This is a genomic window from Streptosporangium vulgare, from assembly GCF_042428775.1.
GTDB lineage: Bacteria > Actinomycetota > Actinomycetes > Streptosporangiales > Streptosporangiaceae > Streptosporangium > Streptosporangium vulgare.
On the sequence record NZ_JBHMBS010000029.1, the window covers coordinates 57,672 to 105,926 of the forward strand.

The window sequence follows — 48,255 nt, forward strand, 5'->3', positions numbered from 1 at the left end:
CGCGAGCTACGGCAACCAGGTCGCGCTGCGCTTCTACATGGAGTATCCCGGCGGCTCCGGCAGCCACCCCGCCAACGCCATCCCGCGCTGCTTCGACGGCCACGTCGACTACCGCGCCAACACCTACTGGGGCACCACCAGCCCCGACTACGACAACGCCTACCTGCTCACCGCCCTGAAGAACTTCATCGCCGCCTTCGGCGCCCGCTACGACGGCGACCCGCGCGTCGGCTTCATCCACACCGGCCTCGTCGGCCTGTGGGGCGAATGGCACACCTGGCCGTACGACACCGACACCAGCGGCGACGCCTACCCCGACTACATGCCGACCGACGCCCACGGTACGGAGATCCTGCAGGCGTACGACAACGCCTTCGACACGACCAAGCTCGAGGTCCGGTATCCGGGCGCCGGAGGGGCCGGGGCCAAGAACCTCCGCATCGGCTACCACGACGACTCGTTCTGCTACCGCGAGGGAAGCCCGCTCGCCGGGGTGACCCTGCCCCAGTCTCTCGGCGGCGCCGGTTACGCCCAGCTCCAGCGGGCGCTCGACCAGGGGGTGGAGAACAGGTGGATCACCGAGTCGATGGGAGGTGAGGTCCGGCCCGAGATCCAGTCCCAGGCCTTCTCCTTCTGGCCCGGCGGGTCGGGCCAGGTGGACGACATGCGGGCCTGCATCGAGCTGGAGCACGCCACCTGGAAGATCAACGAGCAGAGCTCCGGCTACAGCCCGACCGACCCCAAGGTCGCGGCCGCGGTACGGCTCATGGGATACAACCTCGGGGTCACCAGGGCCTTCTACCCGAACTCCGCGACCGGCACCGCGAAGGTCGGCGTCGAGATCGGCAACAGCGGTGTGGCCCCGTTCTACTACCCGTGGACGGTGACGCTGGGACTGAAGAACAGCTCCGGAAGCGTCGTCAAGACCTGGGACACCTCCTGGGACCTGCGCACCGTGATGCCCCGCAGGATCAGGGCCTTCCCCGACTGGGGGGTGGGCTCCGACCCCACCTACCGCGACTACGGATACCCCCAGTACTTCGCGACCAGCGTCAACCTGTCCGGGGTCGCCAACGGCGGCTACCAGCTCGTCATGCGGGTGAGGAACCCGCTGGAGTCCGTCAGCGCCAACGCGAAGAAGCTGCGGTTCGCCAACGCCACCCAGAACGCCGACGGGTGGCTCGGCCTGGGCACCATGACGGTCGGGACCGGCGGTGACCAGAGCGCGCCCAGCGTGCCGACCGGGCTGACCTCGCCCTCCTCCACCACCACCTCGGCCACCCTGAGCTGGAACGCCTCGACCGACAACGTCGGGGTCACCGCCTACCAGGTGCTGCGCAACGGCTCGCCGGTGGGCACGACCGGCACCACCACCTACACCGACACCGGCCTGACCCCCGCCACCTCCTACACCTACACCGTGAGGGCCTCCGACGCCGCGGGCAACTCCTCGGCCGCCTCGTCGCCCCTCACCGTCACCACGAAGTCCACGTCCACCCCGCCGTCCGGCACGGTGGAGGCCGAGAACCCGGCCAACACCCTGACCGGCGGAGCCGCGACCGCCGCGTGCGCGACCTGCTCGGGCGGCTCCAAGGTCGGCTACATCGGCAACGGCGCCACACTCACCTTCAACAACGTCGCCGCGAGCACCGCCGGGACACATACGCTGACCGTGTCCTACCTGTCCGCGACGGCCCGTACCGCCACGATCAAGGTCAACAACGGAACCGCGACCACCGTCGACTTCCCGGCCACCGCCGACTGGAACACCGTCGCCACCCGCACCCTCACCGTCACCCTCGCCGCCGGCACCAACACCGTCACCATCGCCAACCCGGGCGGCTGGGCCCCCGACATCGACAAGATCGGCGTCACATCGGGCTGAGCCCGGCCGGACTCCCGTAGAACGACCCCGTCGGAACGCCCTCTTCCCGGTAAGACGACCCCGGACCGGCAACGGTCCGGGGTCCCCGCTTTCTCCCGAGGACACCATGACCGACCTGAACGACCTCCGCCTGGGCGTCATCGGCGCCGGGCAGCGCGGCATTCTCGCCGCGGCCGCCCACCGGCCCGGCCGGGGATCCCGCATCACCGCCCTGTGCGACACCGACCCCGCGACGCTGGCGCTCAGCGCGCGCCGGTTCGGCGTGGAAGGCGCCGCCGCCGTCGCCGACCATCGCCGCCTGCTTGACCGGACCGATGTGGACGCCGTCCTCATCGCCACGCCGGACGACACCCACGCCGCGATCGCCTGTGACGCCCTCGTCGCGGGCAAGACCGTGTACCTGGAGAAACCCCTCGCCATCACCATCGAGGACTGCGACGAGATACTGCGGGTGGCGGCCAGGACCGGGACACGCCTCTACCTCGGGCACAACATGCGGCACATGGGGGTGATCCGGCTGATGCGCGACATCATCGGCCGCGGCGACATCGGGGTCCCCAAGACCGTCTGGGTACGGCACTTCGTCGGCCGGGGCGGCGACTACTACTTCAAGGACTGGCACGCCGACCGGCGGCGTACCACCGGTCTGCTCATCCAGAAGGCCGCCCACGACATCGACGTGATCCACTGGCTCGCCGGCGGCTACACCCAGCGTGTCAACGCCCTCGGTGACCTCATGCTCTACGGCGGGCTGCCGCGCCGCCCGGAGGGCACGCCGCCGGCCGACGGCTGGCTCACCGACTGGCCCTGGCCGCCGACGGCCTCGACCGGCCTGTACCACCACATCGACGTCGAGGACGTGTCGGTCATGAACATGCGCCTGGACAACGGCGTCATCGCCGCCTACCAGCAGTGCCACTTCAGCCCCGACTACTGGCGCAACTACACGGTCATCGGCACCCACGGCCGCCTGGAGAACTTCGGGGACGAGACCGGCGCCGTCGTCAAGGTCTGGAACCGCGGCCCCTCCGCCTACCGGGACGACTGCGACATCTCCTACACCGTCCCCCCGAGCCAGGGCGGCCACGGAGGGGCCGACGAGGCCATCATGGAGGAGTTCCTCCGGTTCGCCCGCCACGGCGGCCCGACCGACACCTCTCCGGTGGCGGCACGGATGAGCGTGGCCGCCGGCTACCTCGCCACCCTCTCGCTGCGCGAGGGCGGTGTCCCCCACACCGTCCCGCCCCTGGACGCCGGGCTGCTGGACTACTTCGCCCGGCACCAGACCCCCGCCACGGCGACCGCCGAGCGGACGACACCGGTCAGATGAGCCCCGACCACGGGCGGTGGCCACCCCGGTGCGGCCACCGCCGGTGCGGGTATCGCCGCACCGGCGGGCTCGGCTCGGGCGACGGACGCACGGGTCTCTCATCCAGGAGGCGACGGACCTACCGGTCTCACCCGGGAGACGGCGGACCCACCGGTCTCATCCAGGAGACGATCGCGTCCGGCGCCGTCACTTCATGCCGGAGAAGTTCAGGGACTGCACCAGCCGCTTGCCCAGGAAGATCAGGAGGAGGAGTACCGGGACGATGGACAGGACCGATCCGGCCATCAGGCCGGTCCAGTCCGGTGCCCGGTTCGGGGACTGCTGGAGGAACACGCCCAGCCCGACGGTGAGGACCCGGGTGGCCTCACCCTTGCCCACCAGCAACGGCCACAGATAGTCCTTCCAGCTCCAGACGATGGTGGTCAGGCTGATGGTGATCAGCGGGCCACGGCTCATCGGGAGGACGATCCTCCAGAACATCCCCCATCGGCCGATGCCCTCCAGCGTCGCGGCCTCCTCCACGTCCCGGGGAATCGACAGGAAGAACTGGCGCAGGAAGAACACCGCGAAGGGCGTCATCAGCAGGCTGGGGAGCACCAGCCCCGGAATAGTGTTCAGGATTCCCAGTTCCTTGACCAGGACGAAGTTCGGCAGCAGCGTGAAGATCGGCGGCACCATCAGCGCGGCGACGATGATCCCGAAGGCCAGGTCCCGGCCCGGGAACCGCAGCCGCGCGAAGGCGTAGCCCGCCATCGCGCAGCAGAAGGTCTGCACGACCGCGATCAGGCCGCTGTAGACCAGCGAGTTCACCGTGTACCGCAGGAAGTCGATCCGCGCGCCCGACCCGCCCGCGGCTCGCGCCTGTTCGGAGTCGACCAGTCCCAGCACGCGCTGGAAGTTGATCAATGTGGGCCGGTCCGGCCACAGCGCGGTCGAGTCGCGGTAGAGGTCGGCCGCGGGGGTGAGCGCCGTGCGGACCATCCAGTAAAACGGGAAGACGGTGAGCACGAGCGCCACGACGAGGGCGATCCAGGCCGTACCTCTGCCGATCCTCATTCCGGGAAACATCGAATGGCTCCTTAGCCCAGGTCCGAGCGCGACGAGCGCAGCATCCGCATCTGCACGGCCGTCAACAGGCCGAGGACGACCACGAGGACCATCGCCACGGCCGCGGCGTAGCCCATGTGGAAGTAGGTGAACGCCTGCTGGTAGATGTAGTAGTAGATGACGCGGGTCTCCGGGATGGGCGCCTTCCCGCCGTACACGACCGCGACGGTGTCGAAGATCTGGAACGAGCCGATGAGCGACACCACCAGCACCAGCGCGAGGATCGGACGCAGGAGCGGCAGGGTGATCGACCGGAACATCCGCGTCTCGCCCGCGCCGTCGATCGACGCGCTCTCGTACAGGTGCTGCGGTATCTGCAGCATCCCGGCGTAGAACAGCAACGCGGTGTACCCGGTGTAGGCCCAGCTGTTGACCAGGGCCACCAGGGGCATCGCCCAGGTCGGGGAGTTGAACGACAGGGTCGTGTCCAGACCGGTCAGCCCGAGGAGGTGGTTGACGAATCCCAGGTCCGGATCCAGGAGCCACGCCCACAACAGCCCGATCGTCACGTTCGGCACCAGCCAGGGGACCAGCAGCGCCGCACGCAGCACGACCGACCGGGTGAGGCGGTGCATCAACGCCGCCAGCCCCAGCGCGATCACTGTCTGCGAGACGATGTTCACCACCACGTAGTAGGCGGTGACCTTCAGCGCGTTCCAGAACTGCTCGTCCTCGATCAGGTGCCGGTAGTTGTCGGCGCCCACATATGCCGGGTCGTTGAGCAGGCTGTAGTCCGTGAGCGAGTACCAGACCCCCTGGACCGTCGGATAGGCGTAGAAGACCAGGAAACCCACGATCACCGGCAGCAGGAACAGCCACCCGACCCGCCGGTCGTCGCGCCGCCCCCGCCGGACACCCCCATGACCTGCCGGTTCGGAGTGTCGCGCCGCCCCGGCATCGAGCCGTGTCCCAACCGCGTTCATGCGCGCGCTCCTACCCGGTAGCTCGTTCGTCGGCGTCCCAGCGACCCGCCTATCGGATAATAATGATGTAGGATAGCGAAAATTTGTCAAGAGCTAATCATATTTACGGGATCCGGCCGCGAAGCGGACCGCGCGAGGATCGGGAGGACCCGGAGGATCGGGAAGAGGGCGCGCGGGAGGAGACCGCACGGAACCACTCGGCCGTGCTCGCCGGGGCGCGCGACGACCCGCCCGCGCCGCTCCACCGGACTCCGGCGAGAACCGCCCACCCCTCGGCGCCCGCCCCCGGCGAGCGCCACAGACCCCCGTCAGCCCCTTGCCGGTCTGTCGGCCCTGTTCCTGTCGGCCCTGTCGGCCCTGCCGGCCCCGTCAGCCCACTGTCATCGCCGGGCCGGCTCCGGGCCCGGCGACTCCCTCCCCCTCTGTCTCCCCCTCTGTCTCCCCCTCTGTCTCCCCTTCCCGTCTCTCTCCTCCCGTGCGGCGTCATGCCCGACGTCCGGACCGACGTGACGCGCCGGCGCGGGACGCGACCTAGAGGACCCCGACCTGCTGCCAGGCGGCGCGCACCTTCCGCTGCTCGTCCCCGTCCGCGCCGAACAGTTCCCCGGCCACCTCCACGGTCGCCTCCGCGGCCTGACGGAAGTTGGAGCGTGGCCGGAGCCGCTCGGTGAGCGTGACGTACCAGACGCGACCGGCGCGCTCCCAGGCGTTGCCGCCGATGGCGGTGGCGGCGAGGTAGAAGGCGTGGTTGGGGATGCCCGAGTTGATGTGGACGCCTCCGTGGTCGTTCGCGGGGTTGCCGTCGTCGGGCAGGTCCACGTAGTCGCGCATGTGTCCCGGCTGCCGGTCGCGTCCCCCGGAAGGGGTCGACCAGGCGGTTCCCGGCGCCTTCATCGACCGCAGGGCCGTCCCCTGCAGGGCGCTGCCCAGGATGCCCTCGCCGATGAGCCAGTCGGCCTGGTCGGCGGTCTGCCCCCGGCTGTACTGCTTGGCGAGCGACCCGAGGACGTCGGAGAACGACTCGTTGAGGGCTCCCGGCTGCTTGCTGTAGACCAGGTGCGCGGTGAACTGGGTGATGCCGTGGGTCAGCTCGTGCGCCACGATGTCGACGGCTTTGGTGAGGGAGCCCTTGGTGAAGATCTGCCCGCTGCCGTCGCCGTAGATCATCTGGAAGCCGATCCAGGCGGCGTTGTCGTAGTCGGTCCCGTAGTGGACCGAGGAGACGATCTCCAGTCCCCGCCCGTCGATGCTGTCCCGCCCGAAGACCCGCCGGTAGAAGTCGTAGGTGACGCCCGCCCCGTCGTAGGCCTCGTCGACGGCCGCGTCACCGGACGGCCCGTCGCCCTCCCCGCGCTTCTTGCGCCCGGGAAGGTCGAAGTCTCCGCCGTTCTCGACGTCGTAGACCGTGCGCACCATGCCGGGGGCGGGCGCCACGTCGGTGACGGTGAGACTGAGCTGGCGCAGCACGCCGGCGAACGACGCGCGCTGTGCCCTGGCGGTCTCCGAGGTGGCCAGGGTCCTGAGCGCGGCCTCGCGCTCCTCGGGGGTTCCCCGGTCGGCGACCGCCTGAAGCAGGTCGGGGGGTGCGATGCAGCACTGGGGCATGCTGTCAAATGTCGTCATGCTTCAAGAATCGCCGTCGTCTCCGGCGGGCGCATGAGTATCTCCGTACTCGATAACACTCGACGAGACTCGATGAGACTCGCCACCGTCTCCGGCCTCCGCCCTGTACGTCGCCACATTCGGTGAGAACCGTCACCGTCTCCGGCCTCCGCCTGAACATCGCCGTATTCAGTTAGAAACCTCACCATCTCCAGCCTCCATATGAAAATTGCCATATTCGGTGATAACCCTGCGTAAATCGGAGAATCGTCGTACTCGACAAGAACCGCCGCGGTCTCCGCGGGCGCGTGGGGACCGCCGGACCCGGTGTCTTCGCGGCGGGGTGGGGTGCGCCCCCGGGAGCGATCGTGAGAGGGTTCTTTTGCTCGGCGATCACGAGTTCGTGACCGCGCCCGGGAAGCGGGCGAGACGGAGGCGGCGGTGTTTGGGAACGTGAAAACGAACGAGGGGGCGGGGGCTCCCACACCGTCGGCGCGCGGCCTGCCGCCCGCGTCGGCCATCAGGCGCACACCGGCCATCGGGCACACGTCGGCCATCGGGTGCACACCGACCGCCGGGCGCACTCCGGCCCCCAGGCCCGCGCCGGTCACCGTTTCTCCGGGGACGGGCCGCGCGCCGGGAGACGGCGGTTCGCGGGGAACGGACCGCGCATGACGTCACTGCTCGCCATCAGCGACCTGCACATCGGCTACCAGGAGAACCGGAGCATCGTCGAGGGGCTGCGGCCCACCTCCGCCTCCGACTGGCTGCTGGTCGCGGGGGACGTCTCCGAGAAGGTCTCCGACGTCGAATGGGCCCTGGGACTGCTCGCCGAACGGTTCGAGAAGGTGGTGTGGGCGCCCGGCAACCACGAGCTGTGGACCCACCCCAGCGACCCCGTCCAGTTGCGGGGCGAGGAGCGCTACCGGCACCTGATCGAGGTGTGCCGGAACCTGGGGGTGACGACGCCGGAGGACCCCTACCTCACCTGGACCGGCCCCGGCGGCCCGGTCACCGTCGCCCCGCTGTTCGTGCTGTACGACTACACCTTCCGCATGCCCGGCGTGGACACGAAGGAGGAGGCGCTCGCCCTCGCGTACGACAAGGGCGTGGTCTGCACCGACGAGATGCTGCTCCACCCCGATCCGTACCCGACCCGGGACGCCTGGTGCGACGCCAGGATCGCCGAGACCGAACGGCGCCTGGAGGCCAGGCCGCCGGGGGTTCCGACGGTGCTGGTCAACCACTATCCTCTGGTTCGCGAGCCCACCCTGATCCTGTACCACCCGGAGTTCGCGATCTGGTGCGGCACCGAGCGCACCGCCGACTGGCACCTGCGCTTCGACGCCGCCACGGTCGTCTACGGCCACCTGCACATCCCCCGGACCACCTGGCATGACGGTGTCCGCTTCGAGGAGGTCTCCTTGGGTTATCCCCGCGAGTGGCGTCCCAGGCCCACCGCGCCCGGCCAGCTCCGGCGCGTCCTGCCCGACCCGCGGCCCGTCGCATGATCGAGAAGATCCTGCCGTCGTGGGTGGCGAGCGCGGAGTGCTTCGAGGACCCGCCGGACGTCGTGCTGTTCCCCGAGGAGGAGGCGGCCGTCGCCCGCGCGGTGGAGAAGCGGCGGCGCGAGTTCAGCACCGCGCGCCACTGCGCCCGCCGGGCCCTGGCCGACCTGGGGCTGCCCCCGGCGCCGATCCTGCCCGGAGAGCGCGGCGCCCCCGGGTGGCCCGACGGGGTGGTGGGCGCCATCACCCACTGCGCCGGATACCGCGCGGCGGCCGTCTCCCTTGAGGCGCTCACCATCGGCATCGACGCGGAGCCGCACGAGCCGCTCCCCGACGGCGTCCTGCCCGCGGTCTCGCTGCCCGAGGAGCGGGACGAGATCGCGCGGCTCGACAACGGCGTGCACTGGGGACGGCTGCTGTTCAGCGCCAAGGAGAGCGTCTACAAGGCGTGGTTCCCGCTGGCCAGGCGCTGGCTCGGCTTCGAGGAGGCCCACCTCACCTTCTCCCCCTCCGGCACGTTCACCGCCCGTCTCCTCGTCCCCGGCCCCCGGGTGGAGGGCCGGGAGCTGACCGGCTTCACGGGGCGCTGGCTGGTGTCCGACGGCCTGGTCGTGACCGCCATCGCGATCCCCGGGAAACCCTCGCCCTGACCGGACCCGCGTCCGGGCACCGCGCCCGGCCCCCGCAGGCGCGGCCCCGCGAGCATCGGCAGGCCGGCGTGGGAACTCGGCTTCCCGGCGCGGGCGCGTCCTAGGCTGGGTTCATGCCCCACGATCCGATGGTCCTGCCCGACGACCTGCCGGTGCCAGTGGACGACGGTGCCTGCGCCCACCTGACGGGCGCCGTCGTTCCCGCGCTGTCCCTCCCCTCGACGAGCGGGGAGCCGTTCCGCGTGGACCTGGTTCCCGATGGCGCCGAGCGGTTGGTGCTGTACGCGTACCCGCGCACCGGCCGCCCGGGAGAGGAGCCGCTGGTTCCCGACTGGGACCTCATCCCCGGCGCGCGCGGGTGCACGCCCGAGGCGTGCGCCTTCCGTGACCACGCCGGGGAGCTGCGCGCGGCGGGCGCCACCGTCGCCGGCCTCTCCACCCAGGACACCGCCTACCAGCGTGAGGCCGCCGAGCGGCTGCACCTGCCGTTCCCGCTGCTCAGCGACGCGTCTCTGGAGCTCACCGGCGCTCTCGGCCTGCCCACGACACAGGTGGCGGGCATGACGCTGCTGCGGCGCCTCACCCTGGTGATCCGCGACGGGGTGGTCGAGCACTGCTTCTACCCGGTCTTCCCGCCCGACGGGCACGCCGCGCGGGTGCTGGCCTGGCTGCGCGAGCACCGGTGAGGCGGCGGTCCCTCAGGACTCCAGGTAGCGCAGCACGGCGAGCACGCGCCGGTGGTCGCTCTGCGACGGCGGCAGCCCGAGCTTGGTGAAGATGTGCGTGACGTGCTTCTCCACCGACCCGTACGACAGGAACAAGGCCTCGGCGATCGCGCCGTTGGAGCGTCCGTCGGCCATCATGACGAGCACCTCGCGCTCCCGGGGGGTGAGGGTGTCGAGGGTGTCGGCGCGCCTGCCGGTCGCCATCATCCGGGTGACGACCTCCGGGTCCAGCACGGTCTCGCCCGCGGCGATCCGGGAGAGCGCGGTCAGGAAGTCGCCGACGTCGGCGACCCGCTCCTTCAGCAGGTATCCCACCCCTCGCGAGTCCTCGGCGAGGAGCAGGGTCGCCGAGCGCGTCTCCACGTACTGGGAGAAGACCAGCACACCGATGCCGGGGTGGTCGCGGCGGATGTCGATCGCGGCGCGCAGGCCCTCGTCGGTGTGGGTCGGCGGCATGCGTACGTCCACCACGGCGACGTCCGGCCGGTGCTCGTCCACCGCGGCGCGCAGCGCGGTCCCGTCCCCCACGGCCGCGGCGACCTCGTGCCCCCGCGTGGTGAGCAGCAGGGTCAGCCCGGCCCTGAGCACCGCGGAGTCCTCGGCGACGACGACGCGCATGCGACCTCCGTTCAGGTGGGGAGCGGCACCTCCACGGTGACCACCGTAGGCCCTCCGGGAGGACTGTCGATCTCCAGCCGCCCGTCCACGACGCCCACCCGGGCCGCCAGCCCCGGCAGTCCCGTCCCGGCGCCCATCGAGGCGCCGCCCGTCCCGTCGTCGCCGACGTGCAGCCGCAGCAGGCCGCCGCCTCCCGCCACCTCGACGATCGCCCGCCGCGCGCCGCTGTGCCTGACCACGTTGGCGAGCAGCTCGGCGGTGCAGAAGTAGACGATCGCCTCCACGGCGGCGGACGGGCGGCGGGGCAGGTCGACGCGGAGGTCGACGGGCAGGGTGAAGCGCGTGGCGAGCATGGCGAGCGCGGGCTCCAGCCCCTGGTCCAGGACGGGCGGGTAGATGCCGTGGATCAGCAGGCGCAGGTCGGCGATGATCTCCTTGGCCTCGCGGTGGGCGGCGTCCACGAGGTCGCGCGTCCGCCGGAGCCGGTCCTCCCGCGGGGAGGCGGCGAGCTCGTCCTTCGCCATGCCCAGGCTCATCGCCAGCGCCACGAGGCGGGCCTGCGGCCCGTCGTGCAGGTCGCGCTCGATCCGGCGCAGGGTCGCCGTCGCCTCCTCGGCCATCCGGGCCCTCGTCTCCTCCAGGTGGCCGATCCTGGCCGAGTTCCTGGTCCGGCCGAGCAGGGCGCGCACGAGGAACCGCTCGGGGAGCAGCGCGGCCCGCAGCGCCAGGGGGGCCGGCGCGAGCAGCGCCAGACCGGCCACGCCCACCAGCAGGACGCCCGGCCAGGTGTCGGCGTGCGGGCCCCAGGCACCGGCGTACCCCGCCGGCCAGCGGACGGGGTAGGAGAGCAGCAACAGGCCGCCACCCCAGAATCCGACGGCGGTTCCGAGGGCGAGCAGCGCGGTCAGCGGCTTGACCAGCAGGTAGACCGCCGCCCGCCACCCCACCCCGTCGCCGAGCGCCGACACGAACCAGCCGATCGGCCCGGGTCCCGGCCGGAAGGGGGCGGGGGCGGGCGTCCGGACGTCCAGCAGCAGGCGGGCCAGGCCGAGATCGACCGCCCCCAGGTACCGGGCTCCCCGGACCGTGACGGCCAGCATCGGGAGGCCGACGATCGCCGTCGACCACAACGCGGTCAGCAGCATGGCGAGGACGAGGAGCAGACCGATGACGGCGAGCGGCAGCCCGGCCAGCGCGTAGCCCAGCTCGCGCCAGACCCGCCCCGGCCCCGATCCCGTTCCCGGCAGCGAGCCTGAGGAGGGCGAGGGCGACGTGGCCGGGGCCGGAGGGCCGGAGGGAGGGCGGCTCATTCCTCCAGCGTGCCGCACCACGCTCCGGCCCGACATCCGGCGGGCCCGTGGGGGATATCCCGAGGTTTCCCGGCGGATGTCCCCGTGGTCTCCGGCGGGCGGGTTCGCGACGGTGGAGGGGAGCCGGTGTTCGTGAACCGGCGGGAGCCGACCGTACGGCGCGCCAACCGCCGTCCAGACGAAGGAGCCACGGATGTACGGGAAGATCGGATCGTTGTTCACCGGGCTGGTGGCGGCGTCGGCGCTGCTCGTCCCTGCGGGAGTGCCCTCACCCGCGACGTCACTCCCGTTCTCACCCGCGCCCTCACCCGCGACGGAGTCGGCGCGGGCTCCGGCCCCCGCATCGCCACCGCCGACGCCATCGCTGTCAGCGTCGGCGTCGGCGTCGCCGGAAACGGCCTCTCCGACGAAGCGGCTGGAATGGAAGGCGTGCGCGGGTGAGAACCTGCCGGAGGGGATCCGGTGCGCCACCGTCACGGTGCCGGTGGACTGGAGGAAGCCGCGCGGGCGGAGGCTCACCCTGGATCTGGCGCGGCTTCCCGCCACCGAGCCGGCCAACCGGATCGGGAGCGTGCTGCAGATACCGGGAGGACCCGGAAACGAGGGAGTGGAGGATCTGAAGCGGTCGGCGCCCGGCCTCACCGAGCTGCGCCGCCGTTTCGACCTCGTCGGCTACAACCCGCGCAACACCGGCCTCAGGGAGAGGCTGCCCGCGGTGTGCTGGGAGATGGGAACGCAGCTGCTGGAACCCCGCGACCGCGAGGAGTACCGGGCCCAGGTGGCGAAGGTGAAGGCCGCGGCGCGCGAGTGCCGGGACGCCGACTCCAGCGGCCTGTTCGACAACCTCGACTCCCTGTCGGTGGCACGGGACATGGAGGCGGTCCGCGTGGCCCTGGGCGAGCGGCGGCTGAGCTTCATGGCCAACTCCTACGGAGGGGTGCCCGTCGCCGCGTACGCGCGCCTGTTCCCCGAGCGCATCCGGGCGATGTACCTCGACGGGACGGTCGACCAGGTCAACGGATGGGCCAAGGTGCACCTGGACCACGCCGCCGTCGGCGAGCGGACGTTCGGGCGGTTCGTCGCCTGGTGCGCGGCCGACAGCGCCTGCGCGCTGCACGGGGAGGACGTGGGCGCGGTCTGGCGCGCCCTCGTCGAGAAGCTGGACCGCTCCCCGATCCCGATCTCCTCCCCCGAGTTCGGCGAGGGAAAGCTGGCCGGGTGGCACCTGAAGCTGATCGGCTTCCAGGCGAACCCGGGCCCGGACAACGCCTGGTGGGTGGCCTTCTCCACGTCGGTGGACAAGCTCAGGAACGGTGACGCCTCCGGTTTCGCGGAGTTCGTCAACGGCAACTCGCGGATCTGGGCGACACCGGCCCTGCGGGCGATGACCTGCCCCGACGACCGCGGCTTCACCGGGTACGCCCAGTTCCGCGACGTCTCCCGCCGGATGCGGGAGGCCTCCCCCCACCTGGGCGCCGCGCCGTTCGACATGCTGGCCTGCTCCGGCTGGCCGCGGCCCGTCGCCAACCCGTCCCGGCCGCTGCCGGTCCGCGGCCTGCCTCCGTTCCTGGGAGCCGGAACCTGGACCGATCACACCATGACCGCGAGCCTGGCCGGGACGGTGCCCGGTTCGGTCACCGTCCAGTACGACGGTCCCGGGCACGTCCTGTACATGCCGGGCAACAACGGACCCGCCAGCCGGTGCGTGATCGGGCACGCCACCCGCTACCTCGTCGACCTGACGCTCCCGGCCCCGGGCACCGTCTGCCGTCCCGGCGAGTGACACCTCCCCGTCCCCCCGGCCTGCCCCGAGGAGTGACACCTCCCGGTCCCCCGACCTGCCCCTCGCCCTGTCCCCCGTCCTGCCCCGGGGAGTGAGCCCCCATCCCCCGACCTGCCGCGTGCCCCCTTCGCCCCCCGACGGCGGAGGGGCTCGCGTCCCCGAATGAGCGGTTCCGGAAAACCCGCCGGTCCGGCGCGAGAGCACGGGGGCACGGGGGCACGGGGGCACAGCCCGACCCGGCCCGGCCCGGCCCGGCGGAAGGTCACACGACGCCGGCCTTGTGCGCGAACACCGCCATCTGGAGACGGTCGCGAAGGTTGAGCTTGCTGAGGAGGTTGGACACGTGGAACTTGACGGTCGCCTGGCTCACGTACAGCTTGCTCGCGATCTCGGTGTTGTTCAGCCCGTCGGCGACCAGGGCGAGCACCTCGTGCTCGCGTTCGGTGAGTGACTTGACGGCCTCGGGCGGGCGGTACGGGAGCCCGTTCTCGAAGCGGCTCAGGAAGCTGCTGGCGACCCGCGGCGCGAAGAACGCCTCCCCCCGGGCGATCGCCCTGATCGCCCCGACCAGCTCGTCCTGGTCGCTGGAGCGCAGCAGGAAGCCGCGGGCCCCGGCGCGTACGGCGTCGAACATGGCCTCGGGGTGCTCCGTCAGGATGACGCTCCGCACCGAGCCCGCCAGCGGGTCGGCGCGGAGCCGCTCGGTGACCTGGACGCCGTCGAGGCCGGTGAGCCGCTCGTCGACGAGGGCCACGTCCGGCCGCAGGCCCCTGGCCTTGGACACCGCCTCGAACCCGTCTCCGGCGTCCCCCACGACGCGCAGCCCCGGTTCGGCGGCGAGGATCGAGCACAGTGCCGTGCGCAGCAGTCTCTCCGAGTAGCAGATCAGCACCCGGATGTCCGTTCCAACCCCGTTGTTCATCGGTGTCTCATCTCAGGCGCGCGAGGGCGATGTGCCGTGACGGGACGAGTCCGGCGAGCGGTTCCCTGCCGGTGACGACGACGCCGGTGAAGCCGAGTGCCAGCAGCGGCGGCACCCGGCCTCCCGGCAGCCCGTCGGCGCCGACGGCGTCGTCGAGCAGGAGCAGGCAGCGCCCACCGGAGACCGGGGACGTCATGCGGCCGATGCGCGCCAGCCGCACGGCGTCGCGCAGCTCGCTGGGGTCGCGCCGGTCGCGGCCCAGGTCGATGAAGAGGACGTCCAGCCCCATCCGCTGGCGCAGCACCAGGGCGCACTGGGTGGCGAGGGTGGTCTTGCCGACCCCCGGAGGGCCGGTGACGGTCACCAGCGCGGGCTCCCCGCCACCGGAGGCGACCGACACCGTGTCCTCGACCTCCCGCAGCAGCGGGAGCCGGCTCAGCGCGACGGTGCCGCTCACCGAGGGCAGCGCCCACTCCGGGGGCGGCACCACGGCGGAGGCGCCGAGCGAGCGGGGCGGGGCGGCCTCGAAGGTGAGACGGTCGTCGCCGGTCAGCTCCAGGGCGGCGGCCAGGCGGCGCACCGAGGTGCGGTGCGGGTAGCGGGTACGGCCCCGCTCGAGATCGCGCAGCGTGCGCACGCTCAGGCGGGCGCGCTCCGCCAGTTCCTCCTGCGTCAGCCGCGCCTTGTCCCGATGGGTGCGCAGCAGCTGGGCGAATCCCAGGCTGTCGGACAGAAGTGCAGACCTCACGTGACTTCCTCCCGGTGACGATCGGATGCCGTCAACATAGGAAGATCTGGTTATCGTCGGATATCGTCGCGATATCGCCGGTCATTCTGCCTGGTCAGACCGTACGGGCGCTGGCAGCGTGAGCCTCATGCTTCCGACAGGACGGATACGGCGGCCCCCGGCACGGTTACTCGACGACGCGGTCCTGACCCAGCGCTTCGACTGGGAGATGCGCACCCTGCTCCGGCACTACCGGTGGATCGAGCTGACCCAGACCGCCGAGTACGCCCGGATGGGCCTGCTCGGCCACGACGCGGCGGAGCGGATCCACCGGGTGGTGCTCGATCTGACGCCCGAGCAGGTCGGCGCCGAGCGCGCCGCGGCCATGTCGGACCCGCTGTTCGCCCTGGAGAGGTGCGTCCAGGCACGTGTCCCCGAGGGCGCGCACGCCTGGCACGTCGACCGCAGCCGCAACGACGTCCAGGCGTGCGCGCAGCTCATGCTCGGCAGGGAACGGCTGCTGGAGACGGTGGCGGCGGTGAGCGGGCTGGCCAGCGCCACGCTGCGGGCCGCGGCCGGGCACACCGAGTCGGTCATGCCGGGCTACACCCAGCACCAGACCGCGCAGACCATGACCTTCGGCTTCTACCTGGCCGCGCTCGCCGAGGCGGCGACCGACGCCACGGAGTCGCTCCTCGCGCTGTTCGACACGGTCAACCTCTGCCCGCTGGGCGCCGGGGCGATGGCCGGGCTGGAGCTGCCGTGGGACCGGGAGCGGATCGCCGTCGCGCTGGGCTTCGACCGCCCACAGCCGCACGCGCTCACCTCGGTCGCCTCCCGCGCCTGGGTGCTGCGCACGGCCGGGGAGCTGTCGGTGCTCGGCACCACGCTGAGCCGGTTCCTGACCGACCTGATCTGGTGGAGCGGGTCGAGCTGCCGGTTCGTCGACCTGCCGGACGAGCTCGCCGGGATCTCCTCGGCGATGCCGCACAAGCGGAACTTCCCGATCCTGGAGCGGGCGCGCGGGATGACCGGCCACCTGGTCGGGCTCTCGTACGACATCATGATCGGCCAGCGCAACACCGGCTACACCAATCTGGTGGAGGTCTCCAAGGAGAGCACCCGCTTCCTGGAGGACCTCTTCTCGACCTGCGCCACGATGCTGGCGCTGTTCGAGCAGGTGGTCGCGAACGTACGGTTCCACCCGGAGCGGGCGGGCCGGGTGGCGCGCGGCGAGCTGACGGCCGCCTCGACCGTCGCCAACCACCTCACCCTCGAACACGGCGTGCCGGCCAGGAGCGCGCAGGTCGTCGTCGGCTCCTGGATCTCGGCCGCCATGGAACGGCTCGACCCGGCCGCCACCCTCACCCCCGACCTGCTCTCGGCACCGGACCTCGCCGCCGCGGGCGAGCGGCTCGGTTTCCCCCTCGCCGTCGAGGAGGCCGAGGTACGCGGGCTGCTGGACGCCGAGGCGAGCGTGTGGCGCAAGCGGACCGGCGGCTCGACCGGCCCCGAGCAGGTCCGTCTCCTCCTGGAGCAGACCGGCGACCGGCTGGCCGCCGCCGAACGGGGAGCCGCGGAGCGGTCCGGGTGGTTGCGGGAGGCCTGGGAGCACACCACCGGCACGAAGGCGGGCGATCTGTCATGACCATCCAGATGCCGATCGAGGAGACCGTCGCCGGCCGGGCCGGAGGGGTCGGCCGGGGACGCGCCCCCGGCACGTTCGGCGAGCTCCTGCAAGGGATCCTGGGCCCCGGTACGGACTTCCTGGTGACCTTCCCCGTCGACCTGTACGTGGAGGCGGTCTTCGAACCCGACCCGCAGCTGGACCAGGTGATCGTCTCGCCGCCGCACAAGAACAAGGCGCGGCGCCTGGCCACCGGGATCCTGTCGCGGTACGGGGTGCACACCGGCGGCTGGCTGATGCTCAACAGCGCGCTGCCCGAGGGCAAGGGCATGGCCAGCTCCACCGCCGACCTGGTCGCCACCGCGCGGGCGGTGGACTCGGCCTTCCGCCTGAAGCTGCCCAACCGGCTGCTGAAACAGATGATGGCCGAGATCGAGCCGTCCGACGGGGTGATGCACCCGGGGATCACCGCGTTCTTCCACCGGCAGGTGCGGCTGCACCGGCGCATGGGCACCCTCCCCCAGCTGACCATCGCCGGGATCGACGACGGGGAGAGCGTCGACACCGTCGCCTTCAACCGGTCGAGGAAGCCGATCCCCGCCCACTGGGCGGTGCGCTACGGCGAGCTCCTGGACGACCTCACCCGCGCCGTGCGCGACCACGACCTGGCGGCGGTCGGCAGGGTCGCCTCCGCCAGCGCGCGGCTGTTCCAGACCTTCAACGCCAAACCTCACCTGGCGGCGGTGGAGGAGATCTGCCGCGACGTGGGCGGGCTCGGCACGGTCGTCGGGCACAGCGGCACGTGCCTGGGGATCCTGCTGGCCCGGCACGACCCCGAGCACGGTCCCCGGCTGGCCCGCGCCCTCACGGAACTGGAGCGGCTGGGGCGGCCCCTCATCGTCTGTAGGAGCACGAGTCGGACATGACACTGAGAACTGACGCGATCGACGCCATCGGCCGGACCCCGCTGATGCGCCTGCGGGCGACCGGCGGGGCGACCGTCCACGCGAAGCTGGAGCTGGCCAACCCGTACGGAATGAAGGACCGCGTCGCCAGGCAGGCGATCCTGACCGCGAGGGCCGAGGGGGTCCTGGCCGACGGCGGCCTGATCGTGGAGAGCTCCTCCGGCACCCTGGCCATGGGGGTCGCCCTGGTCGGCACGTACCTCGGCCACGGGGTGCACATCGTCACCGACCCGCGGATCGACCCGATCACCATGGCCAAGCTGGAGGCGCTGGGCGCCACCCTGGACATCGTGCCCGCCATGACCGGCAACGGCTGGCAGAGCGCGCGGCTGGAGCGGCTGCAGGCCGTGATGGCCGCCAACCCGGGCGCGTTCTGGCCCCGGCAGTACGACAACCCGGCCAATCCCGCCGCCTACGACCGCCTCGCCGAGGAGGTCGTCTCGGAGATCGGCCGGGTCGACGTGCTGGTGGGCGCGGTGGGCAGCGGCGGCTCGCTGTGCGGGACGGCGCGGGCCCTGCGGCGGACCAACCCGGGATTGCGCGTGGTCGCCGTCGACGCGGTCGGCAGCGCCATCTTCGGCCAGCCGGACGTGCCCAGACGGCTGCAGAGCGGCCTGGGCAACAGCCTGGTCCCGGCCAACGTGGACTTCTCGGTCATCGACGAGGTCCACTGGCTGTCCGACCGGGAGGCGTTCGCCGCGACGCTGGAGCTGGCCTCGTACGAGAAGGTGTTCGCGGGCAACAGCTCGGGCTCGGCCTACCAGGTGGCGCGCTGGCTCGCCTCGCGGCTCGACCCGGACGTCTCGGTGGTGGTGATCTTCCCGGACCGGGGCGACCGGTACGTGAACACGATCTACAGCGCCGAGTACCGGGCCGCGCACGGCCTGACCGACCTGCGCCCGCCGCTCGCCCCCGACCCCATCCAGCTCACCGACACCGCCGTGACCTGGTCCTACGCGACACTGGGCCGGGCCCTGGAGTACGTATGAACCCGCCCCCGGCCCCGCCTCCATCCTCGGCCCCGTCCCCGGCACCGCCTCCGGCCCCGGCCCCGATCCTCGTCTTCGTCGAGTCCAACACCACCGGCTCGGGGATGCTCGCCTTCGCCAGGGCGGCGGCGCTGGGCTTCACCCCGGTGCTCGCCACCGACAGCCCCGCGCGCTACAGCGGGCTCGCGGCCACCGGGGTGCGGGTCGTCACGTGCGCCACCGGCTCCCCCGACACCCTGGCCGCGGAGCTGTGCCACGCCCTCGGGGATGTCGCCGAGATCGCCGGGGTGACCACGACCAGCGAGTTCTACACCGCCGCGGTCGCCAGGGTCGCCGCCGACCTCGGGCTTCCCGGCAACCCGCCGGAGGCCGTCGCCGCCTGCAGGGACAAGGGACGGATGCGCCGTACCCTGGCGGCGGCCAGGCTGCCCTCCCCCGCCTTCGAGCTGGTCGGCCCCGGCGACGACTTCGACTCGCGGATCGTGGTCGCGCTGTCGCGGATCGCCCTGCCGTGCGTCGTCAAGCCCGTCGACGACACCGGCTCGCTGAGCGTGGTGCTCTGCTCCACGCCCGGGGAGGTGGCCGCCCACTGCCGCCGGATCATCTCGGCCGGAGTCAACGTGCGGGGGCAGGCCACCGCGAGGACCGCGCTGATCGAGGGGTACCTTGCGGGCCCGGAGTTCAGCGTGGAGACGGTCAGCTCCGGCGGGTTCCACCGGTGCGTCGGCATCACCGCCAAGCGGGTGACGTCGCCGCCGCACTTCGTGGAGCGCGGGCACGTCTTCCCCGCGCCGCTGCCCGCGGAGGAGGTCCGGGTGCTCACCGGAACCGCGCTGCGCGCGCTGGCCGCCGTCGGGATCACCCACGGCGCCACCCACATCGAGATGAAGCTCATCGACGGTCACGCGTACGTCGTGGAGATCAACGCCCGGCCCGCGGGCGGCATGATCCCCGAGGTCGTCGCGCGGGCGTGCGGGTTCGACCTGCTCGACGCGCACCTGCGGGCCGCGGCCGACCTGGACCAGCTGCCGCTGCCCGACCGCTTCACGCCCGCGGGCATCGCCTTCCTGCTGGCGCCGGACGGCACCGGGAACGAGCGGGGAAAGGTCACGCTGCTGGAGGTGGCCGGGGTGCAGGACGCGGGCTCCGTGCCGGGTGTCGACGCGGTGACGGTCACGGCGCCGCCGGGCTCGGAGGTGCGGCCGGCCCGCAGCAGCTACGACCGGCTCGGCTACGTGATCGCGCACGCGCCCGGTCACAGCGAGCTGTACGACGCGCTGGACACCGCGCTCGGGCACCTGCGGCCCGTCCTGCTCCGCGAGCTGCCGATCGAGATCCCCCGGCAGGGCTACCGCATCTCCCCTTCCTAAACCCCCCGCCCGCCGGTCGTCACCGGTCCTCCGGCCCTCACCGCCCCTCCCGGAACCCCGATCCGGCCGTCCCCCCGTCACCCCGTCACCTTCACCACCCCTCCCGGAACCCCCGATTGGAATCCCATGACGAGCGTGCTGGACACACCCCACCTGGTCGCCGGAGAGAACGACGACGGCGGCGAGATCGAGCTGCGCAGCGACACCTTCACGCTGCCGACCCCCGAGATGCTGGAGGCCGCCGCGAACGCGCCGCTGGGCGACGACGTCTACGGCGAGGACCCGACGGTGGCCAAGCTGGAACGGCTCGCCGCCAACCTGCTGGGCAAGGCCGCGGGCTGCCTGATGCCGAGCGGCACGATGGCCAACCTCGCGGCGCTGCTGGCGCACTGCCCGCGCGGCGGCAAGGCGATCGTCGGCCACGAGTCCGACCTGTACGTCTACGAGGCCGGGGGCGCGTCGATGTGCGGCGGCATCGTCTACGAGCCGCTTCCCAACCTGCCGGACGGGACGATCAGCCTGGAGGACATCGCCGAGGCGTGCACGGTCGACCGTGCCGACCCGCAGATCGCGCCCCCGGCGCTGGTCAGCCTGGAGACGCCGCAGAACCGGTGCGGCGGCCTGCCGCTCCAGCTGGACTACCTCGCCGAGGTGGCCCAGCTGACGCGCTCGCACGGGGTGGCGCTGCACCTGGACGGGGCGCGCATCTTCAACGCCTCGGTCGCGCTGGGCGTCACCCCCGCGGAGATCGCCTTCTACGCCGACACGGTGCAGATCTGCCTGTCGAAGGGCCTGTGCGCGCCGATCGGGTCGGTCCTCGTGGGCGACCGGGCGATCATCGCCCAGGCAAGGCGGATGCGGAAGATGCTCGGCGGCGGCATGCGGCAGGCCGGCATGATCGCCGCCTGCGGCATCATCGCCCTCACCGAGATGACCGGCAGGCTCGCCGAGGACCACGAGAAGGCCGCCCGTCTCGCCCGCGGGCTGTCGCGCCTGCCGGGCGTCCGGCTCACCCCCGGCCCGCCGGTCACGAACATGGTGTTCTTCCGCGTACGCGACGAGCGCTACACCACCCGCTCGTTCATCGCGGCGGCCCGGCGCCGGGGCGTCCGGGTGGAGGAACTGGGCCACGGGCGGATCCGCGCGGTGACCCACGCCGGGGTCGGCACCGACGCCGTCGACCGGGCGATCAAGGTCTTCGCCGAGCTGCTCGCCGCCAGCGGCCGATGAGAACGGACGAGAACGGGCCGATGAGCGGGCATACGAAAGAGAGCGTGGATCGTCCGGGGACGGGGCTGGGGCGCCCGTTCCACCACCTGTGGGCGGCGTCCGGCCTGTCGAACCTCGCCGACGGCGTCCTGCTCGTCGGCGTTCCCCTGCTGGCGATCTCCCTCACCCGCTCGCCGGTGCTGGTGTCGCTGGTCAGCGCCGCCACGACGCTGCCGTGGCTGCTGTTCGCCCTGCACGCGGGCGCGATCGCCGACCGCCGTGACCGGCGCCGGATCATGATCCTGGCGGGCTGGTCGCGCGCGGCCGTGCTGGCGGCGACGGCCGCCGCCGCGTGGTACGGCGTGCTCACCCTGCCGGTGCTGATGGCCGCGGTGCTGCTCGCCGGGGCCGCGGAGGTGTTCGCCGACACCTCCGCCCAGTCGGCGCTGCCGGCGGGGCTGGCCTGCGACCGGCTGGAGGCGGCGAACGGCCGGCTCGTCGCGACCCAGACGCTCGGCAATCACTTCCTCGGGGCGCCGCTCGCGGGCCTGCTGGTCGGCGTCGCCTCCACCGCCGTCTTCGGGACGGCCGCCCTGCTGTACGTGGGCGCCGCGCTCCTGCTGCTCGGCATGCGCGGCCGGTTCCGCCCGGAGACCGCCCCGGCGCAGGCGTTGCGCGCCGACATCGCCGACGGCATGCGCTACCTGTGGGGGCACCGTGCCCTGCGCGGCCTCGCCGCGTACTCCGGCGTGCTCAACCTGGCCTACGGCGCGTACTTCGCCGTCTTCGTGCTGTGGGTGGTCGGCGGCGGCTCCCGCGTGGGGCTCACGCCCGGCCAGTACGGCTTCCTGGCGGCCACGCTGGCGGCGGGGGCGGTGGCCGGTTCGGTGCTCGCCGGGCGGCTCACCCGGCTGGCCGGCGAGAACGGCGCCCTGGTGGGCGTCACGCTGCTCAACGGGCTCCTGCTGCTGGTCCCCCTGCTCACCCCCTCCCCCCTCGCGGTCTTCCCCGCCGCGGCGGGCATCGGCGCGGCCAACGCCGTCACCAACGTCGTCTCCGTCTCGCTGCGCCAGCGGCTCATCCCCGACGGCCTGCTCGGGCGGGTGAACGCCACCTGCCGTCTCATCGGCATGGGCGCCATGCCGCTGGGCGCCGCGGCCGGCGGCCTGGTCGCCGCCCTCGCGGGCCTGCCCGCGGTCTTCTGGGCCACCTGCGCGCTCTCCCTGCTCGGCGCCGCCCTGGTCCCGCGCGGCGGGCAGGCCGGCGGTCCGGTGCGGGACCGCCTCGGGGTCGCGAACGGGGGCTGAAAGCACTGCCGGGCCCCCCCCCCGGGGGGGGGGGGGGGCCCCGGCGTGTGCGCGGCGGGTGGGGGGTCAGGCCGCCGTGCAGGTGAGGGTTGGGGTGCCGCCGGTACCGGAGGCGGTGAACCCGAAGGAGGTGGAGGCACCGGCGCCCAGCGAGCCGTTGTAGGCGACGTTGCGGGCGCTGACCGCGGATCCGCTGGTGGTCACGGTCGCGCTCCACGCCGAGTTGACCTTCTCACCGCCCGCGAAGGTCCAGTTCACCGTCCAGCCGGTGATCGCCCGGGAGCCGGCGGTCACGCTCACGTCCGCCTGGAAGCCGCCGGACCACTGGGAGACGACGCGGTAGGTGGCCGAGCAGCCGCCGGTGCCCGGGGTCGGGGTGGGCGTGGGGGTCGGCGTCGGGGTCGGGGTGGGAGTCGGCGTCGGGGTGGGGGTCGGGGTGGGGTTCGTGCCGCCGGTGAAGTTGACGTCGCTGCAGAAGTAGTACGACTGGTCCAGGTGGCTGGCCTGCCAGACGGTGTAGACGATGTGGTGGCCGGTACGGCCGGGCGCGTTCACCGGGATGGGTGTGGTGGTGCCGGTGGGCCTGCTGCCCAGCTCGTTGACGAGTTCCAGGTCACTCCACTTCAGCGCCTGGGTCTTGGGGTTGAAGCCCTGTTTGGTGACGTAGACGCGGATGTAGTCCGCGCCGTGCGAGGCCTGGTCGTACAGGTTCATCGTGAACGAGGCGGGACGGTCCACGGTCTTCCACGCGCCCACCGTGTCCATGGTCCTGTAACGGCCGCCTTCGGTCCGGCCGCCGCTGCACAGCTGCCCGTCGGGGATCGCGGCCTGGTGGTTGCCGCCGACGCCCTCGCGGAACAGCCCGTTCCAGTTCCACATCGCGTTGGGGTTGTCCTGCCAGGCCTGCCAGCACATCGGGTCCTGCTGGGCCATGGCCGGGTTCTGGAAGTCACTTCCCCAGCGCTCCCAGCAGCCGTAGTTGCGCGAGGGCGGGTCGGTGATCGAGCCGTGCGCCGAGGCGGGGGTCGCCATCACGGTGGTGAACATGAGCGCGGTCGCGACCGCGACCGCCGCCGCGACGACCATCCGCCAGACCGGGGTCCGGTGGAGGGAGGCGACGCCGGGCGCGTGGGACTGGTCGCGCAGGAGTCGGAGCGTACGTGACCTCATCGGTACAGGTCTCCTTTTCGAGTGCCGGGGGGGGGACGAGTCCTGGCGCGCCGAGTGAGGGAGGGGTCCTCACGCCAGAGGGTCACCACCGTCACCCAATCCGCGTGCGGGGGGCAACCGTGCTCCACGGCTCTCGAAGGGCGACCGGCCCGGAGCTGGCCATACGCCATAAAACGGATGAAAGGTTCATTTCCGAATGATTTTCCCTAGGGGCAGCCCCCGGAGAAACCGATGAGCGACCTGCCGCACGACTGCCCTCCCGGGGGCGTCACATCGCCCGGATCGGGCCTGACCGGAGACGTACGGTCTCGCGCGGAACGTGACGAGATCTAGCTGAACGACACCGACCGCAGGCTGCAGTCGGTGAGCCACGGCCCAGGAGAGACCGGTGCCGCGGAGCAGGCCCAGCTCGCGGTGATGGTGGTCGTTCCGGCCGGAATACCGGTGAGGCCGGCCGATCCGCTGTAGTCGCCGTAGGGGTAGTGGCCGCTGCTGCACTGGGCCGTGACCCCCATGGACGTGGCCCCGTCGGGCAGTGTCTGGGTGAACTGGAACGCGTGCGTGCCGGGGACCGCGACCAGGCCGGGGGTCGCCGAGGGCGGTGAGGTGTGGAGCCGCACGTTCGAGGGATACCAGTCGCGGGTGTCTCCGGAGTGGTTGGAACCGGTGCAGTCCACCGTGGCGTACAGGACGGCGGTGGTCGCGGCGGCGGGTTGCGCGAGGCCCACGATGCCCAACGTACCGGTGACGACCAGCGCGGATCCGAGCGCCAGCCCTCGGCGAACCAGTCTCGCAGCGAACATCGCCGTTCCTCCTCAACGCTTCTGACATCGGCCACCGCGAATTCAGCATCATTCGCACGGCACGGTCAACGGTCGAGCGATTTCAACAGAGCCACAACCAACACGGCGAGGGGATCCCGAAGACCGAATCCATCGCCGGTCGATTCGTTGTCTTCCAGGGAAACGACCACCAGGGAGAACGCGCAACCAGCGACGTTGATGAAATTTCCACGGACGCCGGACCCGAAGGCGTATGCCCGATGTTTCGGCCTTCCGGTCGCACGCCACATCAGGCACCCTTGAAAGATTCAAGGGTGCCGGACACCGCATCGGTCGCCCGCACCCGATGGACGAACGGCATCACAACCGGCACCGTCCCCGTCGCTCACGAGACCGCCGGCCCCCTCAACCACCACATGCCCCTGCTCCACCCGGAGATCTCGATCGGGTCCGCCTGCGACGCCGACAGATAATCGACGGCCTGATCGACCATTGTCGGCGGGCCGCATGGGCGAGACAGACCCGCCATCACCGCGCCCGTTTTTTCGGCCGCATAGCGGGCCGCCCCGGCGAAAGCCTCGCCCGGATGTAAATTACATTCTCCACCGCGAAGAAACAGCATGATGGGCCGGATTCCGGGGACCGAGTGGCCAATGCCGTCTTCACCTCGGTCCGTTTGAAAATTATTCTCGGTCGATCAAATGACGCGTCCCCGTAGGAGAAGCATGCGAAAAGTTACTCGGCTCCGCCGGCTCGGCCTCGTCTCGGCGGTAGTGGCGGCCGGCCTGGCGACCATGCCCGTGGCCGCGCACGCCGACGGCTATGACACTCCCCGCAGCGCCACCGCCGTGGGGGCGGGCAGCACCTACGCGGCCGGGTTGGCGGCGGCCGAACAGCGGGCCCGGGCGGCCGTCCTCGCGGTCGGCCACGACTGCACCCCCGGGACCTACAACACCCTGACGACCTATGTCTCCCCGGGCGGCGGCACGTGGGTCTTCCAGTCCACTCACTACGCGATGTGCGTCGACTGATCAAGCTCGGCCTCTGCGGGCAGCGGGGCGGGGTGGCCCCGCTGCCCGCAGAGGAGGCCGACCCGTAGCACTGCCCGGGTTCGTGGTGATCTCCCCCTTCTTTCTCGCGCCTCCGAACGACCAGGTCACCGACTGGAGCAGGCTGAGTGACATCGGCCAGACCTACGGAGCCGCAACGGACCACCGGGACCGACGACATCGGTGAATTCAGACTCGGCCCGTCCCCTCACGGGCGAAGTTCGGTTCCGCCGCCTCCAGTCGCGGTACCGAGATGCCCAACCGTCGTGCTTCGGCCAGGGTGTCCCGGCAGACCTCACGCGGCTCCTCGGCGTCGGGATCGGAGTGCGCCGCGAAATTCACGCGCACGGGCGCGACATGAGCGGTCAGCCAGGCGAGCGCGGGGGCCGTCAGCCAGGTGGGCGCCCGGAACAGCAGCACAGCGCCCCGGTGACGTCGCAGGTCAAGGCCGCGCGCCTTGAGGAGCGGCAGCAGCTCGCGGCCGGCCAGCAGCCCCTCGCGCAGGTCGCCCGTCGCCCCGGCCAGCTTGGACAGGGAACCCAGTCTCAGGCCCTGCGAGTGCAGGCCCGCGCCGAACGCGAAATGGATCCACAACCAGCTGCGGAAGTCAGGCTGCTCCTTGAGCCGGAGCCCGGCCTCGCGAAACGCCTGGCGCACGGCCCGCTCCCGGTCGGTCGGCGGCCGGCCGAAGGTGCCGAAGACGACCGACGGCAGCAGCACCCCACGGAGCACGCCGTCCGCACCGAAACCGCCACCGGCCTGGGGAAAGCCCCAGGCGATCTGGTCGACGGGGAGTGCGCCGATCGCGGCCGGCGGCTCGGTCCAGATGTTGCCGAAGACCAGCACCGTGGCGTGGCCGACACGCGGGGACAGGAAGGCCGTCGCCTCCGCGAGGCGGTGGTGCGGCACGCTGAGCACGATCAGGTCGAAGTCGTGGTCCGGCTCCAGCGCCTCGCGGTAGCGCACCGGCCACTTCTCGACGACGCGCCGCCCCCACACCCGGCGCCGCGTGTCGAGCAGGTCGAGGTCCACCGCGTCCCCGTACGCCGCCGCGCGACCCGGCCGGACGTAGAACTCGACGTCATGCCCGGCCCGTTCCAGGGCCCAGCCGTACACGGTGGCGATCACGCCTCGGCCGAACATCAGGATCTTCAAGCTGCACCTCGTGGGATACAATCGAAATGGAGGTCATCTCCATTTTCCAAGATATGGAGGTCATCTCCACTTGTCAACGCGAGGTAGCGCATGACCGCCGACAGGCCGCTGCGGGCCGACGCCCGACGCAACCGCGACGCCCTGATCGCCAAGGCACGAGAGGTCTTCGACGCCGGCGACTTCTTCGACCTGCGCTTCGATGACTTCGCCCGCCTGGCCGGGGTGGGCACCGGCACGCTGTACCGCCACTTCCCCACCCGGGAGGCACTGGCCGAGGCGGTCTACCACGGGGAGGTCGCCGCGCTGTGCGACCGCGCCCGCCGGCTACAGGCCACGCTGCCCGCGGCGGAGGCTTTGGCGACCTTCCTGCGCGGCATGGTCGACCACATAGACGCCCACCAGGGCCTCGCCCGGACGCTGGCCACGCTCATGGCCGATCGTTCGGGGGTCCTCGCCGAAGGCGGCCAGGCGCTGGAGCAGGCCGTCACCGACCTGGTGGCCGCCGCCGTACGAGACGGCACCGTTCGCGACGACGTGGACGCCGGTGCCGTGATGATGGCGCTGCACGGCATCGGTGCGGCCCATGACCGCCCCGGTTGGCGGGCCGAGGCCGACGGTGTCATCACCCTCGTGCTGGACGGGCTGCGCCGCCCGCTGTGACGAGGTGCGACACGAGTTCGCATACCGCGAGTGAAGGATCCGGTTGGTGGTACGGGGCGAAGACACGGTCCGGTGGTGGTCACCCGGCTGATGCCGGACGCCTGTGAAGTTCCGGGATGTGCGCGAAGGCGATGAGGGCGCGGCTCTGCCAGTTCTGACTCTTGTCGAAATCCGCCTACGTCACCGAAGGCGGGACCGTGTAACCCTTGCGTAGCAAGCTGTGGTGCGACAGCTTTGAAGCGGTCCGGGTCCACGAAAATCGTTCCGGCTGCCCCGCCGGAGCGACGCCAAGCCTGTCCTCCAGAAGTGATCAGGCAACCGCAATGAACAATGACGGATGCGTGCTCCGCCACGGACCGCTCCATTCGATCAAAGCGTTACTCCTGGGACGGCTTCGGCCAGTACTTGGGCGGAGTGGCAGCGGGATCGACGATGCGCAGGCGACTGGCCGGGGTCGGGTCGATGCCGCGTAAGGTCACCAAGCGCTGCCCGTCCGCGTCGGTGAGGAGATTCAAGGCAGCGGGCAGTCCGGCGGCGACAGTGGCGATCGCCAGACCGATTCCGATCATGCCGGGGTGCTTGTGCGGGTATTCGATCCGGTGCAGCCCGGAAGCGGCGATCGCCTCGACCTCCCGAGGGCGCTGCATCTGCCGGGCGTCGTTGGTCAGGATGACGTGGAATCCCTCGGCCACCGCTCGGGGGTAGAGGTTTTCGTCCCGGGTCCCGGACCAGCGGTCGAGATCCAGCAGATGGACGATCTCATGCCCCAGAACGAAGGCGACGATGGCCTGGTGGAGCGGCCGGGACACGTTCTCATCCAGCAGCAGCCTCACGTGGTTCCTTGGGGGGATCGTAACTGTTGACGTACTCGGCGAAGTCGGCGGCATCCAGGGCCGCTGTAGGGGTGACGCTCGGGTAGTACTCGGAGATCCGCTCCGGGGGGAGTCCATCCCGGAGCAAGGCCGCGACCTCGTCATAGGGGACGCGGGTGCCCTCGATCACCGGCACTCCACCGCGAACCGCCGGATTCACCGTCACATGCGCGCGGGGCCTCAGCAGCGGCGGGATGTGCCTACCATCGCGGTAGAACGGCTGCAGGACATCGACCATCTCGTGGATGACCACGTTGGCCTTTCTGCGTACCAGGTCAACCGCCTGGTCAGATTCGGCCAGGTAGATGCTGCTGCCGTCGGCGACCAGCGTGTACGACGAGAGGTGATCGTGCTCTTGCAAATCGCTGCGGAGGGTGTCGAGCGCCCGCCTGATCTTCTGCAGCGAGGCGTCGTTGCGCAGCTTGACGCAGGTCCGCAACGCCACCACATCGCGGAAGGAGTAGAGAACGGGCCGGGTGCTGGAAATCTCCGGGATCAGCACCACGCCACGGTTGACGCCGGCCTTGCGCCAGTGGGCGAGCTGACGAAGCGTGGCACCCGACAGCGCCGCCGCCAGCTTCGGGTCGAACGCCATCACCTCACCCCTCCCCGCTCCGTGATCCGAGCCCTGCCCGAGACATCATCGCAAATCTCGCCTAGCAGGTCAGGCCCTATGCGACTTCGCCCCGCACCGTTTCGGAGACTTCTGGCGGAGCGCTGATGTCCCACGGGACATCAGCGCTCCGCCAGGGGACCGCACGTCCGTATAGCTCTCGCGTGTTCAGGCGGCGAGTTCGTGGTTGAGGTGGTCGCGGAACTCGCGGACCATCATGCTGCCCTTGTACGGCTCAAGTCGACCGGCGAACTGCCGGAGGCGCTCCACCAGACGAGGAGAGGCCAGCGCCTTGATCTCCGGGATCGCGGCTCGCGCACGGGTGATCCCCTCTTCCAATTCACCCATTCCTAGGTACGCCTCGGCTGCGTTGACCTGGGCAAACTGAACAGCGCGGGGAAATCCTCCGGCGTAGCCCTGTATCGCCGTTTCCGCAAAGGTGGCCGCCCGCCGATGCTCACCGATCTGATGCCAGCAGCACCCCATGGCCGCGACCAGTCCTGGCCTGCCGTACGAGGCAAGCCAGTCTGGATCGCGGTCGTCGGAACCCTGGTCATCCGCGCGCTCGGCCTCGGCGAGCAACCGCTCGACCTGCTTTGCGACATGACCGCCGGGAGTCCCGTTCCCTCTGGTCCACGAAGCCACCGCCCCCGCCTCCTTGACCAGCATCAGCGCCATGACACGCGGTGGTGCTTCGGCTCGACGCCCGGTGTCGACGGCGGCACGGGCCAGCCATTCCGCCCACTTGTGCTGCCGCAGATAGATCGCCTGCTGCGTCAATGTCATCAGCACCCAGGCGCCCGACAGAGGGTCGCTTCCCGCCTTCGCCAGTTTGAGCGCCTGACCGAAATGGTGTTGGGCCTTGCCGTGATGGCCAAGGTCGAAGGCGGTCCAGCCCGCCAGCTCGGTCATTCCTGCCGCCGCGACCATCAGTTCGGCCCCGACCTTGTCGTTGTAGCGGCCACGCAGTAGTGGTGTCACGCTGCCGTTCAGATAGTTCATGACCACCGGGCGTACCACCCCTGCCCCGAATTGCTGGTCCATCAGGCTGAACGCCCTGCGAGATTCGTTGATCCGGGTGATGTCGGAGAGACCCACGATCTGTCCGGATCCATGGTGCGCCGCCGACTCGACGGGGGTGCCGTAACCCCAGGAGACCAGCCACTCGCCCAGCGCCGCGGGCACGAACGGCAACGTGGCCAACATCTCGCGTCGGGACGGGTCCAACTCACACCTCCAAAGATCCGTGACCGCCTTCACGGTAGCCGCCTGCGAACCGTCTCCGAAGTCGGCGTTCGGCCACGATGATGTCGCCGCGAAGGCCCACCCTTCTATCCAGCGCTCGACCTCTATCGCATCCACCCCGAACACAGCCGCGATCCGCTTCCGGCTGTACGCCCGGACCCCCTGCTCTCCTCGCTCCCACCGGCCCCAGGCCGCAGCGGACACCCCGACCGCCTCCGCCGCCGCTGCCTGGGTCATCCCTCGCCGCCTACGTGCCCTGGCCAACTCCGGTCGCCCCTTGCCGCCATGTGGCTCACCCATAACCACTCCCCCTTGGTAGTCGGACGACAACTCATTGTGATATTCGAAGAGCCTCGTCCGCCACCATCCGAGAAAACGTTAAGTTAACGTACAGCTACGGAAAGCAACGCGGCCGATCAACGGCCAATGAGCAGCGTTGACGTTCCCCACTTCGCCGCGTCGGCGTTTCCTGCTGAGCACAGCCTCACAGCGAACGGAGCGTGCTCATGCCACCAGCCGACGGTATCCCCCCGGGAGCCCCACACCACCCCGCGGAAAGCCCGGTTCCCCTGCCTGATCACGACTGGAGACCCTTCACCCTGCCTGGAGCCACCGCCCCGATCCACAGCATCGAAACAACGATCTGGAACATCACGACACCACGCCAGGATGCCCGGACCCCGGACGAGGCCGGTGGCACAACGAGCCAGGAGAACAGCGCGGCCGGGCTACACAGCAGCGCAACCTGGCTGGACAGCGAGGCGACGAAGAGACAAAGCGGCGATACCGCGGGGCGCAGTGACATCCGCGCACTGGTTAAGGTCCTGCGGCCCGGCTCCGCCTCACGCCGGGCTCGTGCCATCATCCGTGAGATCCTGCAGCAGGAGGGGCTGCCCGACGACGACGTCGACAGCGCCGAACTAGTCGTCGCCGAACTCGCCGCCAACGCCGAGAAACACGCCTGTCCTCCGTACGAGCTGCGCGTCTTTCACCTGGACGGCGTCCCCACCTGGTGCGAGGTCGTCGACGGCGACCCCGGCACCCACGAGGTCCGCCTCATCCTCGACCTGCTGCGCTCGGTGACGGAGATCGGCCTGCCCCTGCTCGCCGAGAACGGCCGCGGCCTGCTCCTGGCCCACCGGCTCTCGGGTGGCCACTGCCAGACCTACCCGGTCACCACCCTGGCCGCCGCCCCGAGCAAGGCCGTCGCCTTCGCCCTGCCCACCCGCTCGGGCGGCCGCCTGGTCCTCTCACCCCTGTCATCGGGATGAGGCTTCGGCCTCCCGCCGGTACGGAGCCGCCAGCGGGAGGCGGCCCCGTACCGCCGAAGGATCAGCTCGGGTCGTAGGCGAGGTTGGGGCGCAGCCAGCGTTCGACCTCGGCGAGGTCCATGCCCCGGCGCTTGGCGTAGTCCTCGACCTGGTCGCGGCCGAGGCGCCCCACGGTGAAGTAGCGCGACGACTCGTGGGCGAAGATCAGCCCGCTCACGCTCGCGGCCGGGGTCATCGCGAAGGACTCGGTCAGGCCCATCCCGAGCTTGTCGGAGCCGAGCAGCTCGAACAGCTCCCGCTTCTCGCTGTGGTCGGGGCTCGCGGGGTAGCCGAGCGCGGGGCGGATGCCGCGGAAGCGCTCGGCGTGCAGGTCCTCGATGAGGGGGTCGGCGTCCGGCTCGAACCAGCCGCGCCGCGCCTCCAGGTGGATGTGCTCGGCGAACGCCTCGGCCAGGCGGTCGGCGAGGGCCTTCACCATGATCGAACGGTAGTCGTCGTTCTGGGCCTCGTAGCGGGCCGCGAGCTCCTCGGCGCCGTGCACGGCCACGGCGAACCCGCCCAGGTGATCCCCGGCAGGGGCGATGTAGTCCGCCAGGCACCGGTTGGGCCGGCCGTCGGGCTTGGCCGTCTGCTGGCGCAGCATCGGCAGCCGAGGACCGTCCTCAAGCACGATGTCGTCGCCCTCGGAGTGGGCCGGCCAGTACGCGTAGGCGCCCCTGGCCTGGAAGCTCCCCTCGGCGATGATCTGGTCGAGCATGGTGTTGGCGTCGTCGAAGAGCTCGCGGGCCACCGGCTGGTCGAGGATGGCCGGATACTTGCCCTTCAGCTCCCAGGCCAGGAAGAGGAACTGCCAGTCGATCATCGCCCGGAGGGTCTCCAGGTCCGGCTCCACGAGGCGGACGCCGGTGAAGTCGGGGACCGGCAGGTCCTCGAAGGAGACCCGCTCGGGGTTGGCGCGGGCCTGGTCGACGGTGAGCAGCGGGGTGCGCTGCTTGTTCGCGTACTGCTCGCGCAGGCGCTCCTGGTCGGCGCGGTTGCTCGTCTCCAGCGTCTGGGCCCGGTCGGTGTCCAGCAGGTCGGAGACGACGCCGACGACGCGGGAGGCGTCGAGCACGTGGACCGTGGGGTTGTCGTAGGCGGGGGCGATGCGGACCGCGGTGTGCTGGCGCGACGTGGTGGCGCCGCCGACCAGCAGGGGCAGCTTCAGCCCGCGGCGCTGCATCTCCGCGGCGACGGTGACCATCTCGTCCAGCGACGGGGTGATCAGCCCGGAGAGCCCGATGACGTCGGCGCCCTCGGCGATCGCGGTGTCCAGGATGACCGAGGCGGGGACCATCACCCCGAGGTCGACGACCTCGTAGTTGTTGCAGCCGAGGACGACGCCCACGATGTTCTTGCCGATGTCGTGCACGTCGCCCTTGACGGTGGCGAGCACCACCTTGCCCTGGCCGCGGCCGGTGTCGATGCGCCCCTCCAGCCGCGCCTGCTCCTTCTCCGCCTCCATGTAGGGCTCCAGGTAGGCGACCGAGCGCTTCATCACCCGCGCGCTCTTGACCACCTGCGGCAGGAACATCTTCCCCGACCCGAACAGGTCGCCCACGACCTTCATCCCGTCCATGAGCGGCCCCTCGATCACCTCCAGGGGGCGTGCCTTCTGCTGCCGGGCCTCCTCGGTGTCGGCCTCGATGAAGTCGACGATGCCGTGCACGAGGGCGTACGACAGGCGCTCCTCCACCGGGGCGTCGCGCCAGGCCAGGTCCACGACGCGGCGCGTGCCGGAGCCGCTCACCGTCTCGGCGAAGGTGACGAGCCGGTCGGTGGCGTCGTCACGCCGGTCGAAGATCACGTCCTCGACGAGTTCCAGCAGGTCGGCGGGGATGTCCTGGTAGACCGCGAGCTGCCCGGCGTTGACGATGCCCATGTCCAGCCCGGCGCGCACCGCGTGCAGCAGGAACGCCGAGTGCATCGCCTCGCGCACGACGTCGTTGCCGCGGAAGGAGAACGACAGGTTGGAGATGCCGCCGCTGGTCAGCGCCCCCGGACAGCGCTCCTTGATCAGCGGCAGCGCCTCGATGAACGCCTTGGCGTAGCCGTTGTGCTCGCTGATGCCGGTGGCGACCGCGAGCACGTTGGGGTCGAACACGATGTCCTCGGGCGCGAACCCGGCCCGCTGGGTCAGCAGGTCGTACGCGCGGGCGCAGATCGACACCTTGCGCTCGACGGTGTCGGCCTGCCCCTTCTCGTCGAAGGCCATCACCACCACGCCCGCGCCGTAGTCGCGGATGATCCGGGCCTGCTCCAGGAAGGCGTCCTCGCCCTCCTTGAGGCTGATCGAGTTGACGACGCCCTTGCCCTGCACGCACTTGAGCCCGGCCTCCAGCACGCTCCACCGCGAGCTGTCGATCATGACTGGGATGCGGGCGACCTCGGGCTCGGTCGCGATCAGGTTCAGGAAGGTGGTCATGGCCTGCACGCTGTCGAGCAGGTCGGCGTCCATGTTGACGTCGAGCAGGTTGGCGCCGCCGCGTACCTGCTCCAGCGCGACGTCGACGGCCGCCTGGTGGTCGCCGCCCTCGATCAGGCGGCGGAAGCGCGCCGAGCCGGTGACGTTGGTGCGCTCGCCGATCATGACGAAGCCGGTGTCCGGACCGATCTCGAAGGGCTCCAGGCCGCTGAAGCGGGTGCGGGCCGACGGTTCCGCGACCTGGCGGGGCGGCAGGCCGGACACCGCGGCCGCGATCCGCTCGATGTGCCCCGGCGAGGTCCCGCAGCACCCGCCGACGATGTTGACCATCCCCGACCTGGCGAACTCGTCGAGCAGCGCCGCCGTCTCCTCGGGGGTCTGGTCGTAGCCGCCGAACGCGTTGGGCAGGCCGGCGTTGGGGTGGCAGGCCGTGTAGGTGCCGGCGAGGCGCGCCAGCTCGGCGACGTGCGGGCGCATCTCCTCGGCGCCCAGCGAGCAGTTGACGCCGACCACGAGCGGCTCGGCGTGCCGGATCGCGCTCCAGAACGCCTCGACGGTCTGTCCCGACAGCGTGCGACCGCTCAGGTCGACGATCGTCACCGAGATCCACAGCGGCAGGTGCGGGGCGACCTCGCGCGCGGCGGCGATCGCGGCCTTCGCGTTGAGCGTGTCGAAGATCGTCTCGATCAGCAGCAGGTCGACCCCGCCCTCGGCCAGCGCGCTGATCTGCTCGGCGTACGCGGCACGGACCTCGTCGAACGACACCGCCCGGTAGGCGGGGTCCTCGACGCGCGGGGACAGCGACAGCGTGACGTTCAGCGGGCCGATCGAACCGGCGACGAAACGCCCGCCCGCCTCGTCGGCGGCCTGGCGTGCCAGCTGGGCGCCCCGCACGTTCATCTCCCGCACCAGCGACTCCAGCCCGTAGTCGGCCTGGCCGATGCTCGTGGCGGTGAAGGTGTTGGTGGTGGTGATGTCCGCGCCGGCCGCGAGGTACTGCCGGTGGATGTCCAGGATGACGTCGGGGCGCGTCAGGTTCAGCAGGTCGGGGTCGCCGGTCACGTCGCGCGGGTGGTCGAGGAACCGGTCGCCGCGGTAGTCGGCCGGGGTGAGCGAGGCTCCCTGCAGCATCGTGCCCCAGGCTCCGTCGAGCACCAGGATCCGCTGCCCCAGCAGCTCCCGCAGGGATCGCACGCGGTCCTCGGCTCCCGGCGCGCCACCGGATACACCGGATACGAGGTCGTGGCCGTGCTCGTCGTGCTTCGAAGATCCGTTCACCGGTCAGCCTCCCGTCGTGGGAGGCGCCCTTGCCGGAAGATCAAGGCCGAGCGTGGCGGGCGTGAGCCCGTTGCAGCGCCTCTCGGCCTTGTGATCGAGAATACCGAGGGTTGGGACAAGACGCCAAACAACGGTCCACAATTTGGAAAGATCACGTCCATATACCGTCACGAGACGTACCGAATACCGTCATGAGACATACCGGCACGAGACGCCCTCGCGCGACGATCGCCGCCTTCCCGTCCGCGGGTCGTCGTCCTCACGGCGGCGCGAACCCCGTTCGGGGCGGGAACCCACCGGCCGGCCGGTCCCGGCGGCCCCGCTCACAACGACCGGGCGAGCCGGAACCCCAGGTAGCCGAGCCCCGCTCACAACGACCGGGCGAGCCCGAACTCCAAGCCGTCGAGCCCCGCTCACAGTGACCGGGCGAGCCGGAACCCCAGGTCGTCGACGCGGAAGGTGGGATGGCTCTTACGACGGCACGAGGCCCGGCACCCCCGGGGCAGATCGCACCAGCTTCCCCCTCGGAACACGCGGTACGGGCCGTAGACCTCCGGGTCGTAGACGTCCCAGCACCACTCCCACACGTTGCCGATCATGTCGTGGAGCCCCCACGCGTTCGGCGCCCTGGTCGCGACGTCGCGCACCTCGCCGCCGGAGTTTCCCCGGTGCCAGGCGATCTCGTCCAGCTCCCCGTAGCGGACGCCGGAGGTCCCGGCCCTGCAGGCGTACTCCCACTCCGCCTCGGACGGGAGACGATAGCCACCGGACCCCGGCTCGCAGACCACGTCCAGCCCGTCGGGGTCGGTTCCCGCCGAGTAGCAGGGATCGAGCCCCGCCGCCCGCGAGAGCAGGTTGCAGAACCGGACGGCGTCCATCCAGGAGACCTCGGTCACCGGCGTCCGCGGCCCCGCCGCGCTCTCGGGCGCCTCGCCCAGAACCTCGCGGTAGAGCTCGCGCGTCACCGGATGCGACGCCAGCCGGAAGGCCGCGACCTCCGCCTTCCAGACCGCCTTCGTGCCCTCGTCCCGCAGGAAGATCGACCCGGCGGGGATCGCGACCATGTTTTCGGCGGCCACCCGGAGCGGCGTCGGTTCTGAGCTCATCGCGGGCCTCACCCTACATGATCACTACACACCGACGACGTGCCAGGACGGCCCGCCGCGAGCGCCGGGGGCTGGACCAATCCAGCCGGTCGGCGACCGTCGCACCGTAACCGGCCTCGTCCGATCGCCGGCCGCCCGCCTGACCACTTCGTTCACGGTTCTCAACCGATCATGTCCCGTGCTGGTCAAGAAGGTCGTTCCATACGATGATCTTTGCATGTCGCCCCGTACGTCCGCCGCGCCAGCGGGCTTGGTCCTGGCCGTCCTGGCCGTCCTGGCCGTCCTGGCCGTCCTGGCCGCCGGATGCACCGATCCGGCCGCCGAGCGGGGGTCGCCTGTCAGCGTGTCCCAGCCTCCGGCGTCCCCGCCGGCGCGGTCGCTCACGGCGGTCCCGCCGCCCTCGCCCATCTCGTCCTCGGGTCCAAAGCACCCGTTCCCGATGGCGACCTCCTTGGCCGAGCCCATGGCGACCGGAGCACCCCTGGCCGCGACGGGCCCGCCGCGGTTCTTCGTCTCCGCGCGCACTCCGCTCGCCCGCTTCCCCGGCAAGTCCAAGACCGCTGTCCTCACCCCGGTGCCGCCCGCCGTGCACAACGCCGAGACCGGGGCGCTCATCGCGAACATCCCGCTGCCGCCCGGCATCGAAAGTTCCTGGCACCTCGTGGCCGCCGCCCCGGACAACCGCATGTTCGCCATCGCCGGCTGGACCGAGTCGACGAACCCCCGCATTCGCTTCTTCGTGGTACGCCTCGGTGAGGACGGGCGGCCGGGGAAACCGGTGGCCGTCACGCAGACCGACCCTGACGACCTGACGCTCGTCCATGACCTCGCCCTCAGCGCCGACGGCACCCGGCTGGCCTATGCCACGCCGCTCATCGGAGACGGCGCCAAGATCTCCGTGCTCGACGTCGCCACCGGCCGGCGCCGGGACTGGAAGACGTCGACGCACTCGACGGTGAGCGGCCTGTCCTGGGCTCCGGACGGCCGCTCGCTCGCCTACGTGCTGAGAGGCCGGGCCATCGCCTTGCTCGACCTCTCCCGCCCGGATGTCGACCTGGACGGCGCCACGTCCCGGATCATCAAGGACGCCACGGGCGCCCTGCCGTTCGAGTCGGTCGCCCACACCCCTGACGGCAGCGCGCTGATCTACGCCTCTGGGCACACGGTCGAACGCGTTCCCCTGTCGGGCGGGCCCGCGCAGGTCCTGGCCCGGCCGGAGTTGCCGCCCGACGCCTCGCTGAGCCTGCGCTTCAGCGTCGACGGGACCGGCGAGCACCTGCTGTACGTGCACAGGTGGCACGCCTACCGGGCCGCTCTCGCCGACGGCACGATCACCTCGGTGCCGATCACGGTCGACGAGCGTCCGGGTAAGGGCGACTCACCGCGAGTGGCGTGGTGACCAGCGGCCAAAGCGGTTGCCCGGCCGAAGAGTTGTAAAAGCAGTTTCGTACCTGGGACTAAGGTCCTCATGGCCGACGGTACTCGTAAAGCGATCGAAAAGATCAAGGCCAGCGATAAGGCGGTCGCCACTGATCCCGCAACCGGCAAGACCGAGCCTCGTATGGCCATGACCCCGCTGAACAGCAAGGGCCTTAAACCCTCGTCCGCATTACAGTTGACACTGACGGCAGAATGGTGATGCTGCAGATGTCATTACTGCCACCGACAATCATCCTTTCTGGATTGAGAAACTTCGTGCATGGATCCCGGCGCGGCAACTACAGTCAGGCATGCGGCTCCAAACCTCGACAGGAACTTATGTTCAGGTTTCCGCCACAATCCAACTGATTACTCTTCGCCAACGCCTCCACAACATTTCGGCCGAAAGCCCGCACACCTATCACGTGGCTGTCGGAGACGCTGACGCCCTCGTTCACAACGCTTCCCCAGACCCAGCAGTAAGTCGGTTGCCCGACCTGACGGGCATGACCCAGCCCCAAGCAGACGCGGTACTATCGAGGTACGGCTTCGAGCTACATTCAATTTCCGAAATCGGCGCTTACGCCACCCACAAGAGTCCTGATGGGCATGGAAGTAAGGTTTCGGTCCGACTGGCGGATGGGCACAAAAGTCGGTCAACTGTAATAGACAATGGGCCGAACGACAAAAATGGCAACAGAACTTTGTCGCACAACACTGGGGAGAATTTTAAGTGTTAGCGAGCAAAGCCGAGGCGGCTTGCGAGAATTTTCAGAAGATTTTCGCAAGCTGCGAAGGGTCCTACATTGATGCGGTGACATTCAGCGCCATCGGAGAGCGTGATTACCTCGACTTCAAGCTGATTCAGACCCAAAAATGGGGAGTAGTAACAGTACTCCTTGAAGATGTTCGATACTTCAAGATCAGTAAAGGTGACGACCTGGTAAGCGTGTTCGTTGATGAAGTGTCGGTGTTATGCCTGCCGAAGACCAGTCAATCTTGGCCTGATGGGGCCGAAGGATTGGTTACTAGATTCGACGGGCTGCCGGAACTTTACTGGGTACGCATTATCGGACCAGCAACGATTAGTGCAGTTGCGGCAATAATGACGGTTTCAGTATCTCAAGATCCCCCTGAAGAAAACTAGCGGATTGTTGCCGTCGCGCAAGGTCGAAGCTTTTTCTGCGCCCCTTTCGGATGGAGAAATCAAGCCAGACACATGGCGGCATGCATTGAGGACCACCCCCAAAGGGGATGGCCCTCAGTCCCCTTGATGAGGACCCGAGCAGTCCGGATTGACCCCGTACATACGGGGATAGCCCTCGGAGCGGTCCTCCTTTCAAGATCATTTGCGGATCGGCCCCGGGCCTGTGGAGATAGTTCCCAGGGCACAATCCGGGACACGGCGCGCGCCGAACGCAACTGAGCGATCGTCTGAGCAGTCAGTCGTGGCAGGCGACGGCTTGGCGACGGCAAGCGGTCATGGTGTTCTGCCTCCGTTGTTGATCATTGTGTCGGCGCTCGCCCCCGTACTCCTCTCTTTCTTATCCGGGGAGATCCTCCCCACACTCCCTGGATAAGACGACTTATCCAGGGACGTACCTGCTCAGTGACGCACTCAGACATCGTGGTCGCGGGCTTCGCTTTTCTCTCGAGCGGACGTGGGAATGACGTATCTGGTGTGCGGGCCATTCAGCCACGCCTCGTCGAGTTCCCTTCCTGTGACGCGGCCGATGAGGCGTAGGGCGGAGGTCACCTCGGCCGCGGCCGTGTCGCCTTCGAAGGCCAGCCCGTCTAGGTAGCCGTCCAATGCATCCGGATCAGTGCCGTCCCGTTCCTCCGGATCCCCGACCACCAAGGTCGTCACAACCTCGCCGTCGACCACGTATTCAAGGTCTTCGACCCCCTCCAGTTCGTACAGGGGCCAGCCGAGGTAGAGCAGTCGCCCGCCGTCCCGGGTCAGCTCGGCCCAAGACCGCCATCGCCATGCGTCGTTCCCATCGAGTTGGATCACCTGGACCCAGCCCGGTGCTTGCGGGCCGGTCCAGAGGACGCCGTCGCCGTGTTCCGTGTAGCTGCCGGTGACGATTTCCCGCCAGCCGCAGGCCCGGGCACTGCTCGGATCGGCGCCCAGCCTCCGTGCCACCTCTTCGACGTCCAAGCCTTCCACCCAGATGCTCCGGAACGGCGTGTCATAGTCGATGCCGTGAGCGACGAGGAGTTCCCAGAGATCCTTGTCGGTGTCCAATTCCGCTCTCCTTCTCCACGTACGAAAGCCGGTGCGCGGGAGCGGTGGCTCCCGCGCACCGGCATGGGCTAGTTGCTGATTCTCACCCAGAACCTGTTGTCATTGCCGACCCGGTATCTGGAGTAGAACGCGGCCAGATACTGGCCGTGAAGGTGATTCTTGTCCTTGTCTACGTAACGGATGGAGAAGTGCCCCTTCGAGGCGTGCGCCCCGGTTTTGGTTGACGCGAACGGATACTCGTCACACTGCAGTTTGGGAACCGACTTCCCGTTCACGATCACGTTGGGCGGCCACTTGCCATCGGTCTTCAGCCTCGCCTGCTCGGCGCGGCATGCCGGGCCGATGGCCTTTCGGTTTTTGTATGTCAAGGTGTCCGCCTTCTTTGTGCCCGGCGGATCTGTGCCGCGCACCAGCCATAGCGAGGCGGGTTGGTGTACTGCTGGCCATGGACCGTGATGTGGCTGTTAGGAGAAGAGCGGCCAGCCGGGCGTGCCGCCGAGCCGGACCCCGACCGTATGGCGGTGGTGTTCGCCAAGGCCAAGCGCCTGGACGGCATGTGGCCGCTGTTCGCGCGGGGGCTGGACCCGTCCATGGAGACAGCGTGGTTGCGGAGCCAGTACCGGATGGTGGCGGTCCATGCCGCGCAGCGTTCGCTGCGTCGGGAGAACATCGATGGCCAGGTGGCATTGGTGTGGTTCTCGGTGACGTTCGTCGGTGGCCTCGCTGTCTTGATCGGGCTGTTCTGGACCGGCTGGTGGGACTTCGTCAGGGCCGTCGTCGCGACCGGGCTGTTCGTCCCGGTCGTGATGCGGGGCGAGAAAAGACGCGAGAACGGCCGGGTCCTCGGCGGTCTCACCGACGCTCCGATCACCGCGGTCGCCGTCGGATGCTTCCCCGCGGCGCTGCATGTCCGGTACGCCGACGGCCCGGCGTGGGTGGCGGATCTGAAGCAGGAATCGTGGATGCCCGCGATCCAGGGCATCGGCACATTCACCGTGACGCTCCTGGTGGCGGTGATGCCGATCGCGGTGGTGGGCTGGCTGGCCGACCGCGCCGGACCCGCTCCCCCGACCGAGGTGCTGTTCGAGCAGCTGACCATGATCCTGTCCCGTCTTGAGCCCGGCCGGCGGGGACAGCCGTCCCCCGAGGCGCGGCGGGAGATCCTGGCCGCGTTGGGTAAGACGGCGTCGGTGCTTCGCGGTGGGATGACTGCGGCCGCGCTCGGCAGCCTGGGCGGGTGAGGGTCGCAATGAGGTGGATGTAGTCGGCGGCGTGCCGGATGGCGATCCACCGGCACGCCTGGTCGTTGCCGTACGGCGCGATCCCATGGCGTCGATGATGTCGACGGCGATGGCGACTCATTGGACGTTGGTGAGCTGGTGGTCGTCGAGGGCGGCGCGCACCGCGCAGTGCCACTGATGGTCACAAGCTAATCGAGATGGCGGGCCAGGCCGGTCAGTGAGGCGGTGAAGTCGGTGGCCGGGTTTGGGTTACTGCACGCCCCTACCGGTAGAGATGATCGCCTGGGTGTTGAGCTGTCGGTCCAGGTGGAGTACTCCCTGCTCGCCAGGGACGCCGAGCGCGAGCTGCTGGCGGCGGCCGACCACGTCGGCGCGGGGGTGCTGGCGTGGTCGCCGTTCGGGCGGGGCGTGCTCACCGGCAAGTACCGCGTGGGCGTCCCCGCCGACTCGCGGGCCGCGGCCGCGAGGCCGGCCCGTGCGCCCTGACGGCCGGTCAGGGCCGCGGCCCTGGGGCCGGTCCCGGCCGGCGACGCCCGGCGACGCCCGGTGCGGTCCCCGCCGTGGGCGAGCGGCGGAAGCGGCCGCCGTCGGACGGATGAAAAATGGGCGCGCTGGGCGGCGGGGTCAGCAGGCGGTGTCTGTGGCCGGCAGTTCACCGGTGATGAGGTAGTGGGTGACCGTGGCGTTGAGGCAGGCGTTCCCGTAGTGCGGGAACGGGGCGTGGGTGTGGGCATCGATCGTGACCAGGCGTGACCCGCGGATGCGCGCGGCCACGGCCCTGCTCACGGACGGCGGCACCGCCACGTCCCGCAGGGCCGCGACGACCAGGGCGGCCGGCGCGCGGTTGCCGTCGAGCCGCACCGGTTCGTCCTTGGCGGGCGGCCAGAACGCGCAGGGGTTGATGTTGGCGTTGACCGGGCCGAACAGCGGGTGGCGGTCCCGCTGGGAGGCGATGTCGCGCAGGTAGACGCGCGGGTCCCGCGGCCAGGGGGCGTCGGCGCAGCGGTAGGCGATGTTGGTGGCGGTGTAGTGGTCGGCGGGCACGCCGGGCACGCCCTCGGGCCGCGGAGGGCGGATGGGGAATGGCAGGGACGGCTCCCGTCCGGCCGCGACGGCGGCGAAGGCCGCGGCGACGACGCCGAAGGCGCGCTCGTCGTAGATCCCGGCCACCAGCAGGGCACCCAGCTCGCCGACGGTCCAGGCGTGACCGCCGATGACGATGGGCGCTCGGGTGGCCCGGTCGAGGATCCCGGTGAGCGTGGCGTGCACCTGTGCGGTGGTCTCCCCCAGACCGTATTCGGAGTGCCGCCCGGCGACCCAGGCGGCGAGGGCCACCGTTCCCTCCTCGAACGCAGGGGTGCGGCCCATCTCGTAGGGTCGCCAGATCGTGTCGGCGTTCACCGGGCTGTCCAGTACGAACCGGTCCACGCGGTGCGGGAACAGCGTGCCGTAGACGGTGCCGAGCAGTCCCGCGTACGAGCCGCCCAGATAGGAGATCTTCTCCTCGCCGAGGGCCACGCGGATGAGGTCCATGTCGCGGGCGGCGTTCGCGGTGGTGGCGTGCGGCAGGGCCCAGCCGGAGGCCCGTACGCAGTCTTCGGCGTACCGCCGGGCCTCGGCGGCTTCGGCGGGGAAGCGTCCGGGGGGCGCGGGGCGTACCCAGAACCCGCTGGGTTCCTCCTCGGGCTGCCCGCAGCCGATGGGCGTGCTGCGCTCGACGAATCTCATGTCAAACCCGACCAGGTCATACCCGGCGCGGACCTCGGCGGACAGCGCCGGGGCGAGGCTCACGGGCAGCGGGACGCCCGGCCCGCCGGGCCCGCCGCCGGTGGTGAGCAAAACGCCCCGGCGCCGCGCCGGGTCGGTGGCGGGCAGCCGGGAGATGACGACGGAGATGGTGCGGCCGCGCGGGCGGCGGTGGTCGAGGGGGACGGTGACCCGTGCGCATCGCAGGTCCGGCGTGCTCACCCCGGCGCACGCCTCCCACCGCAGTCCTTTGCCTCCGGTGGCGGTACCGGGTGCGGCGACCGCGGGGGCGGCCAGGGCTGCGGCGGTGACCAGTGCGAGCGCGGCGGCCGTCACGGCACGGACGAGGCGTCCGGACCGGCCCCGCCCGCGTGCCGGGCCGGCCGGGACCGCGCTCGTGCCCTCCCCTCCCCCGTCGCGCGGCACGTCCGGAGCACGGCCCGCGCTCCCCTGCCCGCGGCGGTGTGCCACCGAGGCCACGACCGCGGCGCCCCGTTCCCGCGAGGCGGGGGCCTGGGCCGCGTGGTCCGGGAGCCGTGTCACCCGGGGCAGCCGAGTGCCGTCCAGGGAGTCGCCCGTGGTGTCCGTCATGTCGTCACTCTCCGTCCTTCGTGCGTGCACGTCCGCCAGTCGGGCCCTTCCGCGGCGGCGCCCGCGACGCGGGCATCGCCGTCCCGTCGCCCTGCTCCGGCCCGGCGCCGGGGCGCTGGACGACAAACCAGGGATGCTATTGGGTGGTGCAGATGGTGCCGTTGATCCGGAAGACCGCGGGCGAGGGGTAGGCGCCCTCGTTGGCACCGACGAAGCCGGTCGTGACCGAGCCGCCCGCCGGGATGATCGCGTTCTCCGCGGCCGGGGTGAACTCCACGTCCTGGGAGCCGGTCGTCCAGGTGCCGCCCCACCCGCTGCCGACCCGCTCGCCGGACACGGGGAAACGGAACGCCAGCCGCCACCCGGTGAGGTCGGCGGCCGCACGGTTGGTGACGGTGACCTCGGCGCGGAACCCGCGCCCCCACCCCTGTGTCACCCGGTAGCGGACGGCGCAGGCGCTGTCGGCGGGGGTGGGCACGGTGAAGGTGACCGGTGCGGAGGGGCGGGAGGTCCGGCCGGCGTGGTCGCGGGCCAGCACGTTGACGGTGACGGTCTCGCCGGGCGCGAGGCCGGTCAGGGGCAGTGAGGTGCGGCGGGTGACGCCGAGAAGACGGGCCTGCGCGCCCACCTGCCGGTACACCTCGTACCTGTCCGCCCGCCGCCCGGAGGAGGGCCAGCTGACGGTGGTCCCAGCCGCGGTCAGCGGGCCCGGCGCGGGCGGCCCGGCCTGAGGGCCCTTCGCGGGTTTCAGGGTCACCGTCATGATCGAGTACGGCGGCAGCGTCTGGGCGTCCGGGCGGCCCTGCTCAGCCCGGACGATCGCGCCCGCGCCCCGCGTGAAGGCGTGGGTGACCGGGATGCGGCCGTCGGGAACGAAACCGCCGTAGCGGATCCGCACGGGGTAGGCGGTGCCGGGGTCCCGATTGACCAGCACCACGGCCAGGTCGCCATCGGCCTGCCACACGGCGTGCGCGGCCACCTCGGGCCGGTCACTGGCCGCCTTCACCAGCCCGTCGCCGGGGCGGACGGCCGTACCGAGGATCTCGATGCCGTGGTAGGCGGGGAACGGCGTGTTGACCGGCGGCTGGCACACCTCCTCCGCGTCCGGCCCGCCCTCGGGGGGCGGCGCGCACAGGCCGCTGGAGAGGAGGCCGAAGTCCTGGAAGTCGGGCTCGCCGTCAACCGTCCCCACCTTCTCGACGGCGTTATGGGTGTTCCACCAGTCCACGGTGAACACGCCGTTCCCCAGCGCGGTCAGGTAGGTGTCGGTGGCGAACAGCGCCGCGGCGTGGACGTTGCGGCCGATGTTGGAGGCCGTCTCGGTGAGCGCGAGCGGCACGTCCCGCCCGGCCAGGGCGACGACGTCGGCGCGTACCTGGGCGAGCATCTCGGCGAGCATCGGTGGCGCGGCCAGCATGCCGGGGACGTCGTCGCCCGGGGTGACGACGCTCGTGCCGGGATACCAGTGCACGGTGAAGAAGTCGATCTCGGGGGCGACGATTGGGATGACGGTGTGATTCCAGTTCGCCTCGTCCCCCTCGGCGACCACACCGTCCGGCCAGCTGCCGGGGAGCGTGAGCACCGCGCCGATCTTGATGTGCGGATCGGCGGCCTTCATCGCCCGCACGAACTCCAGGGTGGTGCGGGCGTAGGCGGCGGGGCTCCTGTCGGCGTGGTCGTCGGCCTCCCACTGGGCCCCGTAGTGGCCGTTGCCGTACAGCTCGTTGCCGATCTCCCAGTACTTCACCCCGTACTTCTTGGTCACGTTGGCGTACCGCACCCAGGCGGCGGCCTCCCGCGGGGTACCGGTGCCGTAGTTGGCGATGAGCACCGCCTGCGCCCCGGCGGCCTTGACCGTGCCCATGAACCGGTCGAACTCCGTGTTCGGCGCCACGTATCCGCCGGGAGCGGTGTGGGTCTCCCAGTGGTATAGGTCGCCGTAGGAGCCGCCCGGGTACCGCACGGCGGCGACGCCGGCCCTGCGGTACAGCCCCGCCACCTCGGGGTCGTTCATGCGCGAGTCCCAGATCGCGGCGTTGGCGCCGATGGCGGCCCGGTGGACGGTGGCGAGCCCGGCGCGGGTGTCGACCGTCACGGTGACGGTGTCCGGGGCGGCGGCCGGGGGCGGCGCCTGCCGGGCCGCGGCGGCGCCGGTCCCTCCGGACCAGGTCGGCGCCACGGCGACGGCGAGCGCCGCCAGCAAGGCGAGGGGGGCCTTCCGTACGGGCATGGGTCTCCCTGCGGTGAAGGGCGGTTCGCGAGCGACCCGGGGGCGGCCGGGCCCTGACGATCACCTGGCGCGCGGGCCGTGTCAAGCCGGCAGCGCCGGTCCGATCATGTCGGCCTGGTCAGGCGGATCGCTGCCCATGATCGTTTTCATGGTGTTTTCATGGCGCTCCCCCGGTGGGCGGTCCGGCAGTGCCGGCGACGCCGTGCACGCCATTTCCGCGCGCAACAATCGTGTCTGCGGGCTTTCCTGCTGTGATGGTGTCTTACTGGTCGTTTGATGCGCCCGGCCGCGCCGACGCCGGCGGGGTCACCGGGGTCGTTGGGCGGGGTGGGGGCGGGGCAGCGTCATCCGGTGAGCGTGTTGAACGAGCTGACCCAGCAGGGCCGTATCGAGACGGTCACCTGGACGGTGGAATCGACCGGCCCGTCGCACGCCCCGGCCTTCACCGCGACCGCCGCCACCCGCCTGCTCGCCACGAACACCCTGGTCCGCGGCCAGGGCAGCGGAGCCAGTGAGGCAGCCGCCCGGTCGGCGGCCGCGGCCGCGCTGCCGGGCCGCCTCGATGCGGTATGACGGTGCCGGCGGCGGTGGAGCCGGGTTCAGGTGTTCTGGTCGGATGTGGCGCTGAAGCCCGATTCGATCAAGGCCGAGTAGACGCCCCGAGCAGGGGTGTTGGGTTAGGTCGGGCCGGGGCGCACGAGGCGGGCGTGGAGGAACACTTCCAGGTGCCGGCCGCCCCCAGGCTCTGCCCGGTCAGCGCCACGAGCCGGGTGGTGCTCTTCGGGGTGGCGAGAAGGACGAGCACCGCGGCGCGGGCGGGGCCAGGCAGTTGGCCGCTTGGGGCCGAGAGGGTGCGCAAGCGGCGGAGCCGTTCGTCATCGCGGCCCGGTGGTGCGGGCCCGGCCCGGACGAGGGCGGCTGGATGATGGGCGGCAACCCGCCCACGGACAGCGCGGGCGCGCGGGAGGCGGGCTTGCGCGGCGTCTGGCCGGGGCGCGTATCGGAGGGCGTCGTCCCGGACGCGGGTGACCGGCTCAGTTCTGGGTCGCCGGGCGGATGACGATCTCGCCGATCTCCACGTCACGCGGCTGTTCGATGGCGAAGGCGACGGCGCGGGCGACGGCTTCCGGCGCGATGGCGTACTGGTCCATGTTGCGGCGGATCTCCTCGCGGACCTCGGGGTTGTCGATGGAGTCGGCGAGTTCCGTACGTACGTAGCCCGGCGAGATCGCCGTTGTCCGCAGCACGCCGTCGGTCGACTCCTGCCGCAGCCCTTCCAGGAGGGTGCGCACGGCGTTCTTGGTCGCGGCGTAGACCGCCATCGTGGGCGTGATCTTCAGACCGGCCGTCGACACCGTGGTCACGAGGTGGCCCCGCCCCTGCGCGCGGAACACCGGCAGCGCGGCGGCGATGCCGTGCAGCACGCCGCGCAGGTTGACATCGATCATCGCCGACCAGCCGGCCACGTCGAGGTCGGCCACGGGACCGATCTTGCTGATGCCGGCGTTGCCCACCAGCACGTCGAGCCGCCCGAACTCCGTCACGGTCAGGCCGACGAGCCGTTCGAGGTCCTCGCGGACGGTGACGTCCACGGCGTGGGTGACGGCGCGCCCGCCGCGGTCGCGGATCTGGCGGGCGATCTCGTCGAGCAGCTCCGTCCGCCGGGCGCCGAGCACGACGGCGGCGCCCCGCTCGGCGAGCAGGCGCGCGGTGGCCTCGCCGATCCCGCTGCTCGCCCCGGTGATGGCCACGACCTTGCCGTTAATGGCTGACATGGGGATTCCCTCCACAGTAAAATGGACACGTGTCCGGTTAGGTGCTTCCACCGTAACGGACACGTGTCCGTTTAGCCAGCCCGCGATGCAGAGGACCGATGAACGCACCCCGCCGCCGAGCCGACGCCACCGAGAACCGCGCACGGATCCTCCAGGCCGCACGAGAGGTCATCGCCAACGCCGACGAGGTGAGGCTCAATGAGATCGCCAAGCGGGCGGGCGTCGGCCAGGGCACCCTCTACCGCCACTTCCCGACCCGCGAGGCCCTGCTCGCCGAGGTCTACCGCAACGACGTGGACGACCTCGTGGCCGCCGCGCCGAGACTGCTCGCCGAGCACGCGCCGCTGCCCGCCCTGGCCGCCTGGCTGGACCGGGTGGCCGAGTACGCGAAGGTCAAGCGCGAGGTGTTCGCGGCCCTCGAGGTGGGGGTGTGGCAGGACCTGTCCGCGCACAGCCTCGGCCCGATCGGCGAGACACTGACCAGGCTCCTGGACGCGGGCAAGGCCGAGGGCGTCATCCGCCCCGATGTGGACGCCCGCGACGTCATCCTGCTCATCGGCTACCTGACCCGCCTGGAGCCCGCGGAGTGGGACGCCCGCGCCCACCACCTCCTGCGCGTCATCCTCGACGGCCTGCGCCGTCACACCTGAAACGGTCGGCGCGGTCGGCCGTCATGCTCATGGGGGCCCAGTAGCAATGAAGAAATTTCCACCGGAGTAGCGTCTGAGCTGCAACGATTCGGGGCCCCTGCGGCTAGGGCCTCGATTTGCCCACGGTGCTGAT

At 70.8% G+C, this 48,255-nt stretch carries 43 protein-coding genes, 1 pseudogene and 1 riboswitch (1 of these 45 cut by a window edge); of the genes and pseudogenes, 23 read left to right on the forward strand and 21 right to left on the reverse strand.

The window, feature by feature from the left end:
• Both ACFFRH_RS36730 and ACFFRH_RS36735 read left to right on the forward strand, forming a co-directional pair.
• Positions 1–1,885, forward strand: partial view of a carbohydrate-binding protein gene (locus tag ACFFRH_RS36730; protein ID WP_386162118.1) — the 3' portion only. Its footprint begins 365 nt before the window's first position; the window shows 1,885 of its 2,250 coding nt (coding positions 366–2,250); its start codon lies beyond the left edge, outside the window; it ends in the stop codon at positions 1,883–1,885.
• 106 nt (positions 1,886–1,991) lie between these two features.
• Complete coding sequence (locus ACFFRH_RS36735; RefSeq protein ID WP_386162120.1) at positions 1,992–3,215, forward strand: Gfo/Idh/MocA family protein; 1,224 nt, start codon at positions 1,992–1,994, stop codon at positions 3,213–3,215.
• A 186-nt stretch (positions 3,216–3,401) separates the two neighbouring features.
• On the opposite strand, the gene ACFFRH_RS36740 is transcribed toward ACFFRH_RS36735, so the two are convergent.
• The 3 genes from ACFFRH_RS36740 to ACFFRH_RS36750 all read right to left on the reverse strand — a co-directional run bounded on the left by ACFFRH_RS36740 (position 3,402) and on the right by ACFFRH_RS36750 (position 6,868).
• Positions 3,402–4,283, reverse strand: a complete 882-nt coding sequence (locus ACFFRH_RS36740; RefSeq protein WP_386162121.1) for a carbohydrate ABC transporter permease — start codon at positions 4,281–4,283, stop codon at positions 3,402–3,404.
• An 11-nt stretch (positions 4,284–4,294) separates the two neighbouring features.
• Positions 4,295–5,245, reverse strand: a complete 951-nt coding sequence (locus ACFFRH_RS36745) for a carbohydrate ABC transporter permease (protein WP_386162123.1) — start codon at positions 5,243–5,245, stop codon at positions 4,295–4,297.
• Positions 5,246–5,776: 531 nt separating this feature from the next.
• Complete coding sequence (locus ACFFRH_RS36750; RefSeq protein WP_386162125.1) at positions 5,777–6,868, reverse strand: M4 family metallopeptidase; 1,092 nt, start codon at positions 6,866–6,868, stop codon at positions 5,777–5,779.
• A 650-nt stretch (positions 6,869–7,518) separates the two neighbouring features.
• On the opposite strand from ACFFRH_RS36750, the gene ACFFRH_RS36755 reads away from it, so the two are divergent.
• The 3 genes from ACFFRH_RS36755 to ACFFRH_RS36765 all read left to right on the forward strand — a co-directional run bounded on the left by ACFFRH_RS36755 (position 7,519) and on the right by ACFFRH_RS36765 (position 9,691).
• Positions 7,519–8,358, forward strand: coding sequence for a metallophosphoesterase family protein (locus ACFFRH_RS36755; RefSeq protein ID WP_386162127.1), 840 nt, complete (start codon positions 7,519–7,521; stop codon positions 8,356–8,358).
• Positions 8,355–9,005, forward strand: a complete 651-nt coding sequence (locus tag ACFFRH_RS36760; RefSeq protein ID WP_386162129.1) for a 4'-phosphopantetheinyl transferase family protein — start codon at positions 8,355–8,357, stop codon at positions 9,003–9,005. The genes ACFFRH_RS36755 and ACFFRH_RS36760 overlap by 4 nt, the downstream gene beginning before the upstream one ends.
• Before the next feature lie 113 nt (positions 9,006–9,118).
• Positions 9,119–9,691, forward strand: coding sequence for a peroxiredoxin (locus tag ACFFRH_RS36765; protein ID WP_386162131.1), 573 nt, complete (start codon positions 9,119–9,121; stop codon positions 9,689–9,691).
• Between the two features lie 12 nt (positions 9,692–9,703).
• Here the strand turns inward: ACFFRH_RS36765 and ACFFRH_RS36770 are convergent, their stop codons facing one another.
• Both ACFFRH_RS36770 and ACFFRH_RS36775 read right to left on the reverse strand, forming a co-directional pair.
• The gene (locus ACFFRH_RS36770; protein ID WP_386162132.1) at positions 9,704–10,348 is read right to left on the reverse strand and encodes a response regulator transcription factor; all 645 of its coding nucleotides are present in this window, start codon (positions 10,346–10,348) and stop codon (positions 9,704–9,706) included.
• Positions 10,349–10,359: 11 nt separating this feature from the next.
• Complete coding sequence (locus ACFFRH_RS36775; RefSeq protein ID WP_386162134.1) at positions 10,360–11,658, reverse strand: sensor histidine kinase; 1,299 nt, start codon at positions 11,656–11,658, stop codon at positions 10,360–10,362.
• Positions 11,659–11,851: 193 nt separating this feature from the next.
• Between ACFFRH_RS36775 and ACFFRH_RS36780 the strand changes: the two genes are divergently transcribed.
• Entirely contained in the window at positions 11,852–13,441 is a 1,590-nt protein-coding gene (locus ACFFRH_RS36780) for an alpha/beta fold hydrolase (protein ID WP_386162136.1), read from the forward strand.
• A 262-nt stretch (positions 13,442–13,703) separates the two neighbouring features.
• On the opposite strand, the gene ACFFRH_RS36785 is transcribed toward ACFFRH_RS36780, so the two are convergent.
• Positions 13,704–14,363: a LuxR C-terminal-related transcriptional regulator gene (locus tag ACFFRH_RS36785; protein WP_386162137.1), complete on the reverse strand. Its 660-nt coding sequence runs from the start codon at positions 14,361–14,363 to the stop codon at positions 13,704–13,706.
• Positions 14,364–14,370: 7 nt separating this feature from the next.
• Positions 14,371–15,111, reverse strand: a complete 741-nt coding sequence (locus ACFFRH_RS36790; protein ID WP_386162139.1) for a helix-turn-helix domain-containing protein — start codon at positions 15,109–15,111, stop codon at positions 14,371–14,373.
• Between the two features lie 127 nt (positions 15,112–15,238).
• On the opposite strand from ACFFRH_RS36790, the gene ACFFRH_RS36795 reads away from it, so the two are divergent.
• The 6 genes from ACFFRH_RS36795 (at position 15,239) to ACFFRH_RS36820 (ending at position 22,557) form a co-directional block, all read left to right on the forward strand.
• Positions 15,239–16,738 carry a lyase family protein gene (locus ACFFRH_RS36795; protein ID WP_386162141.1) on the forward strand — a complete coding sequence of 500 codons (1,500 nt, stop codon included), beginning with the start codon at positions 15,239–15,241 and terminating at the stop codon, positions 16,736–16,738.
• The gene (locus ACFFRH_RS36800; protein WP_386162143.1) at positions 16,735–17,643 is read left to right on the forward strand and encodes a GHMP family kinase ATP-binding protein; all 909 of its coding nucleotides are present in this window, start codon (positions 16,735–16,737) and stop codon (positions 17,641–17,643) included. Before ACFFRH_RS36795 ends, ACFFRH_RS36800 begins: the two co-directional genes overlap by 4 nt.
• Positions 17,640–18,671, forward strand: coding sequence for a PLP-dependent cysteine synthase family protein (locus ACFFRH_RS36805; protein WP_386162145.1), 1,032 nt, complete (start codon positions 17,640–17,642; stop codon positions 18,669–18,671). The genes ACFFRH_RS36800 and ACFFRH_RS36805 overlap by 4 nt, the downstream gene beginning before the upstream one ends.
• Positions 18,668–20,041, forward strand: a complete 1,374-nt coding sequence (locus ACFFRH_RS36810; RefSeq protein WP_386162147.1) for an ATP-grasp domain-containing protein — start codon at positions 18,668–18,670, stop codon at positions 20,039–20,041. The genes ACFFRH_RS36805 and ACFFRH_RS36810 overlap by 4 nt, the downstream gene beginning before the upstream one ends.
• Positions 20,042–20,176: 135 nt before the next feature.
• A complete protein-coding gene (locus ACFFRH_RS36815; RefSeq protein ID WP_386162149.1) occupies positions 20,177–21,271 on the forward strand; it encodes a GntG family PLP-dependent aldolase in 1,095 nt (364 codons plus the stop codon).
• A 44-nt stretch (positions 21,272–21,315) separates the two neighbouring features.
• Positions 21,316–22,557: an MFS transporter gene (locus tag ACFFRH_RS36820; protein ID WP_386162150.1), complete on the forward strand. Its 1,242-nt coding sequence runs from the start codon at positions 21,316–21,318 to the stop codon at positions 22,555–22,557.
• 66 nt (positions 22,558–22,623) lie between these two features.
• On the opposite strand, the gene ACFFRH_RS36825 is transcribed toward ACFFRH_RS36820, so the two are convergent.
• The 3 genes from ACFFRH_RS36825 to ACFFRH_RS36835 form a co-directional block, all read right to left on the reverse strand.
• On the reverse strand, positions 22,624–23,727 hold the full coding sequence (locus tag ACFFRH_RS36825; RefSeq protein ID WP_386162152.1) for a lytic polysaccharide monooxygenase auxiliary activity family 9 protein: 1,104 nt from the start codon (positions 23,725–23,727) through the stop codon (positions 22,624–22,626).
• Between the two features lie 329 nt (positions 23,728–24,056).
• Positions 24,057–24,530: a hypothetical protein gene (locus ACFFRH_RS36830; protein ID WP_386162154.1), complete on the reverse strand. Its 474-nt coding sequence runs from the start codon at positions 24,528–24,530 to the stop codon at positions 24,057–24,059.
• A 364-nt stretch (positions 24,531–24,894) separates the two neighbouring features.
• Complete coding sequence (locus ACFFRH_RS36835; RefSeq protein ID WP_386162156.1) at positions 24,895–25,131, reverse strand: hypothetical protein; 237 nt, start codon at positions 25,129–25,131, stop codon at positions 24,895–24,897.
• A gap of 103 nt (positions 25,132–25,234) precedes the next feature.
• Between ACFFRH_RS36835 and ACFFRH_RS36840 the strand changes: the two genes are divergently transcribed.
• Positions 25,235–25,540: a hypothetical protein gene (locus ACFFRH_RS36840; protein ID WP_386162157.1), complete on the forward strand. Its 306-nt coding sequence runs from the start codon at positions 25,235–25,237 to the stop codon at positions 25,538–25,540.
• A 207-nt stretch (positions 25,541–25,747) separates the two neighbouring features.
• Here the strand turns inward: ACFFRH_RS36840 and ACFFRH_RS36845 are convergent, their stop codons facing one another.
• Positions 25,748–26,713, reverse strand: a complete 966-nt coding sequence (locus tag ACFFRH_RS36845) for a ketopantoate reductase family protein (RefSeq protein WP_386162159.1) — start codon at positions 26,711–26,713, stop codon at positions 25,748–25,750.
• A gap of 90 nt (positions 26,714–26,803) precedes the next feature.
• Here ACFFRH_RS36845 and ACFFRH_RS36850 point away from each other — a divergent pair, with 90 nt between their 5' ends.
• Complete coding sequence (locus ACFFRH_RS36850; protein ID WP_386162160.1) at positions 26,804–27,373, forward strand: TetR/AcrR family transcriptional regulator; 570 nt, start codon at positions 26,804–26,806, stop codon at positions 27,371–27,373.
• A 377-nt stretch (positions 27,374–27,750) separates the two neighbouring features.
• Here ACFFRH_RS36850 and ACFFRH_RS36855 read toward each other — a convergent pair whose 3' ends face one another.
• From ACFFRH_RS36855 to ACFFRH_RS36865, 3 genes are all read right to left on the reverse strand, one after another.
• On the reverse strand, positions 27,751–28,206 hold the full coding sequence (locus ACFFRH_RS36855) for a PIN-like domain-containing protein (protein WP_386162162.1): 456 nt from the start codon (positions 28,204–28,206) through the stop codon (positions 27,751–27,753).
• Positions 28,187–28,840: a DUF433 domain-containing protein gene (locus ACFFRH_RS36860; RefSeq protein WP_386162164.1), complete on the reverse strand. Its 654-nt coding sequence runs from the start codon at positions 28,838–28,840 to the stop codon at positions 28,187–28,189. The genes ACFFRH_RS36855 and ACFFRH_RS36860 overlap by 20 nt, the downstream gene beginning before the upstream one ends.
• 186 nt (positions 28,841–29,026) lie before the next feature.
• On the reverse strand, positions 29,027–30,403 hold the full coding sequence (locus ACFFRH_RS36865; RefSeq protein ID WP_386162166.1) for a helix-turn-helix transcriptional regulator: 1,377 nt from the start codon (positions 30,401–30,403) through the stop codon (positions 29,027–29,029).
• A 206-nt stretch (positions 30,404–30,609) separates the two neighbouring features.
• On the opposite strand from ACFFRH_RS36865, the gene ACFFRH_RS36870 reads away from it, so the two are divergent.
• On the forward strand, positions 30,610–31,374 hold the full coding sequence (locus ACFFRH_RS36870; RefSeq protein ID WP_386162168.1) for an ATP-binding protein: 765 nt from the start codon (positions 30,610–30,612) through the stop codon (positions 31,372–31,374).
• Between the two features lie 61 nt (positions 31,375–31,435).
• Here ACFFRH_RS36870 and metH read toward each other — a convergent pair whose 3' ends face one another.
• Both metH and ACFFRH_RS36880 read right to left on the reverse strand, forming a co-directional pair.
• On the reverse strand, positions 31,436–35,116 hold the full coding sequence (metH, locus tag ACFFRH_RS36875; protein ID WP_446697430.1) for a methionine synthase: 3,681 nt from the start codon (positions 35,114–35,116) through the stop codon (positions 31,436–31,438).
• Between the two features lie 14 nt (positions 35,117–35,130).
• Positions 35,131–35,206: riboswitch (S-adenosyl-L-homocysteine riboswitch) on the reverse strand.
• Between the two features lie 323 nt (positions 35,207–35,529).
• The gene (locus ACFFRH_RS36880) at positions 35,530–36,222 is read right to left on the reverse strand and encodes a formylglycine-generating enzyme family protein (RefSeq protein WP_386162169.1); all 693 of its coding nucleotides are present in this window, start codon (positions 36,220–36,222) and stop codon (positions 35,530–35,532) included.
• Between the two features lie 217 nt (positions 36,223–36,439).
• Between ACFFRH_RS36880 and ACFFRH_RS36885 the strand changes: the two genes are divergently transcribed.
• The 4 genes from ACFFRH_RS36885 (at position 36,440) to ACFFRH_RS36900 (ending at position 38,788) form a co-directional block, all read left to right on the forward strand.
• Entirely contained in the window at positions 36,440–37,621 is a 1,182-nt protein-coding gene (locus ACFFRH_RS36885) for a WD40 repeat domain-containing protein (protein ID WP_386162171.1), read from the forward strand.
• A 69-nt stretch (positions 37,622–37,690) separates the two neighbouring features.
• On the forward strand, positions 37,691–37,861 hold the full coding sequence (locus ACFFRH_RS36890) for a hypothetical protein (protein ID WP_386162173.1): 171 nt from the start codon (positions 37,691–37,693) through the stop codon (positions 37,859–37,861).
• 13 nt (positions 37,862–37,874) lie between these two features.
• Positions 37,875–38,381 (forward strand): hypothetical protein, encoded by a 507-nt coding sequence (locus ACFFRH_RS36895; protein ID WP_386162189.1) that lies wholly within the window; start codon positions 37,875–37,877, stop codon positions 38,379–38,381.
• A complete protein-coding gene (locus ACFFRH_RS36900) occupies positions 38,375–38,788 on the forward strand; it encodes a hypothetical protein (RefSeq protein ID WP_386162175.1) in 414 nt (137 codons plus the stop codon). The genes ACFFRH_RS36895 and ACFFRH_RS36900 overlap by 7 nt, the downstream gene beginning before the upstream one ends.
• 471 nt (positions 38,789–39,259) lie before the next feature.
• On the opposite strand, the gene ACFFRH_RS36905 is transcribed toward ACFFRH_RS36900, so the two are convergent.
• Both ACFFRH_RS36905 and ACFFRH_RS36910 read right to left on the reverse strand, forming a co-directional pair.
• Positions 39,260–39,889, reverse strand: a complete 630-nt coding sequence (locus ACFFRH_RS36905; RefSeq protein ID WP_386162177.1) for a DUF6461 domain-containing protein — start codon at positions 39,887–39,889, stop codon at positions 39,260–39,262.
• Positions 39,890–39,957: 68 nt separating this feature from the next.
• Positions 39,958–40,299 carry a NucA/NucB deoxyribonuclease domain-containing protein gene (locus ACFFRH_RS36910; RefSeq protein ID WP_386162179.1) on the reverse strand — a complete coding sequence of 114 codons (342 nt, stop codon included), beginning with the start codon at positions 40,297–40,299 and terminating at the stop codon, positions 39,958–39,960.
• 105 nt (positions 40,300–40,404) lie between these two features.
• On the opposite strand from ACFFRH_RS36910, the gene ACFFRH_RS36915 reads away from it, so the two are divergent.
• Together ACFFRH_RS36915 and ACFFRH_RS36920 are read left to right on the forward strand one after the other, a co-directional pair.
• Positions 40,405–41,130, forward strand: a complete 726-nt coding sequence (locus ACFFRH_RS36915; protein WP_386162181.1) for a hypothetical protein — start codon at positions 40,405–40,407, stop codon at positions 41,128–41,130.
• Between the two features lie 294 nt (positions 41,131–41,424).
• A pseudogene (locus ACFFRH_RS36920) lies at positions 41,425–41,598 on the forward strand (aldo/keto reductase); the annotation flags it as partial.
• Between the two features lie 156 nt (positions 41,599–41,754).
• Here the strand turns inward: ACFFRH_RS36920 and ACFFRH_RS36925 are convergent.
• Complete coding sequence (locus ACFFRH_RS36925; RefSeq protein WP_386162182.1) at positions 41,755–43,467, reverse strand: alpha/beta fold hydrolase; 1,713 nt, start codon at positions 43,465–43,467, stop codon at positions 41,755–41,757.
• Between the two features lie 136 nt (positions 43,468–43,603).
• Entirely contained in the window at positions 43,604–45,697 is a 2,094-nt protein-coding gene (locus ACFFRH_RS36930) for a cellulose binding domain-containing protein (protein ID WP_344745910.1), read from the reverse strand.
• 351 nt (positions 45,698–46,048) lie between these two features.
• Here ACFFRH_RS36930 and ACFFRH_RS36935 point away from each other — a divergent pair, with 351 nt between their 5' ends.
• Positions 46,049–46,270: a putative dsRNA-binding protein gene (locus ACFFRH_RS36935; RefSeq protein WP_344745911.1), complete on the forward strand. Its 222-nt coding sequence runs from the start codon at positions 46,049–46,051 to the stop codon at positions 46,268–46,270.
• 461 nt (positions 46,271–46,731) lie between these two features.
• Here the strand turns inward: ACFFRH_RS36935 and ACFFRH_RS36940 are convergent, their stop codons facing one another.
• The gene (locus tag ACFFRH_RS36940) at positions 46,732–47,472 is read right to left on the reverse strand and encodes an SDR family oxidoreductase (RefSeq protein ID WP_344745912.1); all 741 of its coding nucleotides are present in this window, start codon (positions 47,470–47,472) and stop codon (positions 46,732–46,734) included.
• A gap of 98 nt (positions 47,473–47,570) precedes the next feature.
• Here ACFFRH_RS36940 and ACFFRH_RS36945 point away from each other — a divergent pair, with 98 nt between their 5' ends.
• Positions 47,571–48,122, forward strand: coding sequence for a TetR/AcrR family transcriptional regulator (locus ACFFRH_RS36945; protein WP_344745913.1), 552 nt, complete (start codon positions 47,571–47,573; stop codon positions 48,120–48,122).
• Positions 48,123–48,255: the final 133 nt, after the last annotated feature.

Coding starts and splice junctions, on each gene's coding strand:
- ACFFRH_RS36825 (WP_386162152.1), bottom strand. CDS start 23,727: ATGAGGTCACGTACGCTCCGACTCCTGCGCGACCAGTCCCACGCGCCC.
- ACFFRH_RS36880 (WP_386162169.1), bottom strand. CDS start 36,222: ATGAGCTCAGAACCGACGCCGCTCCGGGTGGCCGCCGAAAACATGGTC.
- ACFFRH_RS36740 (WP_386162121.1), bottom strand. CDS start 4,283: ATGTTTCCCGGAATGAGGATCGGCAGAGGTACGGCCTGGATCGCCCTC.
- ACFFRH_RS36945 (WP_344745913.1), top strand. CDS start 47,571: ATGAACGCACCCCGCCGCCGAGCCGACGCCACCGAGAACCGCGCACGG.
- ACFFRH_RS36780 (WP_386162136.1), top strand. CDS start 11,852: ATGTACGGGAAGATCGGATCGTTGTTCACCGGGCTGGTGGCGGCGTCG.
- ACFFRH_RS36860 (WP_386162164.1), bottom strand. CDS start 28,840: ATGGCGTTCGACCCGAAGCTGGCGGCGGCGCTGTCGGGTGCCACGCTT.
- ACFFRH_RS36915 (WP_386162181.1), top strand. CDS start 40,405: ATGGCGGTGGTGTTCGCCAAGGCCAAGCGCCTGGACGGCATGTGGCCG.
- ACFFRH_RS36795 (WP_386162141.1), top strand. CDS start 15,239: ATGCTTCCGACAGGACGGATACGGCGGCCCCCGGCACGGTTACTCGAC.
- ACFFRH_RS36925 (WP_386162182.1), bottom strand. CDS start 43,467: ATGACGGACACCACGGGCGACTCCCTGGACGGCACTCGGCTGCCCCGG.
- ACFFRH_RS36760 (WP_386162129.1), top strand. CDS start 8,355: ATGATCGAGAAGATCCTGCCGTCGTGGGTGGCGAGCGCGGAGTGCTTC.
- ACFFRH_RS36765 (WP_386162131.1), top strand. CDS start 9,119: ATGCCCCACGATCCGATGGTCCTGCCCGACGACCTGCCGGTGCCAGTG.
- ACFFRH_RS36890 (WP_386162173.1), top strand. CDS start 37,691: ATGGCCGACGGTACTCGTAAAGCGATCGAAAAGATCAAGGCCAGCGAT.
- ACFFRH_RS36865 (WP_386162166.1), bottom strand. CDS start 30,403: ATGGGTGAGCCACATGGCGGCAAGGGGCGACCGGAGTTGGCCAGGGCA.
- ACFFRH_RS36745 (WP_386162123.1), bottom strand. CDS start 5,245: ATGAACGCGGTTGGGACACGGCTCGATGCCGGGGCGGCGCGACACTCC.
- ACFFRH_RS36755 (WP_386162127.1), top strand. CDS start 7,519: ATGACGTCACTGCTCGCCATCAGCGACCTGCACATCGGCTACCAGGAG.
- ACFFRH_RS36870 (WP_386162168.1), top strand. CDS start 30,610: ATGCCACCAGCCGACGGTATCCCCCCGGGAGCCCCACACCACCCCGCG.
- ACFFRH_RS36835 (WP_386162156.1), bottom strand. CDS start 25,131: ATGCTGTTTCTTCGCGGTGGAGAATGTAATTTACATCCGGGCGAGGCT.
- ACFFRH_RS36735 (WP_386162120.1), top strand. CDS start 1,992: ATGACCGACCTGAACGACCTCCGCCTGGGCGTCATCGGCGCCGGGCAG.
- ACFFRH_RS36785 (WP_386162137.1), bottom strand. CDS start 14,363: ATGAACAACGGGGTTGGAACGGACATCCGGGTGCTGATCTGCTACTCG.
- ACFFRH_RS36940 (WP_344745912.1), bottom strand. CDS start 47,472: ATGTCAGCCATTAACGGCAAGGTCGTGGCCATCACCGGGGCGAGCAGC.
- ACFFRH_RS36775 (WP_386162134.1), bottom strand. CDS start 11,658: ATGAGCCGCCCTCCCTCCGGCCCTCCGGCCCCGGCCACGTCGCCCTCG.
- ACFFRH_RS36800 (WP_386162143.1), top strand. CDS start 16,735: ATGACCATCCAGATGCCGATCGAGGAGACCGTCGCCGGCCGGGCCGGA.
- ACFFRH_RS36770 (WP_386162132.1), bottom strand. CDS start 10,348: ATGCGCGTCGTCGTCGCCGAGGACTCCGCGGTGCTCAGGGCCGGGCTG.
- ACFFRH_RS36830 (WP_386162154.1), bottom strand. CDS start 24,530: ATGTTCGCTGCGAGACTGGTTCGCCGAGGGCTGGCGCTCGGATCCGCG.
- ACFFRH_RS36930 (WP_344745910.1), bottom strand. CDS start 45,697: ATGCCCGTACGGAAGGCCCCCCTCGCCTTGCTGGCGGCGCTCGCCGTC.
- ACFFRH_RS36805 (WP_386162145.1), top strand. CDS start 17,640: ATGACACTGAGAACTGACGCGATCGACGCCATCGGCCGGACCCCGCTG.
- ACFFRH_RS36850 (WP_386162160.1), top strand. CDS start 26,804: ATGACCGCCGACAGGCCGCTGCGGGCCGACGCCCGACGCAACCGCGAC.
- ACFFRH_RS36810 (WP_386162147.1), top strand. CDS start 18,668: ATGAACCCGCCCCCGGCCCCGCCTCCATCCTCGGCCCCGTCCCCGGCA.
- ACFFRH_RS36840 (WP_386162157.1), top strand. CDS start 25,235: ATGCGAAAAGTTACTCGGCTCCGCCGGCTCGGCCTCGTCTCGGCGGTA.
- ACFFRH_RS36750 (WP_386162125.1), bottom strand. CDS start 6,868: ATGACGACATTTGACAGCATGCCCCAGTGCTGCATCGCACCCCCCGAC.
- ACFFRH_RS36885 (WP_386162171.1), top strand. CDS start 36,440: ATGTCGCCCCGTACGTCCGCCGCGCCAGCGGGCTTGGTCCTGGCCGTC.